This window comes from Ideonella sp., assembly GCF_036277275.1.
GTDB lineage: Bacteria > Pseudomonadota > Gammaproteobacteria > Burkholderiales > Burkholderiaceae_C > Ideonella.
In genome coordinates this window covers 1-55,845 of the sequence record NZ_DASUNH010000129.1, presented here as the reverse complement: position 1 = coordinate 55,845, position 55,845 = coordinate 1, and the positions used below count along the sequence as shown (strand labels likewise).

Sequence of the window (55,845 nt, the reverse complement as noted above, 5' to 3'; positions counted from 1 at the left end):
CGTACCGGCGAACAGCACGACGGTATACAGGAACACATGCAGCCGCGTGAACGCCGCGCCATGGGTCACCGGCAGCATCGGCAGGCCGGCGCGGGCGTAGTCCTCGGCGCGGTACAGGGCCAGCGCCCAAAAATGCGGCGGTGTCCAGAGGAAGATGATCAGACACAGCAGCCAGGCCTCGGGTCCGGCCTCGCCACGCATGGCGGCCCAGCCAAGCACCGGCGGCATGGCACCGGAAGCACCGCCGATCACGATGTTCTGCGGCGTCAATGGCTTCAGGATGACGGTGTAGATGACCGCGTAGCCGACGAAGGTGGCGAGCGTCAGCCCCATCGTCAGTGGGTTGACCCAGAACCACAAGATCGCGCAGCCGACCGCGCACAGCAGCCCCGAGAACGCCAATGTGTGGCGGTCGGCCAGCTCGCCCTTGGCGGTGGGCCGCCATGCGGTGCGCTTCATGCGGCGGTCGATCTCGCCCTCGACCAGGCAGTTGAACGCCGCGGCGGCCCCGGCGACCAGCCAGATGCCAACGGTGGCGGCGATCAGCACGCCCCAGTCCGGCCAGCCGGGAACGGCCAGCAGCATGCCGATCACGGCACAGAAGACGATCAGCTGCACGACGCGCGGCTTGGTCAGCGCGTAGTACTGCGCCCAGGGAGACGGGGGAGGCAAGGTGGTCGAAGACACGGTCGTGTTCATTGTGGCGCGGGGTGGCGCGTGGCCGTGGTGGCTCGGGCGGGGGACGAATCTGAGACGGCGCGCACCTGCAGCGACACCAGCAGCAGGACCAACGCCGCGGCGCCGCCGGTGTGCATCAGGGCGGCGACGAGCGGCCACTCCAACACGACGTTGGCGGCGCCGGTGCCGACTTGGAGCATCGTCAGCAGCAGCAGGCCTTGCGCCGCGCGACGAGCCGCACCGCCAGGCTGGCGCCACAGCAACGTGGCCAGCGCGAGCAGAGCTGCCACCAGCACCAAAGCGAACACGCGGTGCGCCCAGTGGATCGCCACCAGCGCTTCTGCGGGCAGGAAGCCCCCCTCCCCGGCTTGACCCAGGTGGCGCAGGATCGTGAAGCCCTGTCGCGCATCCATCGCGCCGGGCCACCACTGGCCGTTGCACTGCGGAAAGCCTTGGCACGCGAGCACCGCATAGTTGGTGCTGACCCAGGCCCCCAGCAGCACCTGCACGACCAACAGCAACAAGACGCCCGGCAGCAGCGTGCGTGCGGCGCCACTCAGGGTCAGCACCCGCCCCTGGTAGCGCTGCGCCTGGACCATCAACATCGCCAGCAGCACCAGGCCGCCGAACAGGTGCAGCGTGACGATCGCCGGGTACAGCTTCAAGGTCACCGTGTACTTGCCGAACAGGCCCTGCACGATGACCCAGGCCAGGGTCGCCCAGGGCCAGGCGATCGAGAACGGCAACTCGCGCCGCGCCCGCACGCTGATGGCCAGCAAGACGACGATCAACGCGCCGACAGTCATCGCCAGGTAGCGGTGGACCATTTCGATCCAGGCCTTGTGCTGCGTGACCGGACCCGTGGGCTGCTGGGCTTCGGCGTGCGCGATCTGTGCACCGGCAGCGATCGGACTGGCTTCGCCGTAGCAGCCTGGCCAGTCCGGGCAGCCCAGACCCGAGTCGGTCAGCCGCGTAAAGGCACCGAAGACGACGAGGTCGAAGGTCAGGAACAGCGTCAGCATCGTCAGCGCCGCACGGCGCGCCGATGCGCCGGCCGCCCGCTGGCGCCAGGCCCACCAGGCCAGCGGCAGCAGCGCCAACCCCGCGGCCAGCATCAACAAACGCAAGGCGGGCGAAAAATCCACCGCCGTGACGGCGCCATTCATCTCAATGCTCCCGCCCCGGGCGGTCCCAGAACGCCGAGGCGCGCAGCAGCCGGTCCAGGTCCTTGTGGAACCGCTTGGGCTCCAGTTCGGCCGGCGCGCGCATCATCCATTCGCCCATCGGGTCGACCAGGTACAGGTGGTCGTCGAGTGCCTGCCCCGCGGCCGGCGCGAGCCAGCGCGCCAGGGTTTGGCGGGACACCCGCAAGACGGTCGCTGGCGCGTCGCCTTCGTTCAGTGCACGTGCAATCGGCTCACGCAGCGGCGCCTCGTCGGTGACCAGCCAGACACGGTCGATCCGGCCGCGCTCGCGCCCGGCCATCTCACGCAGCTGGCGCTGCTGGTACAGGTGGCTCTCGCAGCGCGAATCGCACGCGCCATCGCCGACGACGACTAAAAGCCACTGGCCGGCCAGGTCAGCGTTCTTGACCGGGCGGCCCTGCAGGTCGCGCAGACCGAGGTCGACGGGCATCGCCCGCGTCGGCTGGATCAGTTCGGCGTAGTTGTTGCGGGCGCTCGGCCGCCAGACGTAGTAGGTGAAGTAGGACAGCAGCACCGGTGCCGCGCAGGCCAGCAGCACCAGCAGTGCGGTGAAACGCCCTCGCGGTCGTGCCGGCGGCATCTCGTCAGGCAGCCGCGGCGCCGGGCCGCTGTGCACGGTCAATGCCATCAGGTCAATCGGGGCCACCGGCGCGCTGGCGGCGCCGGGGTCGGATGAGTTGGAACCAGACATACAGTCCTGCGGTGAGGGCACAGAGGGCAAACCACTGCGCCGCGTAGCCGTAATGCTTGTGCACGTCGACGGCGGGCATCGGCCAATCGCGCAGCAAGCCGTCCTTGGCATGGCCCGGTTGGTCCAGCTCGGCGATGGCGAACGGCCGCAAGGCTCGCTGCACCCGGGCCGCCTCGTCGGCGAAGTCGAGATTTTGCCGGATCGCGCCCGAGGCCTCGGCGCCCAGGGCTGTCAGGTGTGACGGCCAGGGCACGATGCGGCCCTGAATCTGCACCTCGCCTTCCGCCGTGCGGTAGGGCGCGATGCGGGTGCGGTCGACCAGGTCGCGCGGCAACCAGCCTCGCTGCACCAGCACCGCATCACCGGTCGGCAGCTTCAGCGGCGTCAGCACGAAGAAGCCGGGACGCCCGCGCATCTGCCGGTTCTCAAGGTAGACCGTGTGCTCCGCCATCCACTGGCCCTGCAGCGTGATGCGACGGTAGCGCTGGCGCGTGGCCTCCGGCTCGTCCGCCGGCAACGCACTGGCCGGCAGGGCCGATGCGTCGGCCTGCGCCTCGATCGCCGTCTGCAGCGCCTTCTTCTGCGCGGCCCGGTCGAGCTGCCACCAGCCCAGGCGCGCCGTCAACGCCATCAAGGCCAGTGCGGCCAGCAGGATGAGCCAGCGCGGACGGGCGCGCGCGGGTGGGGGCTCGACAGGGACGACGGGGGGCGGGCTCATCGGTGGGTGAAATAATCAGGCCATGAAAGTGTTCATCGTGCTGGCGCTGCTGGCGATTCTTGCGGCGCTGGCCGGCGCGGGCCTGTTCATGCTGCGACGCCGCCAGGCACCAGGGGGTTCCGGCGACGCCCCCAGGGGGCCGGACAAGCGCATGGCCTGGGCGCTGGCACTGCGCGTGGGCCTGTCGGTCGCGCTGTTCCTGACCATCCTGCTGGCCTATCAGCTGGGCTGGATTCGCCCCAGCGGCCTGCCGCTGCAGCCGTAGAAGCCGTAGAAGCCGTAGAAGCCGATCGAGCGCTCTGCGCCTGCCTCCAATGACAAAGCGCCGCGGCAAGCGGCGCTTTTTTGTGTGGGCAACACCGGTGCAATCACCGGCCCTCACACGTTCAGAGCCAGTACACGACGATGTACAGGCCCAGCCAGACCACGTCCACGAAGTGCCAGTACCAGGCCGCGCCTTCGAAGCCAAAGTGCCTGTTCGGCGTGAAGTGGCCCTTCATCAGGCGCAGCGTGATGAACAGCAGCATCAGCATGCCGACGAACACGTGGAAGCCGTGGAAGCCGGTCAGCATGAAGAAGGTCGAGCCGTAGATGCCGGAGCTGAGCTTGAGGTTCAGCTCGCTGTAGGCGTGCATGTACTCGTAGACCTGGAAGCCCAGGAAGGTCACGCCCAGCAGCACCGTGATCCACATCCACAGGATCGCCTTCGAGCGCTGCGCAGCGATCACCGCATGGTGGGCGATCGTCAGCGTGACGCCGGAGGTCAGCAGGATGCCGGTGTTGATGGTCGGGATCGGCCACGGGCCCATCGTCGTGAACGGCGCCACGGTACCGGCAGGTGACGCGAAGTTGCCCGGTGCGGCGCTCGGCCAGATGGCCTTGAAGTCAGGCCACAACAGCGAGTTCTCCAGGCTGCCCAGCGACGGCACCGAGTAGATGCGGGCCCAGTACAGCGCGCCAAAGAAGGCGGCAAAGAACATCACTTCCGAGAAGATGAACCAGCTCATGCTCCAGCGAAACGACACGTCGATGCGGTCGGAGTATTGGCCGCCTTCACTCTCGCTGATCGCGTCACCGAACCAGAAGTACAGCGTACCGAGCCAGATCGCGAGGCCGGCGATCAGAGAGTAAGCGCCCCAGGTGTGGCCATTGACCCATTGGCCGGCGCCCAGGATCACGAAGAACAGGCCGAGGGCGGCCATCGCCGGGTGACGCGACGGACCCGGAACGAAGTAGTAGGGCGTCGCCCCGTGGTTGCTCGCTGCGGACATGTGTTGCTCCTCGAACCGAAAGAACCGTGTTGTTTGTTGCTTGGATAGGGCGTCGACGCTCAGCTCGCGACGCCGCTGCCGATGATCCACTTGACCAGCACGACCAAGGTCAGCACGAACAGCACCGCGCCGATCACGCCGGCGATGACGACGTGTACCGGGTTGAGCTGACTGACATCTTCTTCGTAGCCCTTGCCTTTGCGAATGCCGAAGAACGACCAAGCGACCGCGCGCATGGTGCCCAGGAACGAGCCCTTGCGGCCGATTGCGGCGCGCAAGCCATCTTCGTCGGACTTGCCCGAACTCATGACTTCAGCTCCACCGGCGCCACGGTGACGGCAGGCACGGCAGCCGCTGCCTTGGGTGCCGCGGGAACCTTGCCGCCGACCTCGAAGAAGGTGTACGACAACGTGATGGTCGTGACGTCCTTCGGCAGCTTCGGGTCGACATAGAACACGACCGGCCACTGCTTGGCTTCGCCCGGCTGCAGCGTGTACTCGTTGAAGCAGAAGCACTCGATCTTGTTGAAATGCGGCCCCGCCTGGTGCGGCGCGTAGCTCGGAATCGCCTGCGCGGCCATCGCCCGCGTCTGCTTGTTGCGGAACTCGTACATCACCGTGGCCATCTCGCCCGGGTGCACCTGCACCGACGCGACCGCCGGCTTGAAATCCCACGGCCCGTGGGCGTTGGCGTCGAACTCGACCGTGATGCTGCGCGAGCTGTCGACCTGGGTGTTGGCGGGGCGCTCGCGCTTGCCGCCGTTTTCGCCCAGGCTCAACACGTTGATGCCCAGCGCTTCGCAGATGTGCTTGTACAGCGGCACCAGCGCATAGCCGAAGCCGAACATCGCCGCGGTGACGACGAGCAGCTTGGCCACCATCTGGCGATGGTCACGTCGCATGCCGGAGACCGCGGAAATCCAGGACCACTTCATGACCGAGAGAACCTGTGCGCAATCGGTTCAAGGGCCGAGATACTTGATCTTGGCGAAAAAGCCGAGCGCGAACACCACGGCGACCGACACCAGGATCCAACCCAGGCGTCGATTCGCGCGTTGTTGTTCGGGAGTGAGTGCCATGGTCAAGCGATGCCGGCGACGAACGATCCGATCAGCCGATCACCTTGGTGGCCGTGGCGTCGAGCTTGGGCGGGTTCTCGAAGGTGTGGAACGGCGCCGGTGACGGCACTTCCCACTCCAGGCCTTCGGCACCTTCCCACGGCTTCTGCGGCGCCGGCGCACCCTTGCCGCGCATCATCGGCACGACGACGAACAGGAAGAAGTACACCTGCATCAGGCCGAAACCGAAGGCGCCGATCGTCGCCAGCATGTTGAAGTCGGCGAACTGCATCGGGTAGTCGGCATAACGACGCGGCATGCCGGCCAGGCCCAGGAAGTGCATCGGGAAGAAGGTCACGTTGAAGAAGATCAACGAACCCCAGAAGTGGATCTTGCCGCGCGTTTCCGAGTACATCACACCCGTCCACTTCGGACCCCAGTAGTAGACGCCGGCGAACAGCGCATACAGCGAACCGGCCACCAGCACGTAGTGGAAGTGGGCGACGACGTAGTAGGTGTCCTGCAACTGCTGGTCGACCGGTGCCATCGACAGGATCAGGCCGGTGAAGCCGCCCATCGAGAACACGAACAGGAAGCCGACCGCGAACAGCATCGGGGTCTCGAAGGTCATCGAGCCGCGCCACATCGTGGCCACCCAGTTGAAGATCTTCACGCCCGTGGGCACCGCGATCAACATCGTCGCGTACATGAAGAACAGCTGGCCCGTCACCGGCATGCCGGTGGTGTACATGTGGTGCGCCCAGACGATGAACGACAGGATCGCGATCGACGCGGTCGCGTAGACCATCGAGGTGTAGCCGAACAGCTTCTTGCGGGCGAAGGCCGGGATGATCGCGCTCACGATGCCGAACGCCGGCAAGATCATGATGTAGACCTCGGGGTGGCCGAAGAACCAGAAGATGTGCTGGTACATCACCGGGTCACCGCCGCCGGCGGGGTTGAAGAAGCTGGTGCCGAAGTGACGATCGGTCAGCGTCATCGTGATCGCACCGGCCAGCACCGGCATCACCGCGATCAGCAGGTAGGCGGTGATCAGCCAGGTCCAGGCGAACAGCGGCATCTTCATCAGCGTCATGCCGGGTGCGCGCATGTTCAGGATCGTGACGATGATGTTGATCGAGCCCATGATCGACGACGCGCCCATGATGTGCATCGCGAAGATGCCGGCGTCCATCGAAGGGCCCATCTGCAGCGTCAGCGGGGCATACAGCGTCCAGCCCGCGGCGGGTGCACCACCGGGCATGAAGAACGAACCGGCCAGCATGACGGCTGCCGGGATCAGCAGCCAGAAGCTCAGGTTGTTCATCCGCGCGAAGGCCATGTCCGACGCGCCGATCTGCAGCGGGATCATCCAGTTCGCGAAGCCGACGAAGGCCGGCATGATCGCGCCGAACACCATGATCAGCCCGTGCATCGTCGTGAACGAGTTGAACAGCTCGGGGTTGAAGTACTGCAGGCCCGGCTTGAACAGCTCGAGGCGGATGCACAGCGCCAGGACGCCGCCGATCATCAGCATCGTGAACGAGAACAACAGGTACATCGTGCCGATGTCCTTGTGGTTCGTCGCAAACAGCCAGCGGCGCCAGCCCGTCGGAGCATGGTGATCGTGGTGGTCGTCGTGCGCGTGGCCGCCGTGATGGTCAAGAACTGCGCTCATGGGAATTCCTTGTTGTCTCTACGCTCGCGCGGTTGGCTCACTGCTGACGGGCGGCCAGCACTTCCGAGGGCTGCACGACCTGACCGGTCTTGTTGCCCCAGCTGTTCTTCGAATAGGTGACGACAGCCGCGATCTCCGTGTCCGACAGCTGCTTCCAGGGCGGCATCGCGCCGTTGGCCTGGCCATTCAGCACCACCTTGATCTGCGCCAGCTTGTCGGCGTTCAGCACGATGGGCGATCCATCCAGCGGCTTGATCGGGCCGGCACCCTTGCCGTCCGGGCGATGGCAGACCGCGCAGTTGGCGGCATAGACCTTCTCGCCGCGGGCCATCAGGTCCGGCTGTGCCCAGACCTTGTTCGGATCATCGGCCTTGGCAGCGATCTTCTTCTTTTCGCCGTCCACCCACTTGGCGTAGTCCTCTTGCGACAGCACGCGCACGTGGATCGGCATGTAGGCGTGCTCCTTGCCACACAGCTCGGCGCACTGACCGTAGAAATCACCGGTCTTCTCTGCCTTGAACCACGTGTCGCGCACGAAGCCCGGGATCGCGTCCTGCTTGACCGCGAAGGCCGGCACCATCCAGGCATGGATCACGTCGGCGGCGGTGGTGATGACGCGAATCTTCTGGTCCACCGGCACGACCAGCGGGTTGTCGACCCGCAGCAGGTAGTCGTCGCCCTGCGGTGTACCGGCATCGGACAGCTCGCGCTGCGACACGTCCAGCGTCGACAGGAAGGAGATGCCGGCACCTTCGCCCTTGAGGTAGTCGTAGCCCCACTTCCACTGGTAGCCGGTGGCCTTGATGGTCAGGTCGGCATTGGTGGTGTCCTTCTGCGCGACGACCGTCTTGGTGGCCGCGAAGCCCATCGCGGTGACGATGACGAACGGCACGATGGTCCAGGCGATTTCGACCGCGACGCTCTCGTGGAAGTTCGCAGACTTGGCGCCCTGCGACTTGCGGTGCTTCAGGATCGAATAGAACATCACGCCGAAGACGGCGATGAAGATCACCACGCAGACCATCATGATCCAGTAGTGCAGCACGTGCACATCACTGGCGATGCGGGTGACGGGCGGGTGCAGGTCGAGCTGGTTGACCGCGGGGCCGCCAGGCAGGTCATTGACCGCCAAGGCCGCCGTCGACGCCAGGCTGGCCACGAGCGCGAACGCGCCCTGTGCGATGCCCTTGCAAAGCTTTGTTGTCATCTTCATCGTCGTCGTCAATTCAGTTCCAAACCCAAACCACCATCGATCCGAGCCGGCGCTCGCTGCATGAGCCAGGCCGGCGGCACGGTACCGAGGGGCAGAGCGCCCGTCAGACTTCAGGGTTGCCGCGAGGGCCTCCCGCCGCGTTCATGCTTTGAGCTGCGTCAAAGACGAACGCTTGCGCTGACGGATCCACGTCAACCTGAGGATTCTAGCCGACGCTATTTGCGCGGCCGGGGGTGGCGCAGCATCAATTTCATGTCGTCCAGGCCGATCTGCGTCTGCGCTTCGACCCGCGGCCCCGCATCGGGTGCGCGAAACGCGTGCCCATAGACCACCTCGAACAGCAAGGACAGTCGCCCGTTCGCGTCAACATGCTGCGCCAGCCGTTCATGGAGCGCATCGCGCCAGCGCGGCGTGCGCAACCCTCTGAAACGTTGCGGCGCCATGTTCGAGCCCAGCCCACGCAGCTCGGCCAGCAAGGCTTCGCCCGAGGCATAACTCAGCGTCAGGGTCTCCTGGTCCATCACCGGCTCGGCGAACCCGGTTTCGATCAGCATGTCGCCCAGATCGTGCATGTCGACAAACGGTGCGTGGGCCGGGCCCCAACCGGCCGCTTCATACAGCGCGCGCAGCAGCCCGAGGCTGCCTGGGCCGAGGGTCGAAAACATCAGAAAGCCCTCTGGCGCGATGGCGCGACGCCATTCGCGCAACAGCGGCAAGGGGTCGGGCGCAAAGTACAGGCGCATGTTGGACCAGACGAGCTCCGCGACCGCCGCAGGCACGGCGTCAGGGGCCACCGGCTGCGGTGCGGATTCGCTGCGTGCCCAGCGTCGCCACCAGGGTGTCGCCTTCGACTCGACGTTGGCGCCGGCCTCGGCCACCTGCAGCAGCCGCGCGCGCGGGTAGGTGGCGGCCAGCAATTCTTGACTGCCGCCCGCAGCACCAGACCAATCGAGCACCTGCGCCGGCTGACGCTTGATCCAAGCGAGCCGCTCGCCCATGCGCCGCGCAACCTCCTGGTGCAACCACGGGGTCTCGGCACGCGCCAGGCGCGCCAGCGTGCGCTGCGCCGCCAACGCATCAACGCGAATGGACGAGGGGGACGGGTCGTTGAGCGCCATGCGGCGGGCAGTATATTGAGCCGCATGCCGCCCTCGCCTCGCTTGGCCCATGAACACTGGCGGCTGCCCGCGCCTTGCGGCGTTTGTGGCGCATGGTCGCGCCCCGCCGGCATCTGCGCCGATTGCCTGCTTCGTTTCTCCGCCCCGACGACACGGTGTGTTCGCTGTGCGCTTCGCGTTCCTGCCGAGGTGACGATGTGCGGCAGCTGCATCCACGAGCCGCCATTGTTCGAGCGCACGGTCACGGCGTTCGACTACGCCTTTCCCTGGGACCACGCGATCACGGCCTTCAAGTTCCGCGGCGAGCTGCATTGGTCGGCGCCGTTGGCGCGAGCGCTGACACTCGCCGTGCGGTTGCACGACGATGACGTCGACCTGGTCACCGCCGTACCGCTGGCCGACAGCCGCCTGCGCGAACGCGGCTACAACCAGGCCTGGGAGATCGCGCGCCGCACGGCGAAATCGCTCGGCCTGCCGGCACGGCACGACCTGCTGCACCGCCTGCGCGACACGCCGCAGCAGATGCAGCTGAACCGCCGCCAGCGCGATGCCAATTTGCGTGGCGCGTTCATGCCTGGCGATGCGCCCGCAAGACGCGCGGTGCAAGGCAGCTGCGTCGCCTTGGTCGACGATGTGATGACGACCGGCACCACCGCGAACGAAGCGGCCCGCGCGCTGCTCGAAGCGGGTGCGCGGGCCGTGCACCTGTGGGTACTGGCGCGCACGGAGCGCGACACGGCGCCCACCAACGCGACAATCGCTTGATGTTTCGCATCGTCCTGGTCCAGCCCGAGATCCCGCCCAACACCGGCAACGTGATCCGGCTTGCCGCCAACACCGGCTGTGAGCTGCACTTGATCGAACCCCTGGGCTTCTCGATGGACGACAAGCTGCTGCGCCGCGCGGGCCTGGACTACCACGAGTACGCGCCCGTGCAGCGGCATGCCGACTGGGCTGCGTTCCTGCATGCGACCGGTGCGGGCGGCGGCGCCTTGCCCGCGCGCTTCTTCGCCTTCACGACGCATGCCACGCTGGCGCCGACCGATGTCGCCTGGCAGGCTGGCGACACCCTGGTGTTCGGGTGCGAGACGGCCGGCCTGGCGCCGGCGATGCGCGAGCAGTTTCCTCAGGCGCAACGCGTGCGCCTGCCGATGCGAACCGGCCAGCGCAGCCTGAACCTGAGCAATGCCGTGGCGGTGGCGGTGTTCGAAGCCTGGCGCCAGTGCGGCTTCGAAGGCGCCGTTTGAACCCTCAGGCTTCGGCGCGAGGGTCGCGCTGCAGCAGCTGCTCGACAGCCACGCGTGCGGTCGCCGCACCACTGACCACGGCATACACGGCTTCGGCCACCGGCATGTCGACCTTCAGCGTGCGCGAGCGCTCGATCACCGTACCCAGGCTGTAGGCACCCTCGGCCACATGGCCCAGATGCGACAGGCCCTGCTCAGGCGACTCACCTTGCGCCAGCAGCAGGCCCAACTTGCGGTTGCGCGACAGGTCGCCGGTGGCAGTGAGCACGAGGTCGCCGAGCCCCGTCAGGCCCATGAAGGTCTCGGCCTGTGCGCCCATGCGGATGCCCAGGCGTGTCATTTCGGCCAGGCCGCGCGTGACCAGCGCGGCCCGGGCGTTCAACCCGAGGCCGAGGCCATCGGAGATGCCGGTCGCGATCGCCAGCACGTTCTTGACCGCGCCGCCGATCTCGACGCCGACCGGATCGGCCGAGGTGTAGATGCGCAGCGCGCCATGATGGAAAGCTTCGACCACCTGCTGCGTCAGCGACGGCTCGAAGCTCGCTGCGACCAGTGCCGTCGGGAGGCCGGCCGCCACCTCTTGCGCGAAGCTGGGGCCTGAAAGCACACCGGCCGCCGCCTGCGGCAGCACCGCCGCGGCGATCTCGTGGCCGAGCAGACCGGTGCCGGCCTCGAAGCCCTTGCACAGCCAGATCACACGCGACCGGGCCGGCAGGCGGGCCAGTGTGCCGCGCAGGCCCGCCATTGGCGTGGCCACGATCGTCAGGCCCTGTGCGCCATGGGCCACGGCGGCGTCGAAATCCGCCGTCACGGCCAGGTCGTCGGGCCAAGGCTGACCCGGCAGGTAGCGCGTGTTGCAACGCTCGGCGGCCATTTGCGCCGCCTGGTCGGCGTCACGCGCCCACAACAACACCTCGTGCCGGCGCGCTGCAGCCATTGCCAGGGCGGTGCCCCAGGCGCCTGCGCCGAGAAACGCCAGCCTCATGCGGTTGTCGACGCGGAACTCACGCTCAGTTGATCGAGGCTTCGCCGGCGCCGTTGGCTTGCGCCTGCTGCTGGGCCTCGAACATGGCCTGGAAGTTCACCTCGGCCAGCAGGATCGGCGGGAAGCCGGCGCGGGTGCAGACGTCCGACACGATTGCGCGCAGGTACGGGTAGATCATCTGCGGGCAGACGACGCCCAACACACCTTGCACTTGCTCGGCCGGCAGGTTGCGGATCTCGAAAATGCCGGCCTGCTTGGCCTCGACCAGGAACAGCGTGCGGTCGGCAACCTTGGTGGTAACGGTCGCGGTGACCGAGACCTCGAACATGCCATCAGCGATCGACTCGGCTTGCATGCCGAGTTGGATGTCGACCTGCGGCTGCTGCTGCTCGAGCAGGATCTGCGGCGAGTTGGGCTGCTCCAGCGACAGGTCCTTCAGGTACATGCGCTGCAGCTGGAACACGGGGGTTTGATCTTGCTCGGCCATGATGGGCTTTCGAAAAACGGGTCGGTGTAGAAACGACAAAGCCCGCAACCGAAGATGGTGCGGGCTGCAAATCGGATTATGGCGCAGCGCAAGCTGCTGCCCGATGAGGGTTCAGGCGGGGTTGAGCAGTGGCATCAGCCCGCCGCGCTGGTCCAGCGCGAAGAGATCATCGCAGCCACCGACATGCGTCTCGCCGATGAAGATCTGCGGCACCGTGCGCCGGCCCGTCAGCTCGACCATGCGGCTGCGCGCCGACGGGTCCACGTCGACCCGGATCTCGTCGATGGCCGACACGCCACGTTGCTTCAGCAAGGCCTTGGCCCGCACGCAATACGGGCAGACCTGCGTCGTGTACATCACCACCTTGCTCATCGGGACCACATGCTCAGCTTCAATGGCGCGAATTGTCGCAAGCCGCGGCCGGGACGATCGGCATGGCACGGCAAGACCCCGCCAGTGGCGGGCCGAAGATCACGCCGCGTGATGACACTGCGCCACTTCAGGCAGGCTTGCCCGCGTCCTTGCTGGCCTCGACAGGCAGGTTGGCTTCGCGCCAGGCCTTGAGCCCGCCAGCCAACGCCTGCGCGTTCGCATGGCCGGCCTTGCGCAACTGGGCCACCGCGCGCGTGGCGCGCGCGCCGGTGGCGCACACGACCACCAGCGGCAAAGCCTTGTTGCTGGGCAGGTTGTTCGCGCCGTCGAGTTTCGACAGCGGCACGTTGCGCGAACCCGCCACATGCCCGGCCGCATACTCGGCCGGCTCGCAGACATCGATCACCACCGCCTTCTCGCGGTTGATCAGACGCACGGCCTCGTTGGCGGAAATCGCCCCACCCTGGTGGCCGCGTTGCAGCACCGGCCACAGCAGCAACGCACCTGACACCAGGGCCATCACAGCCGGAATCCAGTTCTCGATCAGAAAGCTCAGCACGGCGGCACGACCAGGTCAGGTTGCAAAGGGGCGGAATTATAGAATTTGCCGCGTTGCAGCAACCCTTGGCGGCTCAGGCCGTTCCCCCATGTACAAGCTCGTGCTGATCCGCCACGGCGAATCGACCTGGAATCTGGAGAACCGTTTCACCGGCTGGACCGATGTCGACCTGACCGACACCGGCGTGGCGCAGGCCCGTGCGGCCGGTGCATTGCTGAAGGCCGAAGGCTACGAGTTCGATGTCGCCTACACCTCGGTGCTCAAGCGTGCGATCTGGACGCTGTGGCACTGCCTGGACACGATGGACCGCACCTGGCTGCCGGTCGTCAATGACTGGCGCCTGAACGAGCGCCACTATGGTGGCCTGCAGGGCCTGAACAAGGGCGACATGGCCAAGCAGTACGGAGACGAGCAGGTGCTGATCTGGCGCCGCAGCTACGACACGCCTCCGCCGCCGCTCGGGGCTGACGACCCGCGCGGCCAGCGCCAGGACGTGCGCTATGCCAAGCTCAAGCCAGAGCAGGTGCCGCTGACCGAGTGCCTGAAAGACACCGTGGCGCGCGTGCTGCCCTGCTGGGACGAAGTGCTCGCACCAGCGATCCGCTCGGGCCAGCGTCTGGTGATCGCTGCGCACGGCAACTCGATCCGCGCACTGGTCAAGTACCTCGACGACATCAGCGACGCCGATATCGTCGGGTTGAATATCCCGAACGGCATCCCGCTGGTCTACGAACTCGACGCCAACCTGAAGCCGGTCAAGAGCTACTACCTCGGAGATGCCGAAGCTGCGGCCAAGGCCGCCGCGGCCGTCGCGAGCCAAGGCAAAGCGTGACGCTCGCGGGCGCCGTCTCGCGCCGCGTCTGCATGGGCGCCCTGGCGCTCACGCCGTGGACGCTGCGCGCGGCGCAAGCCGACGACTGGACCGCGCTGATTGATGCCGAGCTGCGCCGGCAACAGGTACCCGGCGCCGCCGTGGCGGTGGTGCGGCGCGACCAACCACCATGGCTTCATGCGGCCGGCTTCGCCCACCTCGACCACGAGGTGCCGGTGCGGCCGCAGACCATCTTCCAGTCCGGCTCGCTCGGCAAGCAGTTCACCGCCGTGGCAGTGCTGTTGCTGACGCAGGACGGCAAGCTGGGGTTGGATGACCCGCTGTCGCGCTGGTGGCCCGTGCCTGCGTCGTGGCGCCGCATCACGGTGCGGCACCTGCTGACGCACACCAGCGGCCTGGCCGAGGACTACCCGCCCGAACGGCTGAACTTTCAACGCGACTACAGCGACGCCGAGTTGCTGCGCATCGCCCTGCGTTTGCCACTGACCAGTGCGCCTGGAACCCGTTGGCAGTACAGCAATGTCGGGTATGTGCTGCTCGGCCTGTTGCTGAACCGGGTCGGCGGGCGCTTCTATGGCGAGCTGCTGCAAGAGCGCGTGTTCGCCCCCTTGGGCATGCGCAGCGCCCGCATCATCGACGACGGCGCGATCGTGCCGCACCGCGCCGCCGGCTATCAACGGCATCCGAAAGCCGGGCTGCGCCAGCACGACTGGGTCTCGCCGAGCCTGAACCGGACGGCCGACGGATCGATCTACCTGAGCATTGAAGACCTGGTGGCCTGGGATGCCGGTGTGCGTCGCGGCGCATTGCTGCAGCCGGCGCTGTGGCAGCAGGCGCACCAACGCGCGCGCCTGAACAATGGCCGCCAGCCGGACTACGGCCTCGGCTGGTTCCTCGACACCGACGGCACGCGGCGCCGCATCCACCACGATGGTCAGTGGCAGGGCTTCACGTCGTGGCTGGGCTGGTACCCTGACGAGGGGCTGTCGGTCGCCGTGCTGATGAACCTCGCAGAAGGTAACCCGCAGAAGCTCGGCGAGATGCTCGCCGCTGCTGCATCGGCGCGTCAGGCCGCGGGTTGATCCAGTGCCTGCTGGATCTCGTCGCGCAAATGCGCGGCGAGTGCGCGCCGATCGGCGTGGGTGCTGCCTTCGCTGAGCAGGAAGCGCACGTGGACGGCCAGGCCCTGCGCGCACACGACGCGCCAGATGCTGTGCACCAAGGTCATCTGGTTGATGTAGCAGGCCGAGGTGCTGAAGCGCTCGCCGGGCTCGTGATAGCGCAGCGCCACCGCCTGCACCGGCACATGGCCGCCGATCGCTGCCTGCAACAGATTGGCGTGAAACGGCAGCACCGTCTTGCCGGCGCCCGTCGTGCCCTCGGGGAACACCGCCACCGTGTCACCACGACCGAGCGCCGCGGCGACCTCGTGCACCACCCGCAACGCGTCGCGCTTGCGCTCGCGCTCGATGAACAACGTGCCGACCGAACGGATCAACCAGCCCAGCAACGGCCAACGCAGCACGTCAGCCTTGGAAACGAAACGGGCGTGCGGGCAGGCCGCGTGGATCACCGCAATGTCGAGCCACGACACATGGTTGGACACCAACAGCGCCGCGCCGGGCCGAGGCTTGCCCTCGATCTGCAACGTGATGCCGAACAGGCACAGGGCCTTCGCGCTCCACCACTGCACCTTGCGGGCGCGTGATTCGGCATCGAGTGACGAGAAGCGCAGCGCGACGATGACCATGCCGTGCAGCAGGTGCACGATGCCTCGCACGAGGCGCCAAAGGCCGACGCCGGTGCGAATCACCGCTCGAATCACTGTGCGGCGCCGCCCTGGTAAGCCACCGTGCCCGCCACCAGCGTGGCGCGCACACGGCCCGGCAGGGCCATGCCCGTCGAGGCGAAATCGAACGGCGTGTGCTTGCCCTGGCTTTGCAGTTCGGCCGGCTTGACCGCCCAGGTGGCCGCCGGGTCGAACACGCAGACATCGGCAACACCGCCTTCGACCAGGCGACCGGCGCTGCTGGCCAGCGAGCCGAGCGCATCGCCCAGCACCGCGACCGGCCGGCTCGTCACCCGCGACAGCGACGCCGACAGGTCGAGCTTGGCATCGGCACCCCACTTCAGCGCCAGGCTCAGCAGCAGCTCCAGGCCCGTCGCGCCGGGCTCGGCTTCACCGAAAGGCAAGGTCTTCGCATCGGCGTCGACCGGGGTATGGTCGGACACCAGCGCATCGATCGTGCCATCGGCCAGCGCAGCACGCAGTGCGTCGCGATCGGCCGTCTGGCGCAACGGCGGCGACAGGCGCATCGACGAATTGAAGAAGCCGATGTCGACATCGGTCAGGTGCAGCGAGTTGATGCTGACATCGGCCGTGACCTTCAGTCCCTCGGCCTTCGCCGCGCGCAGCAGCGCCACACCCGCGGCGCTCGACAGGCGACACAGGTGCACCCGCGCGCCAGTGGCACGCATCAGCTCGAAGATCGTGTGCAGCGCGATCGTCTCCGCCGCCACCGGTACGCCCGACAGGCCCAGCCGCGTCGCGACAGCGCCGCTGGCCGCCACGCCCTTGCCGAGAAAGCCGTCCTGCGGCCGCAGCCAGACGGTGTAGCCGTAGGTCGACGCGTACTGCAATGCCCGCCACAGCACCAGCGTATCCCGGATCGGCACCTCGGCCTGCGAGAAGCCGACGCAACCGCTCTCGGTCAGTTCGGCCATCTCGGTCAGCACTTCGCCGTTCAGGCCACGCGTCAGCGCACCCAACGGGAACAGACGGCACAGGCTGAGCTTGCGGGCGCGGAACTTCAGCATGTCGACCAGGCCCGGCTCGTCGAGCGCCGGGTCGGTGTCCGGCGGGCAGACCAGGCTGGTCACACCACCGGCGGCCGCGGCGTTCAGCTCACTCTCGAGCATGCCCTCGTGCTCATGCCCGGGCTCGCGCAGGCGCGCAGCGAGATCGACCAGGCCCGGCGCGACGATGCAGCCGGTGGCGTCGATCGTGCGCGCCGATTCGAACTCGGCCGGCACCTTGCCGATCGCCACGATGCGCCCCGCGGCCACTGCCACGTCGGCCACTTCGTCGCGACCCGACGCCGGATCGATCACTCGGCCATTCGAAACAAGAATCTTCATAGGCGTTTGCTCAGGTAAACCGAGGCGCGCAACGCGCCGCCTCCTTCAAGTGGCGTGCGCGGATCCGGCTCCGCCGGTCCGCTGCGCGAGCCCCCTTGGGGGGCAGGCTCCTGAAGGGGCCGTGGGGGCTCATGCTTCGTTGCCGGCGATGATGGACATGACCGCCATGCGCACCGCGATGCCGAAAGTGACCTGCGGCAGGATCACGCTGTGGGTGCCGTCGGCCACCGATGAATCGATCTCGACGCCGCGATTGATCGGGCCCGGGTGCATCACGATCGCGTCGGGCTTGGCCAGCGCCAGCTTGTCGTCGGTCAGGCCGTAGTTCTTGAAGAACTCGCCGGCGCTGGGCAGCATCGCGCCGCTCATGCGCTCGTTTTGCAGCCGCAGCATGATGATCACGTCGGCGCCGCGGATGCCCTCGGCCATATCGTGGCAGACCCGCACGCCCATCTGCGCCAGGTCGCCCGGCACCAGCGTCTTCGGGCCCACCGCGCGGATCTCGGGCACGCCCAGCGTCGTCAGCGCGTGGATGTCCGAGCGCGCGACACGCGAGTGCACGATGTCGCCGACGATCGCCACCGTCAGGTTGGAGAAATCCTTCTTGAAATGCCGGATCGTGTACATGTCCAGCAGGCCTTGGGTCGGGTGCGCGTGGCGACCGTCACCGGCGTTCACGACATGCACATGAGGCGCGCAATGCTGGGCGATCAGGTACGGCGCACCCGACTCACTGTGCCGCACGACGAACATGTCGGCGTGCATCGCGCTCAGGTTGGCGATGGTGTCGAGCAGGCTCTCGCCCTTGGACGCGCTGGACTTGGCGATGTCGAGATTGATCACGTCGGCGCTCAGGCGCTTGGCCGCGATCTCGAACGTCGTGCGTGTGCGCGTCGAATTCTCGAAGAACAGGTTGAACACGCTCTTGCCACGCAGCAGCGGCACCTTCTTCACCTCGCGGTCATTGACCGAGAGAAAGGTGCCGGCGGTGTCGAGGATGTGGGTCAGCACGGCCCGCGGCAGGCCCTCGATCGACAGCAGGTGGATCAGCTCGCCGTGGCTGTTCAGCTGGGGGTTGCGGCGCGACAGCATGTCAGTACCGCCCGGCCGTTCCGAAGGTACTGACGCCCCCCTCGGGGGGCAGCGAACAAAGTGCGCGCGGGGGTTGCATATCAGCGATCGTCCTTGACGGAAAAGGTGAAACGACCGTCGTCCTGCCGGGCCAGCGACAAGCGCTGCGTGAGCGGCAACGCGACGCGGGCGGCGGCGTAGGCCGCGGCGATGGGGAGCTGGCGGCCACCACGATCCACCAGCACGGCGAGCTGCACGCTGGCGGGCCGGCCGAAGTCGAACAGTTCGTTGATCACCGCGCGGATCGTGCGGCCGGTGTAGAGCACGTCGTCGATCAGTAGGATGTGGCGGCCGTCGATCTCGAACGGCAGGTGCGTCGCATCGGTGCCCGAGGCCAGGCCGCGCTCACCGAAGTCGTCTCGGTGCAAGGTGCTCGAGATCACGCCGTGCGCGCCGGGCAAGCCCAGGTCGGCCTGCAGGCGCTCGGCCAGCCAGGCGCCGCCGGACCAGATCCCGACCAGCGAGGTCTCGGGTTTCAGCAGGCTGCGCACACCCTCGCGCAACTCGGCATACAGCGCCTCGGCGTCCAGCAGCAAGGTCGTCATGGTGAAGGGATCCCGCGAAAGAACTGTTCAAGAATCAGCGCCGCCGACGCCGCGTCGAGGTCGACGGCACCGGCTGCGCGCGCTTCGGTGGTCGTGTAGCGCTCGTCGACCTCGTGCACTGGCAGCCGGAAGCGGCCGTGCAGTTGGCGAGCGAAGCGCCGCGCACGGTGGGTATTGTCGTGTTCGGCGCCATCGGGATGGAAGGGCACGCCGACCACCAGGGCATCGGGTTGCCATTCGGCAATCAACGCGGCGATGGCAGCAAAACGAGCGTCGCCTTCGACAGCGATGCTCTTCAAGGGCTGCGCCTGCCGCAGCACCACCGAACCGGTGGCCACTCCCACCCGCCTGACACCAAAATCAAACGCGAGAAAGGATTGTTCGGCCCCGCGAGCCACGCTCATGCTTGCAGCACGCGCGGACCGAGACGGGCCGCCCGTTCGCAAGCGTTCGTCCGCGCGCCGGCGCGGTCAGGCGTCCGGCTCACGCGTGCCCCGCCTCTTGCGACAGCATGCGCGGGTCGATCCCCAGCAGCGCCAACGCACGGTCGTAGCGTTCGGCCACCGGGGTGTCGAAGATGATTTCGGGCCGTGCATCGACGGTCAGCCAGCCGTTGCGGCCGATCTCGTCTTCGAGCTGGCCGGCCGACCAGCCGCTGTAGCCCAGCGTCACCAGCACCCGCTTGGGGCCTTGGCCGTGCGACATGGCTTCGAGCACGTCCTTGCTGGTGGTCATTTCGAGCCCGCCGGGCACCTGCAGCGTCGAGCTGAAGCCTTGGGCGTCGTGGCCCTGGGGTTCGTGCAGCACGAAGCCGCGCTCGGTTTGCACCGGGCCACCAAAGTAGACGGGCTGCTCGGCCAGATCGTTGCCTTCCAGGCTCAGGTCAACCTTTTCGAACAGGTTGGCCAGCGTGATGTCGATCGGCTTGTTGATCACCAGGCCAAGAGCACCCTTCTCGCTGTGCTCGCACAGGTAGACCACGGCGCCGGAGAACGTGTCGTCGGCCATGCCGGGCATGGCGATCAGGAACTGGTTGGTGAGATTGATGCCGTCCGACGCCATGGCGGCATTCTATTTCAGCCCCTCTGGCGCCCGCTCCTGCCGCCATTCACCCCGGGCGGCAACAGGGTGGCGCCCCATGCAGCGACACTGGCAGCGATGACGCCAACATCCCCTGTGCTGGACCGTGCCCTGGTCTGGTTCCGCCGCGACCTGCGCGCCAACGACCATGCGGCCCTTTACGCCGCCTGTCGGGGGGCACGCGAGGTGTTTGCCGCGTTCGTCTTCGACAGCGACATCCTGGCGCCATTGCCGCGCGCCGATCGGCGCGTCGAGTTCATCCGTGACAGCCTGGTCGATCTGGATTCGCAGCTGCGTGCGCTGGGTCAGTCGCACGGCGTGGCCGACGTGGGCCTGATCGTGCGCCATGGCCGCGCGGTCGACGAAATAGCGCGATTGGCCGACACGCTGCGTGTGCAGGCTGTCTACACCGCTCACGACGACGAGCCGGCAGCGCTGGCACGCGATGCCGCCGTGCGCGGCCGGCTGGCGGAAGTCGGGCGCTCGCTCTACACGGTGAAGGACCACGTCATCTTCGAGCGCAGCGAGGTGATGACCGCCACGGGAACGCCGTACAGCGTGTTCACGCCCTACAAGACCGCTTGGCTGAAAAAGGTCGACGATTTCTACCTCCGCGCCTACCCGGTGGCCCGGCACGCCGCCCGCCTGGCGCCCTGGCCCGATGTGGCCGGCACGCCTGGCGTGCCGAGCCTGGCCAGCATCGGCTTCGAAACCACCGATCTGCACACGCTGCGCCTGCCCAGCGGCAGCACCGGCGCCGACGAGCTGCTGGACGACTTCATGGCGCGCATCGACGACTACGGCCGCACGCGCGACTTTCCGGCGGTCAAGGGCCCCAGCTACCTGGGCGTGCACCTGCGCTTCGGCACGGTCTCGATCCGGCAGCTGGCGCGCGAGGCCTGGCAGCGCATGCAGGTGGGCTCGCAGGGCGCCGAGGTGTGGCTGTCCGAGCTGATCTGGCGCGACTTCTACCATCAGGTGCTGCACCATCACCCACGTGTCGTCGGGCATGCCTTCAAGTTGGAATATGACGCCGTTCGGTGGGAACACGGCAAGCACGCCGACGCGCTGTTCACCGCGTGGAGCGAGGGTCGCACCGGGTACCCGCTGGTCGACGCGGCGATGCTGCAACTGCGCCAGACGGGTTACATGCACAACCGCTTACGCATGGTCAGTGCCAGCTTCCTGGTCAAAGATCTGGGGCTGGATTGGCGCCGCGGCGAGGCCTGGTTTGCGCAGTGGCTGAACGACTTCGACCTCGCCGCCAACAACGGCGGCTGGCAGTGGGCCGCGTCGACCGGCTGCGATGCACAGCCCTACTTCCGTATCTTCAACCCGTTGTCGCAGAGCGAGAAGTTCGACCCCGAGGGTCGCTTCATCAAGCGCTACCTGCCGATGCTGGCCGGGCTGGATGCACCGGCCATCCACGCCCCGTGGAAAGCCAGGCCCTTGGAGCTGCAGGCCGCAGGGCTGGTGATCGGGCGTGACTACCCCGAACCCATCGTCGACCATGACATTGCGCGGCAGTTGACGCTGCAACGATTTGCCGTCGCGCGCCGGGCTTGACGCCCCCGCTCAGGACTTGTCGCTGACCCAGCCGAGCTTCTTCAGGCCGTTGACGATGCCGGTGACGGTGGCGTCAAAGTCTGCGCCACCGCGCTTGGCATTGAAGAAACCATGGATGCGGCCGGGAAAGGCCTGCAGCGTGACCTCGCCAGCGCCGAGCGAACGCGCACGGTCGCGGAACTCGGCGGCCTGTGAAAACGGCACCACCTTGTCCGCCGTGCCATGGAAGATCCAGGTCGGCGGCAGCGTGGCGTCCATCAGCAGCGTCGGCGACAGCTGGCGCCGCTGCTCGACAGGCACCGGCCGGTCGTACCGCTCCAGGTTCAGCGGCGGGTTCATCAGGAACAGCGCCTGCGGTCGCGGGCTGATGCTCAGATCGTCGGACGGGTCGTCGAGCATGCCCGCGGTGGCCGGTTTGCCGGGCACGGCTGGCGCGTTGGCCACCGCCGCCATCGCGGCCAGGTGCCCGCCGCTGGAGCCGCCGCCGGCACCGATGCGCTGCGCATCGCATCCGAGTTGTGCCGCCTTGGCGCGCAGATAGCGCATCACCGAGCGGGCGTCTTGCACCGCGCGCAGGGGAAGGTCGTCACCCTCGCGCATGAGGCGGTACTGCGCACTGATGCCGATCACGCCGACTTCGGCCAGCTTCTGGGCATAAGCCATGAATTGCTTGGGGTCGCCACTGCGCCAGGCCCCGCCGTGGAAAAACACCACGCAGGGCCGCAAGCCCGGAAACCGCTCGGGCTCAGGCCGCGCAAAGTGCAGCTTGAGCTTGGCTTCCGACGTGGTCTTGTAGATCACCACCGGCGCGCGGCTGGACGCCGACCCACCGGCCGGGGCGACCGCAGGCACGGCCATCGAAGCGCTGGCGGTCGCGGCCGGGGCCTGCGGCGCCGCGACAGTCGACGGCGCGCGTGTGACAGGCGCCGGGGCCGGAGCCACCGGCGTTCCGGACGCTGCAGCCTGGGCGGCGCCGGCGCCTCCCAGCAGAGCAGCCAGCCAGCTTTTCCAGCCGCGTCGGCGCGGCGGCGGATCGGAGAGTAAACGCTTCATGGTGGAGCGCCAGGCGACGCCAGGCTCAGAACAGGTCAATGTCGCCGGCCTTCTTGTCGTCTTCCAGCTGGCCCTCGCGCACCAGGGCCGCGTGGCAGCGCACCTGGTCACGGCCATGGTTCTTTGCGAAGTAGACGGCACGGTCAGCGCGCTCAACAGCCGCATTGGGCGAGTCGCCGTTGCGCACGTCGGTGAACCCGACGCTCACGGTGATCTGCTTGACCTGAGGAAACACATAACCACGCACGGCTTCGCGGAAGCGCTCAAGCGCGGCCAGCGCGTCTTCTTCGCTGGTGCAACGCAGCAGCACGACGAACTCTTCACCGCCAAACCGGTAGAGCTGATCGTAGAAACGGAAGCAACTGCGCATCACGCGCGACAGCAGCAGCAGGACTTCGTCCCCGATCAGGTGGCCGAAGCCGTCGTTGACCTGCTTGAAATGGTCAATATCGACCACCCCCAGCCAGTAGCTGCCGGCCGCGGCGTGGCGCCGATCGCCGGGTTGATCGGTCGACGCGTTTGAAGGCACGGCCGAAACCTTGTAGAAGGTTTCGTCGAAGCTCTTGCGGTTCAGCAGGCCGGTCAAGGTGTCTCGCTCGCTGTAGTCGAGCAGGCCCTGCACGTTGCGGTAGATACGCAGCACACCAATCAGCAGGCGCTTGAAATCGTCGCTCAGCGGCTTTTCGGTGACCAGTTCGACCACCCCGATCACCCCGGCGTCGGACGCCAGCGGCAGTAGCAAGGTGGTCTCCTGTTCGGCGCTCAACTCGATTTCGGCGGCGGCCTGCAGGCATTGCAGACGGTCCGGTCGGTCGGCCAGCAACGGCAATGCGCGAGGGTCGGCCCAGGACGAATCGGCCCGGGCCGCCACGTCGTCGGCCCCCAGGTGGGCACGTGTCAACCACCGCTCGTCGCCCGAATCGCCGACCACGCGGTGCACCGCGACGCTGCACGGATGCAGCAGGTCGCGGATCGCCGTCACCAGACTGACGTCCAGTGTGTCGCGGTCGCGCAGGCCGGTCAGTTCGGCCAGTTGGTCAACGATTTGGGCCATGCATCCTGATCAATGGGGCCGCCGCGGCCCCTTCAAGCCGGCACCGCGGGCTGCGCGTAGGAGCGTACCAGTGCCAGCAAAGCCTCTTCATCGTACGGCTTGCCCAGGTAATGGTCGACCCCCAGTTCCTGCGCGTGTTCCCGATGCTTCTGCGCGATGCGCGACGTAATCATGATCACCGGCAAGTCCTGCAGGCGAGCATCGTTGCGCACGTTGCGCACCAGGTCGAAGCCATCCATCCGCGGCATCTCGATGTCGCTGAGCATCACGGCCGGACGTTCGTCGGCCAGTTGCTCCAGTGCATCGAGGCCGTCGCGCGCCAGCACGACCCGGTAGCCTTCGCGCAGCAGCAGGCGCTGCGTCACGCGGCGCACGGTCAGCGAATCGTCGACCACCATCACCAACGGGGCACGGTTTTCGATGCGGGGGATGGCTCCCTCGACCACCGGCGACACCACAGCCAGCGTCTCCTCGAGCGAAGGCTCGACCAACTGGTCCATCGCTGGCACCGCCGGCTCGGACCGCAGCCAATTCACCAGGCGCTGGCGAGCATCGTCGCCGTAGATCGTGGCCAAAGCCACCGGGTTATAGATCAGCACCGTTTCACCGTTGGCCAGCAGCGACATGCCGGCCAGGCCAGGCAGGCGGCCCAGCTGCGGGCCCAGGTTCTTGACCACCACTTCCTGGTTGCCCAGCACCTGGCTGACGTGCAGCGCCACGCGCTGCTGCGCGCTGCGCGCGATCACCACGTGGGTGGTCTTGCCTTCGGCCGCGCCACGCAGGCCGTGCTGCAGCAAGCTGCCGAGCCAGAAGAACGGCACTTCCTGGTCGCCATGGCGCAGCACACCGCTTTGGTAGGCGGCTTCGACTTCGGCCACCGGTACCCGGCGTACCGTTTCCACCAGAGTGGCCGGCACCGCCATGTGCAGCTCGCCGCAGGCCAGCGCCACCACCTGGGTGACAGCGGTGGTCAGCGGCAGCACCAGCTGGAACGCGGTGCCTCGGCCCGTGGCGCTGGCAGTCTCGATCCGGCCACCCAGCGAGGTGACCTCGGCCCGCACCACGTCCATGCCGACGCCGCGGCCAGCCAGTTCGGTGATCTGGTCGGCGGTCGAGAAGCCGGGCGTGAAGATCAGGCCCGCCAATTCACCTTCGGTGGGCTTGGCATCTTCCTTCAGCAGGCCCAGGCGGCGTGCACGTTCGGCGATGCGGGCCAGGTTCAGGCCGGCGCCGTCGTCACGCACTTCGATGCGCACTTCGTTGCCGGCCTGGTGCAGGCTGACTTCGATGTTGCCGTGTGGGTCCTTGCCCGTGGCTTCGCGGACAGCCGGCGATTCGATGCCGTGCGCCACCGCGTTGCGCAGCAGGTGTTCAAAGGCGGGCGCCATGCGGTCCAGCACACTGCGATCGAGTTCGATCGCACCGCCGACCAGGTTCAGGCGCACCTGCTTGCCCGATTCCTTGGACGCCTGGCGCACCACGCGGTACAGGCGATCCGACAAGGTGTCGAATTCAACCATGCGGGCCCGCAGCAGGTCGTCCTGCAGGTCGCGCGTCAACCGGGCCTGGAAGGCCAACTGGTCTTCCGTGCTCTGCAGCGTCAGCTGGATGCCGCGTTGCACCGTGCCCACGTCACCGACCGACTCGGCCAGCATCCGCGTCAGCTCCTGCACGCGGGTGAAGCGGTCCATTTCCAGCGGGTCGAACGCCTGCTGCGAATGGCGCGCCGCTTCCAGCCGCGAGGCCATCTGGGTTTCGGCCTGGAGTTCCAGGTCGCGCAGTTGGCGGCGCAGACGGTCCAAGTTGTCCGTCAGCTCCTTCAGTGCCCCCTGCAGCTGGCCCATGTCGGACTCGATGCGGGCTCGCGCGATGCCGACCTCACCGGCATGGCTGACCAACCGCTCGAGCAGCGGCGCACGCACGCGCACCACGCCGCCGCCCAATTCGGCACCGGCATGGGCGGCGCCCGCCGCAGTCATGTCGTGCACTGCAAAGCGACTCCAGTCGATCGACGTGGCGGGTGCATGCACCCCGCCCGCCGTGACCGGCTCGGGCTTGGTCGGTGCCGCCTGCGGCGTTTCGACTGTCGGCAAGGACAAGGGCGGCACACCCACCTCGACCGTCGGCAGCGGCGCGGCTTGCGGCGCAGATACCGGAGGCATGGCCACGGCGGGGGCCGGCCTGGCCTTTTCCACCGGTGCGCCACCACCCAGCAGGCGCTGGAATTCTTCGGCCAAGGCGTCGACGCCGCTGTGCAGGTGCGACAGCACCGACGCGTCCGGCGTGCCTTGCGAGGTCACCTGGCCGATGGCGGTTTCCAGGCGGTGGGCGATTTCGCCCAGGCGCATTGCGCCGGCCAGGCGCGAACTGCCCTTGAGCGTGTGCAGCACGCGCATTGCGGCGGTGGCCGAGTCGCTGGCTTGCGGATCCGCTTCCCATTGGCGGACGGCTTGTGCCAGCGCGGGCAGCAGTTCGCGACCTTCGTCGATGAAGATCGGGATCAGTTCCTCGTCGATCGCGTCTTCGGTGTCCAGGTCTTCGCTGAAATCACCCCACAGCCCCTCGCGGGCAACCGAGACCGGCACCGGCTCGTCGACATCGCTCGGTGCCTGTTCGTCGCTCAGCGACGTGAAGCGCACCGCACCGAGCGGCGCCTGCATCGTCACTGGCCCGGCTTCCTCGTCTTCCTCCTCTTCGGCCACGGCTGGCGTCGGGGCGGGCGTCGGTGCAGGCGCCGCGGGGACGGCGGGCGCTTCCGACACGGCCTGCACAGCGGCCGGAGCGGGCATTTCCGGCACGGCCGGCGGCACAGGCTCGACCACTGGCGCCGGCACCGCGACAGGCGCCGCCAGCGGCATCGGCTCCGATGGCACCGGGCCGAAGTTCATCACCGCCGATACCGGCCCATCCAGCGGTGCCAGGCTCGAGCGCCCCGCTGCCAGCGCTTCTTGCGCTTCGCGGGCTTCATGCGCATCCAGACGGGCCAGCAACTCGGTCGCGACCGGCTTCAGGAAGCCGGCTGCGAACTGGTGCAGCAGGCGGCGAATCTCTTCGCCGACATCCGCAAACAACTGCGCTTCTTCCGGTTGGCCCGAGCCACGCGACACCGAGCGCTCCAGGCCGTGCTCCAGTCGGCGGGCCAGGTTCGACAGGTCGCTGTAGCCCACTGCGGCCGAGTTGCCGGCGAGCGAATGGGCCAGCGCCACGGCGGCCTCGCTGACCGGGCGGTCCAGCTCATGCTGCCATTCGGCGATTTCTACGCCCAGGCGGCGCGACTGCTCATCGGCCTCGTTGAGGAAGATATTGAACAGCGCGATCTGGATGCGCAGCGGCCCGACGACCTTGTAGCGATCGGCATCGTCCTCGGACGCCACCTCGGCGGTGGCCGCTTCACCGGTGACGTCGAGCACCGTCTCGGGCAGCGGCTCCACGTCGGCGGGCTCTTCACTGGCCAAGGCTTCGACGGCGACGGGTTCGGCGGCCGGCTCGACCGTTACGGCGGCGACCGGTTCGTCGATCGGCAACTCGAAGTCGAGCTCCAGATCGACCGACTCGAGCGCGTCGGCGGGGGCCTCGCTGGGCATGCCCCGCAGCGACTCACCCAGCAGATCACCGAGCGACATTTCGGCGGTCGAGGCCCATTCGGCACCCGGTTCCCGCACCGGGGCGCGCCGCGCGGCGGGCGCCGGTTCCGGCTCGGCCGGCAGGCGCAGCGTGGCCGGCTCGACTTCGGCGGGCAACGTGGCCTGCGGTGCCGGCTCGCTGATCTCCGGCAACGCCAGGTCGGCATCCGACAACGACTGAACTTCCGGCAATTCGGGCAGATCGAGCGACGGCAGCTCCGGCAGCGTGTCCGCCGTGATGAACGGCGACGCCATCATCGGCTCGGTCATCGGTTCCGCACTCGGCACCAGATCCAGCGACGACAAATCGATCAGGGGTGGCTCGGCTTCGACCGCGGGCGCGGGGACCGGCGCCGCGGCCGGCGCGGGGGCGGCTGCCGGCGCAACGAAGCTCTGGCGCAGGCGTAGCGCCTCGGCCTCTTTGGCCAGCGCGCGGCCATCAGGGATGGTGCCGCGGCCCGACAGCGCATCGACCCACTGCGACAGCAGTGTCAGCGCCCGAGAGCTGAAGTCGCGCAGCGCCGGGTCGGCTTCGACCACGGCTTCGGCCAGACGCGCATTGAACAGCTGCTCGCAGGCCCAGGCGGCTTCGCCATAGTCCTTCAGGCCGACCATGCGCGAGCTGCCCTTCAGGGTGTGGAAAGCGCGGCGCAAGACGGTCAGCGCTTCCAGGTCCTGCGGCTGCTCGGCCAGCTGGGCCAGTGCGGCCTCGCCACCCTCGACGACCTCGCGCGCCTCTTCGAAGAAGATCTCGCGCATGTCGTCGGGCTCTTCGTCCAACGGCATCGGCCGGCTGCGCGGCGACTCGGGCGGCGGCGGCTCTTGCTTGGCAACGAAATCACCCATCGACTGGGCAATGTCGGCACGCGCGGCATCGCGTTCGGCCTCGCTGGCGGCACTGGCGAGCGCGTCGCGCGCCTGGGCGGCGCGCACGGCCAGCTGCGGCGCATCCGCCGCAACGGCCTGGTTCGACAGGTTGTCCAGCGTGCGCGACAGGTCGTCGTCCGACACGCTCTCGGCCGTGGCCGATTCGGCCAGCGACTGGGCCTGTTCGATCAGGCCGGCTTCGGCCACCGGACCGGCTTGCTGATCCACCCGGGTGTGGCCCATGACTGCGGCAAAGCGACCGGTCTCGGGGTTGAACCGGAACAGGGTCTTGGCCAGCTGCGGCTGCACGCCCAGCATGTCGATCATGAACGACAGGCCACCGACGTTGTCGGCCAGGCGGCCGGCCATGTCGTCAGCGCCGTCGTTGGACAGCATCACGGCATCGACATCGTCGCGCATGCGCTGCACGGCATGCGAGGCCTGGTCCAGGCCGAGCACCGACAACACGCCGCGCATCGCAGCCAGTTCACCCGGCACGCTCTTGAGCAGTTCCCTGTCGTCGGGCTGGCGGCTGAAGCGGTCCAGCTGCTGCTCGATTTCGGCCAGCGAAGCGCGCAACTCGGCCACCACGCTGCCCATGGTCTGGCGGTCCGACACCTCGCGGTACAGCGCCTCCATCCACGGTTCCACCGGCGGCTGCTCGCCCCCCGCGGTCACGGTGGCCAGGCGCTGCGCCAGGCGTTGCACGCGCTCCTGCATTTCGGGTCGGTCGAGGTCGATGTCGTCCAGCGACGCATCGACGCACAGCAGCGCGGTCGCGACCTCCATCGCCAGGGCCGGCGACGGGGTGTGGCCCCGTTGCGTGGCGTTCAACAAGGCGTTGGAAAGCTCCTCGCCTTGCGGGTAGATCTGGCGCACCGACTCGGCGACCAGCGCCGCCTGCTCGGGCACCGCAGCGCCCAACGCCGTGTCGCCCGACACCAGGGCTGACCAGGTTTCCTTCAGCGCCGAGACGCGCTTGCGCGCCAGCGGGATGATCGCCGGGTCGAAGCGACCCAGCGGGCTGGCGTCGTAGTTGACCGGCTCGGCATGGCCCAGCGCCATCGCGCGACGTACCTGGGCGAGCCGAGGCGCAACGTTGTCGTTCATCGGCCGCGCCTGGGCGCAGAAAAAGCGCAGGTCGCGCAACAGCCGACCCGGGCCGTCGGTGGCGCCGCGTTCAACGGCGCGCAATTGCGCCAGCAGGCGAGACACCAGCCTCTTCGTGTACAGGTCGGGCTTCAGGGCGCCGACGGCCTGCGCCTCGTAGAACGCCGAGGCCAATTGCCACAGCGTGGCGGTGCGGCCCTGGGCGTTGGACGACAGCCCGCCGAACAGGTCGCTCATGCGATGCAGCGACGCGTTGTCGCCGCTGCGCAGCGCCTTCAGCATCGCCGCCTCGATGGCGGCATGCACTTCCTGGTCGGGTTCCAGCGGCGCGAAGCCGGAGTCCCAGCTGGGCACCGGTTCGCTGCGATCTTCGGCTTCCCACAGGTCCGCCGGGTGGATGCGGTCCACCTTGGCCATCGCCAGCACAGCCTTGTACTGGGGAAACAGAGTCAGCGGCGACAGCGGCTGACCCGCCAGTTCACGGCGCAGAAAGTCCAGCAGCGCGAACGAGGCATGCTCGATCACCTCGATCGCCGCATTGTCCAGTGGCACGGTGCGGTCGACCAAGCGGCTGACCGCCTGCTCACTGGCGTTCAGGCAGCGCGCCGCGGCCGGCAGGCCGATCATCTCAAGGGCGCCGACGCCCTGGTGTATCAGGGTACGGGCCTGCAGCAGCGCCGTCGGCGGGGCATCGGCTTCGGGCTCGGCGCCGGCGCGCTGCTCGAGCTCGCGCAGGTGACGCCGCAACGACTTGTGGGCCTGGTCCAACGTCCGGCGCAGTTCTTCCTGCACCCACGCCAGGGCGCTCAGGTCGCCAGGCAAGGTTTGATCGCGGTCAGAGGGCATGGCGTTCGCGGAATGGGTCGATCGGCAAGCGGCTTCAAATGCCGCAAGGCCGCCCTGGGGCGGCCAAGTGCTCCCTCACGAGGTGAGAGCACAGCGAGGTGGGTGTCGACAACACGTCAAGCGATCTTGAACCGATCCACCGATTGGCGCAGTTCGTCGGCAGTCCGCGACAGTTCATGCACCATGTGCGCGGTCGAGCGGGTACCGTCACCGGCTTGCTCCGTCACCGCAAAGATGTGCTGGATGTTGGCGGCCACCACGTTGGCGGAATCGGCTTCGCGCTTGGCTTCGTCCGAGATCGCTTCAATCAGGGAAGACAGTTCGCGCGTCACGCGGTCGATGTCGACCAGCGCGGTACCGGCCGCATCGGACAGTCGCGCGCCCTGCACCACGCCCTGCGTCGACTGCTCCATGGCGGCCACGGCATCCTGGGTGTCGGTCTGAATGGTCTTCACCAGCGCGGCAATCTGACGCGTCGCGTCAGCCGAGCGTTCGGCCAGGCGCTGCACTTCTTCTGCCACCACCGAGAAACCTCGGCCCGCTTCGCCAGCGGAGGCCGCCTGGATGGCGGCGTTCAGCGCCAGCACGTTGGTCTGTTCGGTAATGTCCGAGATCAGTTCGGTGATTTCGCCGATCTCCTGCGACGATTCGCCCAGCCGCTTGATCCGCTTGGAGGTTTCCTGGATCTGCTCGCGGATCGCGTTCATACCGCCGATCGAATCCTGCACCGCCTGGCGACCGTTCGAGGTCACCGTCAGCGATTGCTTGGCCACCTCGGCCGATTGCTGGGCCTGTGCGGACACCTGGTTGATCCGGGTCGCCATCTGCAGCACCGACTCGCCGGTTTCGCGGATCTCGCGCAGCTGCTCGGTCGACGCGGCCAGCAGCTCGGTCGAGGTCGACTCAACCTGCTGCGTGGTGTGCGTCACCCGCGCCGCCGTACCCTGCACCTGGGCCACCAGGTTGCGCAGCTCTTCCACGGTGTAGTTCACCGAGTCGGCGATCGCGCCGGTGATGTCCTCGGTCACGGTGGCTTGCTGCGTCAAATCGCCTTCAGCCACCGTCTGCAGCTCGTTCATCAACCGCAAAATGGCCGCCTGGTTGGCGTCGTTGACGCGCTTGGCTTCGCGTTCGTGTTCTTCCGCCTGCTGGGCACGCAAGGCCTGGTTGCGCACATACAAGCGCAGCAAGCCGAGGCCGCCCAACGCAATCGCGACGCCCGACAGCAGCAGCACGAGAATGTGAACGCCGCTCAGGCCGCTCTGGCTTTCCAGGCCGGCCTGCACGGCTTCCAGGCCCTTGCGCAGCGGCTCGGAGTCGCCCACGATCGCGGCCTGCGCCTCGCGCGCAGAGACCAGGCCCTGCAGGTTGCCCAGAATGGCGCTGGCCTGCGTGCGGGTCTGTTCGTACTGCTGGATCAACTGCTCCAACCGCTCCTTGGCCTGTGGGTCCTTGGTGCCCGGCAGACGCAGTTCGGCGTTGCCTTTCAACAGGCCATCGGCGATTTCACGGAAGGAGTTCAAGTCCTTGCCGAGCAGGAACACGGCCTCGGGGCTCACGCCTTCGAGCGTCAGGAATTCGTTCGCGCTCTTACCGATACGCTGCGTCAGCATCACCAACTGGCCCACCGCCGACAACTCGGACGCCGAGGCGCCGCTTTGCAGTTTCAGCGAGTTCACCGTCTCGGCGATTTCGAGCAGGTCCGACGACTGGCGGTTGATCAGGCGCAGCGCCTGCCCGACCTGGGTCAGCGTCTTCTGCTGCGCCAGCACCACGCTGCCGTTCTTTTCCGCGCGGTCCAGCAGCGGCATCAGCGGTGCCAGGCTTTCCTGCACCGACTCGGGCGCGGCGGCCACCTGCTCGTTGCCGGTGTTCAGCCCGCGCAGACTGCGGGCGAGCACTTCGCCGCTTTCCTTCATTTCAGGGAAAGCTGCCGGGCTGCCGATCAGCGCCTGCGAGACCGACTTGGCCAAGCGTTGCGACTGCATCAGCGCCTGACCGGTGGCGGCCAGCTGGCTGGCCTGCTTGGCCGCGGCATTCAGCGCCAAACCACCCGTCACGACAAAGGCGAAGGCGCCGCCGACAATGAGGCCGAGCAGCACGCGTTGCTGTTGCGCCAGCGGCTGCTTGCCGATCAGCGGCAAGGCTGCCGGCTCGTCACCCGACGACATCTGCGCTTCGGCCGCGGCCGCCGCAGCGGCACCTGCCGGCGCCACGGCGGCGAGCGCTTCGCCGAGCGCTGTCTGGTGCGCGCCATCGGCGGCATCGCCGATGTCGGTGTCCGGACCAGCATCGGCGTGGGCATGGGTGGAAGGGCCGGCGTCACTGCCGCGTGCCGCGCCACCCGACGGCCCACCCTTGGCCAAGCGCTGATCGATCTCGCTGAGCAGCAAATCAACTTCGTGGTCGCCCGACGGGGCGGCGCCATGCGAATCGGCGGGCTTGCCGGCGGAGCTCTTCAGGGTGTCGTGCTGACTCATTGTTTCCTCTCACAGACCGCGAACGACACGCGGCGTCGACTGTCGGGCAAACCGTGGCGCGTCACGCGGCCACGTCCAGAAACTGGGGGTCCTGCGCCAAGGCCGCCAAGTCCAGCTCCTGCCAGACACGACCTTGCGGATCACGCCAGGACGGGCCTGCGAACCCGGGCCGGGCCTCACTGGCCGGTGCCAGGCGCTCGAGCTGTTCGGAATCGCGCAGGCCCGCCAGGCGATCCACCATGATGGCGGCGTTGACCCGCAACGATGGGTTCAGCATGACCAGCTGCGCGCCCGTGCGCGGAGCGGTCGGCGTCGCCGAGTTGCGCAGATGCAAGAACTGACCCAGGTCGACCACCGCGTTGAGCTGGCCGCGCAGGTTGGCCACGCCGACCATCCAGGGCTTGGCATGCGGCACCGGCGCCACCTGGCGCGCGGCATGGATCTCACCGGCCTGCGCCAGCGGCAGCAGCAGGCCGAGCTGAGCGCACTCGACAGCCAACCAGCCGGATTCGCGGGGGCGTTCGCGGGCGGCCTGGAGCCGGTTGGCCAGCCGCAATTGAAGTTCCCGAAGGGCGTCCTTGCTGGGCATCGTAAAAGTGCTGCGGGTGGGTGTGGGCGGGCGTCAGCCCAGGGCTTGGATCTTGGCCAGCAGGTCGTTCGCGTCGACTGGCTTGACGACGTAGTCGCTCGCGCCTTGGCGCAGGCCCCAGACGCGGTCGGTTTCCTGGTTCTTGCTGGTGCACATGATCACCGGCACGCCGGCGAAACGCGGGTCACGGGTGATGGCACGGGTCAGCTGGAAGCCATTGGTGCCGGGCATCACCACGTCCATCAGGATCAGGTCGGGCTTGGCCTCGGCCAGGCGGCGCATGGCCTCTTCGCCGTTTTCGGCGGTGCGCACCGTATAGCCCTTTTGCGTCAGGATGTCCGACAGCAGGTGCAACTCGGTCTTGGAGTCGTCAACGAGGAGGATGTTCTGGATCGGCATGGTAGGTAACTCCGACAAGCCCCGGGCTCACGGGACCCGGGTGGTGCAGTGCCCGATGCGCGGCTCAAGCGGCGATCGAGCGGAAATGCGCGACCACGCGCAGCAGTTGTTCCTTGGTGAAAGGCTTGGTGAGGTAATCGTCCGAACCGACCATGCGTCCGCGCGCCTTGTCGAACACACCGTCCTTCGACGACAGCATGACCACCGGCACGTTGGCGAAACGGGGGTTGCGCTTGATGATGGCGCAAGTCTGGTAGCCGTCCAAGCGCGGCATCAGGATGTCGCAGAAGATCAGCGTCGGCTCATGGTCGTTGACCTTGGCCAGCGCATCGAAGCCGTCTTCGGCCAGCACGACCTCGTAGCCACCCTGGCGCAGAAAGATCTCCGCGCTGCGGCGGATCGTGTTGCTGTCGTCTATGACCAGAACCCTGGTCGCCGACGCGGGGTGTTCCGTAGTTTTATCGGTCACCATTCGCCCCCAAACGATGATTGTTGTGCACGCCTGATTGGCGGCGGGAAATTCAAGGCTGCGATGACGGCGAGTGTCAGATCTGAACCATTTCGAAATCTTCCTTGCGTGCACCGCATTCCGGGCAGGTCCAATTCATTGAGACATCTTCCCAACGCGTACCCGGCGCAATGCCATGCTCGGCGTCCCCGGCGGCCTCGTCGTAAATCCATCCGCAGATGAGGCACATCCAGGTTCTGTATTCACTCACTTTGTCGTTGCCAGATCACTACAATCGCTTTTGATTGTAGCCACCGACCCCTGGCAAAAGCCAAGGGTTTATCGGCACATACGCCACAAAGCTCACCCTTTTCTGAACTTCTCGCCACAAGTGCGCACAACACGTGTCGCAATACTCGGCGAGCAGGCTCCTGACCGATGACCACCACACCCCAAAGCGACCTGGACACCGGCCCTGCCGAGCCCGAACAAGAAGCCCCCGCACCCGCTTGCGTGATGAGCTTCAACGCGAGCGACCCCAGCGGCGCCGGCGGCCTGGGCGGCGACGTGGCCACCATCGCCGCGATGGGCGCCCACGCCCTGCCGGTGGTGACCAGCATCCTGATGCGCGACACCGCCGAAATCTTCGACCAGCACGTGATCGACGGCGATGCGATCGTCGAACAAGCCCGTTACGTATTGGAAGACGTGACCCTTGCCGGCTTCAAGGTCGGATTTCTCGGCTCGGCCGAAAACGTGTCGGCAGTGGCGGAGATCCTGTCCGACTACGCCGAGGCGCCGCTGGTGTCGTACCTGCCGGCGCTGGCCTGGCTGTCGGACGACGAGTCGCAAAGCTATCTCGATGCGTTCCGCGAGCTGATCCTGCCGGCCACCGAAGTGCTGGTCGGCAACCACAAGACCCTGACGGACTTTCTGCTTCCCGAATGGGACTCCGACCGCCCGGCCTCGCCGCGCGAGTTGGCCGTGGCCGCCGCCGAGCACGGCACCCGTTACGTACTGGTGACCGGCGTGATGCTTCCGGCCAAGGGCGCCGCGAGCCAGTTCATCGACAACGTGCTGGCCTCGGCCCAGGGCGCACTGACCGGCGAGAAATTCGAGCTGTTCGAGGTCAGCTTCGTTGGCGCCGGCGACACCTTGTCCGCCGCGCTGGCTTCGCTGCTGGCCGTCGGCGGTGAATTGCAGGCAGCCGTGGGCGAATCGCTGCAATTCCTCGACCAGAGCCTGGACGCAGGCTTCCGCCCTGGGATGGGCAACATCATCCCGGACCGCTTCTTCTGGGCCATGCCGCCTGAAGACGCCGAAAACCCCGAAGCGGCCGAAGAAGGCACCGGCGTCGAAGACGACCTGTCCCCCAGCGAGCCCACCACGCCGCCCGGAGGTTCGCGCCGTGTCCATTGATTCCCCGGTGTCCCGCAACGCCGTCCTCTTCGAACGCGCCCAGGCCAGCATTCCCGGCGGCGTCAACTCACCGGTGCGCGCCTTCCGTGCGGTCGGCGGCACGCCACGCTTCATCGCCCGGGCCGAAGGCGCCTACATGTGGGACGCCGAAGGCCAGAAATACATCGACTACATAGGCTCTTGGGGCCCGATGATCCTCGGCCACGGCCACCCAGCCGTGCTGGACACGGTGCTGAAGGCCGCGCGCGACGGCTTCAGCTTCGGCGCGCCGACCGAGCGCGAAATCGAGCTGGCCGAAGAGATCATTCGCCACGTGCCGAGCATCGAGCAGGTGCGCCTGGTCAGTTCGGGCACCGAGGCCGCGATGAGCGCGATCCGGCTGGCGCGCGGCGCGACCGGGCGCTCCAAGCTGATCAAGTTCGAAGGCTGCTACCACGGCCACGCCGACGCACTGCTGGTCAAGGCCGGCTCGGGCCTGGCCACTTTCGGCCACCCGACCAGCGCCGGCGTGCCGCCCGAGGTGGTGCAGCACACCCTCGTGCTGCGCTACAACGACATCGAGCAGCTCGAAGCCGCGTTCGCCACCCATGGCGCCGAGCTGGCCTGCGTGATGATCGAGCCGATCGCCGGCAACATGAACTTCGTGCGCGCCAGCGTGCCGTTCGTCAAGCGCATGCGCGAGCTGTGTGACCAGCACGGCGCATTGTTGGTGTTCGACGAGGTGATGACCGGCTTCCGCGTCGCGCTCGGCAGCGCACAAAGCCTCTACGCACGCGCCCTGCCCGGCTTCAAGCCCGACATCAGCGTATTCGGCAAGGTCATCGGCGGCGGCATGCCGCTGGCGGCCTTCGGCAGCACGCGCAAGATCATGCAGCAGTTGGCGCCGCTGGGGCCGGTCTACCAGGCCGGCACGCTGTCGGGCAACCCGGTCGCCACCGCCTGCGGCCTGGCCACGCTGCGCGAGATCGCCAAGCCCGGTTTCTACGAAGCGCTGGCCGCGTCGACCCGCACGCTGGTGCAAGGCCTGCAAACCGCCGCCGACGACGCCGGCGTGCCGTTCGCGTCCGATTGTGAAGGCGGCATGTTCGGCTTCTTCTTTGGCGCCGCACTGCCGCAGAACTACGACGCGGTGATGGCCACCGACAAGGAGCGCTTCAACCGCTTCTTCCATGCGATGCTGGACCGCGGCGTCTACCTCGCGCCGGCCCTGTACGAGGCCGGCTTCGTCAGCGCCGCCCACTCGGCTGAGGACATCGCCGCCACCGTGCAAGCGGCGCGTGACGCACTGCGCGCCGCCTGAACCCTCTTGACCGCCCGACGGCCGCGTTGGCCGTCGGGCGCAGCCTAGCGCCTTGTCTTCCATGCACATTCACATTCTGGGCATCTGCGGCACCTTCATGGGAGGCTTGGCCGCGCTCGCACGCGAGGCGGGCCACCGCGTGACCGGGTGCGACGCCAACGTCTACCCGCCGATGAGCGACCAGCTGCGCGCGCTGGGCATCGAGCTGATCGACGGCTACGGCGCCGACCAGTTGGCGCTCAAGCCCGACGTGTTCGTGATCGGCAACGTCGTCACCCGCGGCAACCCGCTGATGGAAGCCGTGCTCGACGCCGGCGCGGCCTACACCAGCGGCCCGCAGTGGCTGGCGGAAAACGTCCTGCGGGGCCGCCACGTGCTGGCGGTGGCCGGCACGCACGGCAAGACGACGACGACGGCGATGTTGGCGTGGATCCTCGACCAGGCCGGGCTGGAGCCGGGCTTTCTGGTCGGCGGCGTGCCGCAGAACTTCGGCGTCTCGGCGCGGCTGGGCGATGCGACGCCCGGCGCCGACACGCCCTTCGTGATCGAGGCCGACGAGTACGACACTGCGTTCTTCGACAAGCGCAGCAAGTTCGTGCACTACCGGCCGCGCACCGCGATCCTGAACAACCTCGAGTACGACCACGCCGACATCTTTGCGGACCTGGCCGCGATCGAGACCCAGTTCCATCACCTGGTGCGCACCGTGCCGGCCAGCGGCCGCCTGGTCGTCAATGCCCGCGACGAAGCGCTGCAGCGCGTGCTGGAGCGCGGCTGCTGGAGCGAGGTGCAGCGCTTCGGCGCACGCAAGGAAGAGCCCGGCGCCTGGCGCGCGCGCGGCGAGCCGCAGGCCTTCGACCTGCTGCGTGGTTCGATGAAGTTGGCCCGCGTCGAATGGCCGCTGCTGGGCGAACACAACCAACTCAACGCGCTGGCCGCGGTGGCGGCGGCCGATCACGTGGGCGTCGCGCCAGAACATGCCGCTGCGTCGCTGGCACGGTTCGAGAACGTCAAGCGCCGGCTCGAGCTGCGTGGCGAGGCCGGCGGCGTGAAGGTCTACGACGACTTCGCCCATCACCCGACCGCGATGCGCACGACCGTCAACGGGCTGCGCCGCAAGGTGGGTGTCGACCGCATCCTGGCCGTCTTCGAGCCCCGCTCGAACACGATGAAGCTCGGCACGATGAAGGCCCAATTGCCGTGGGCGTTGGAAGAATCCGACCTGAGCTTTTGCCACCAGGGCAACCTGGGCTGGGACGCACGTGAAGCATTGGCACCGATGGGCAAGCAGGCCCAGGTCTGCGACTCGATTGACACCTTGGTCAAGGCTGTCGTCAAGGCGGCAAGGCCGGGCGACCATGTGCTGTGCATGAGCAACGGCGGCTTCGGCGGCGTGCACGACAAGCTGCTGGCAGCACTGGCGGCCAAAGGCTGAGCCGCGTGATGGGGGCCATACCGACCCATATCCCGACCCACATCCTGTACCTGCACGGGTTTCGCTCGTCGCCGCTGTCGACCAAGGCGCAGATGGTCGGCCGCTGGTTGGCCGAGCACCGGCCCGAGATCCACTTCTGGTGCCCGCAGTTGCCGCCGTCGCCGCGCGAGGCGATGCAGAGGGTGTTTGAAGGCATTGCCGGCTGGCCGCACGGCACGATGGCGGTAATGGGCAGCTCGCTCGGCGGCTTCTACGCCGGCGTGGTGGCCGAACGCATTGGTTGCCCGGCTGTGGTGCTGAACCCAGCCGTCGACCCGGCGCGCGATCTGGCGCACCACATCGGCGCACAGACCACCTGGCAGAAGCCGGAAGAGCACTTTTACTTTCGTGCCGAGTACGTCGACGAACTGCGCGCGATGACACCGCCCGCGCTGACCCGGCCCGAGCGCTACGCCGCTGTCATCGCCAAGGGCGACGAACTGCTGGACTGGCGCGAGATGACGACCCGCCACGCCGGTGCGCACACGCTGCTGCTCGAAGACAGCGATCATGCCTTGAGCGATTTCGATCAACAGCTGCCGTTCGTGCTGCGCTTTCTTCACCTGATCCCATGAGACTGACCGACAAGATCTGCATCGTCACCGGCGCTGCCCAAGGCATTGGGCTGGCCACCGCGCTGAAGTTCGCCCGCGAAGGCGCGGTCGTCGTGGTCTGCGACCTGAAGCAAGAGGCACTCGACGCCGCCGTGGCGCAGTGCCAGGCCGCCGGCGGCCGCGCCGAAGGCCACCTGGTCGACGTGACCAAGCGCGAGCAGGTCGATGCGATGGTGGCCGCGGTAAAGGCCCGCCACGGCCGCATCGACGTGCTGGTCAACAACGCCGGCATCACCCGCGACGCGCGCTTGCAAAAGATGAGCGAAGCGCAGTTCGACGCGGTGATCGACGTCAACCTGCGCGGTGTCTTCCACTGCGCGCAGGCGGTGGCCGACACGATGGTCGAGCAGGGCCAGGGCGTGATCCTCAACGCCTCGTCGGTCGTCGGCATCTACGGCAACTTCGGCCAGACCAACTACGCCGCCGCCAAGTTCGGCGTGATCGGCTTCACCAAGACCTGGAGCCGCGAGCTGGGCCCCAAGGGCGTGCGCGTCAACGCGGTCGCACCGGGCTTCATCGAGACACCGATCCTGGCCACCATCCCCGAAAAGGTGCTGGGCCACATGCGCGAGCAGGTGCCGCTCAAGCGCCTGGGCCGGCCCGAAGAGATCGCCAACGTCTACGCCTTCCTGGCCAGCGACGAGGCCAGCTATGTCAATGGCGCGGTGCTCGAGGTGTCGGGCGGCATGACCGTCTAGGAATGCAGCCCCCACGCTCCCTTCCGGTCGCTGCCCCCTCGGGACCCCAAGGCGGCTCCTGCAGCGGACCGGCGAAGCCGGATCCGCGCAAGGCCCTTGGTTGGGTCGGCGCCATGCAAGGCGAGCGGCGATAGCCAGCCCGACTGCAACTGATTGACACGGGAAGGCCCCCGCGCTCGGCGACAATCGCCGTCGTGATGTATGCCCTGTTCGATGACGCCGGCAAATTCCTCGCCGGCCGTGTGATGTCCGAAGCCGACAGTTCGATGCAGGTCGAGCTGGATTCGGGCAAACGCGTGAAGGTCAAATCTGCCAACGTGCTGCTGCGCTTCGACAAGCCGCAGCCGGCCGAATTGCTGGCGGCCGCGCATGCGCGCGCGCCAGAGATCGACCTCGACCTGGCCTGGGAATTCGCCCCCGAAGGCGAATTCGGATTTGCCGAACTGGCGCGCGACTATTTCGATGCGAAAGCCGGCCCTGAGCTTCAGGCCGCTGCATTGTTCCGCCTGTTCGAGGCGCCGCACTATTTCCGCCGTGCCGGCAAGGGCTTGTTCAAGAAGGCGCCGGAAGAAATCGTCAAGGCCGCCCTGCTCGCCATCGAGCGCAAGAAGCAGCAGGCCGCGCAGATAGAAGCCTGGGCCGAGGAACTGACCGCCGGTCAATGCCCGGCCCCGGTGCGCGAGCAGCTTTACAAGATACTGTTCAAGCCCGACAAGAACGCGCCGGAGTACAAGGCCGTCGTCGAGGCCGCCAAGCGCAGCCAGCGTGCCCCGTTGGATCTGTTGACCGCCTCCGGCGCGATCAGCAGCCCCTACCAGTTCCACTGGCGCCGCTTCCTGTTCGAGACCTTCCCGAAGGGTTACGGCTTCCCGGCGCTCGAGGCGCCCGCGATCCGCGACGAGCTGCCGCTCGCGCCGGTGCAGGCCTTCTCGATCGACGACTCACAGACCACCGAGATCGACGATGCGCTGTCGGTGCAGGGCCTGGGCAGCGGCACCGTCACTTTCGGCATCCACATCGCCGCGCCGGCGCTGGCGTTTGCGCCCGACTCGGCTTTGGACAAGGTCGCGCGCGACCGCCTGTCCACCGTTTACATGCCGGGCTTCAAGATCACGATGCTGCCGGACTCGGTAGTGCAGGCCTACACGCTGATCGAAGGGCGCGACTGCCCGGCCGTCAGCCTGTACGTCACGATCGACGAGGCCACGCTCGAAGTGAAGAGCAGCGAGACCAGGCTGGAGCGGGTGCCGATTGCCGCCAACCTGCGCCACGACCAGCTGGACGAACACATCACCGAAGCCACGCTGACCGGCGAGGCGCCGGCCGATTACCCGTTTGCGACCGAGCTGGCGTTCTGCTTCCGCCTCGCGCAGTCGCTGAAAGCCATGCGCGAGGTCGTGCGCGGCAAGCCGGAGAACTTCAACCGGCCGGACTACAACTTCCGCCTCGAAGGCAACGACGGCACCGAGCCCGATGGCAGCGAAACTGTGCGCATCACCGAGCGCCGCCGCGGCGCGCCGCTGGACCTGATCGTCTCGGAAGCGATGATCCTGGCCAACAGCCGCTGGGGCGGTTGGCTGGGCGAGCTGGGCGTGCCCGGCATCTACCGCAGCCAGGCCAGCCTGGCGCCTGGCGTGAAGGTGCGTATGGGCGTGAAGCCGGCCCCGCACGCCGGCATGGGCGTGGCGCAGTACACCTGGGCCACCTCGCCGCTGCGGCGTTATGTCGACCTGGTCAACCAGTGGCAGATCATCGCCTGCGCCCGACACGGCCGCACCGCCGCGCTGGCCGCGCCGTTCAAGCCGAAGGACGCGACGCTGTTCTCGATCATCTCCGGCTTCGACGGTGCCTACTCGGCCTACAACGGTTTCCAGAACGGCATCGAGCGCTACTGGGCGCTGCGCTACGTCGAGCAACAAGGGCTGACGGAGCTGGACGCGTCGGTGATGAAAGACGGACTGGTCCGCTGCGACCACCTGCCGCTGGTCTTCCGGGCGCTCGGCACCGACAGCCTGCCGCGCGGCACCCATGTGCGGGTGCGCGTGACCGGCATCGACCTGCTGACGCTGGACCTGCACGCCAGCCTGGTCGCCCGCCTGGATGACGGCGCGGCCGAAGAAGCCGTGGCCGACGAAGAAGGTGAAGGCGAAGAGACCGAGCAGGCCGCCGCTGGCGCGCTGACGCTGGCGATCGACCTCGCCGATGGCAACGACGAAGCGCCCGGCGCCGCGCCGGCCGCCACCTGACCGATGCGCTGGCTCGATTCGCTCAAGGCCCTGCCGCTGACGGCGTTGCACTGGGCGCTGATCGCCTCGGCAGCCGTGCACGGCGTGTTGCTGACCGTGCGCTTCGTCGATCCCGAGGCCTTCAACCGTGTGTTCGAAGACACGCCGCTCGAGGTCGTGCTCGTCAATGCACGCTCGGACGAGGCGCCGCTGAAGGCCCAAGCCATCGCGCAGGCCAGTCTGGCCGGTGGCGGCGAGGCCGAGAAGGGCCGCGCGACCTCGCCGTTGCCGCCGTCGGCGATCACGATCACCGGCGACGCCGAAACCGACGCGACCAAGCAGGTCGAGCAGATGCAGGACGTGCAGCAACAGCTGCTGGCCCAGATCCGGCGCGAGATGGCGTTGCTGCCACCGCCCGACCCAGCGCGGCCGATCCAGAGTCGCGATGAAGCCGAGCGCGAGGAGCGCCGGCGCCAGCTGCTGCGCATGCTGGCCGAGATCGAAAAGCGCATCAACGAAGAGAACGCGCGACCGAAGAAGCGCTACATCAGCCCGTCGACGCGCGAAGAGGTCTATGCGCTGTACTACGACGGCTTGCGCCGCAGGATCGAAGAGCGCGGCACACGCAACTTCCCCGAGTACAAGGGCCAGAAGCTGTACGGCGAGCTGACGATGAACCTGACGATCGACTCGCGCGGCCGCGTCGTCGAGGCCGAGGTCGTCAAACCCGACAAGTCGGCCGAATTGAACCGACGCGCGGTCGCCATCGTCCATGCGGCGGGCCCGTTTGGCCCGTTCACCGACGCGATGCGCCGCCAAGCCGACCAGATCGTCGTGACCTCGCGCTTTCGCTTCACGCGCACCGAGGGACTCGAAACCACGCTCAGCAACGCCACGCCGCGCTGACGCGACCTGCGCGGCTCCTCGTACCGACCATGGCCTCGTCGTCGACCGCTCTTGACCGCTACGCCGTGCTCGGCAACCCGGTGGCGCACAGCCGCTCGCCGGCGATCCACGCAGCCTTTGCCGCCGCCACCGGGCAGCGGCTGAGCTACGAGCGGGTGCTGGTGCCGATGGATGGTTTCGAGCAAACGCTGCGCGCCTTCGCCGCCGAAGGGGGCAAGGGCTGCAACGTCACGGTGCCGTTCAAGTTCGATGCGTTCCGGCTGTGCCCTCGGCACACCGAACGCGCCGTGCTGGCCGAGGCCGCCAACGTGGTCCGCTTCGACGCCGGGGGCTGGTGGGCTGACAACACCGATGGCGTTGGCCTGCTCACCGACATCGAACGCAACGCGGGGCAGCCCATCGCGGGCCAGCGCGTGCTGCTGATCGGTGCCGGTGGCGCATCGGCCGGCGTGCTCGGGCCACTGCTGCAGGCGGCCCCCGCCGAGGTGGTGGTCGCCAACCGCACCGTCGAACGCGCGCAGGCCTTGTGCAGCGGGCACCAGCCGCTCGCGACCAGGCACCAGGTGGCGCTGCGGGCCAGCGGCCTGGCCGATGCGGGCGCGGGCTTCGACATCGTGCTCAACGCCAGCGCCAGCAGCCTGGCCGGCGACTCGGCCCCGGTGCCGGCCAGCGTGTTGCGCCCCGGCACGCTGGTGGTGGACTTGATGTACGGCCCCGCCGCCGCCGGCTTTCTGCGCTGGGCTGAAGCGCATGGGGCGCGCACACGTGATGGCCTGGGAATGCTGGTCGAGCAGGCGGCCGAAGCCTTTGCGCTGTGGCGCGGCGTGCGGCCGGCCACCGCACCGGTGCTGGCAATGCTGCGTGAGCAACTCGCGCGCGAGGCCACGCAGCCATGAGCGCAGCGCTGCGGGCCCTGGGCCGGCTGTTCACGCTGATGGTGCTGTGCGGCATGGCACTGCAGCTTTACTTCGTCGCCCGCATCGCGTTGATGACGGTCATGGCCCCCGAGTCGACCAGCTTCCAGCGCAGCGAAGCCTGGCGCCTGCTGACCGAGAAGCACAAGCTGCTGTGGTCTCAGCAATGGGTCGACGACGGCCGCATTTCGCCGCACCTGAAGCGCGCGGTGATCGCCAGTGAAGACGCCGGCTTCAATGACCACAGCGGCGTCGAATGGGACGCGATCGAGGCCGCGTACGAAAAGAACCAGAAGGCCGAGGCCCGCGCCGAGCGCATCAACGAACAGCTGGAAAAGCGCGAAGCCAAGCGCGCCCAGGCCGGCAAGCCGGTGGCCAAGCCGGCCCCGCGAGCCACCGCCAAGGTCATTGGCGGTTCGACGATCACCCAGCAGCTGGCGAAGAACCTGTTCTTGTCCGGCGAGCGCACTGCCGCCCGCAAGGGCCAGGAGATCGTCCTCGCGTACATGCTCGAGGCGGTGCTCGACAAGCGCCGCATCTTGGAGATCTATCTGAACAGCGTCGAATGGGGCGAAGGCGTCTTTGGCGCCCAGGCGGCGGCGCGCCACTACTTTCGCGTCGATGCGGCGCAACTCGGCGCCTACCCCGCCGCGCGCCTCGCGGTGATGTTGCCAGCGCCCAAACGCTTCGAGAAAAACCCCGGCTCAGCGTATGTCAGCGGCCGGGCAGGCACCATCGTGGCCCGCATGGGCGACGTCGATCTGCCCTGAGCCAATCCACAGCATGCCCTCCAACGACGACCTCACCGCCGAACTCTGCGCTCGCGCCGCCCGCCTGGTGGTCGAAGAAGGCCTCGACTATGCCGCCGCCAAGCGCCGGGCGCTGCGCGACATCGGACCGCAGGCCGGCCGCGGCGCCACGTTGCCGCCGAATGAACAATTGGAAGATGCCGTGCGCGAGCACATCGCCCTCTTCCATGCCGACAGCCAACCCGTCGAACTGGCGGCGCTGCGCCAACTGGCCCTGCGCTGGATGGACAGTTTGACCGAGTTCCGCCCCCATCTGGGCGGCGCCGTCTGGCGCGGCACCGCCACCCGGTTGTCGCCGGTGTTGATCGATCTGTATTGCGACGACGCGAAAGCCGCCGAGATCGAATTCCTGAACCGCGGCATCACCTTCGACAGCCACAGCGAGCCGGGCGATGAAGAGACCGTGCTCTCCGTCGAGGCCCGTTGCCCCGAGCTGGGAGAAACGGTGAGCGTTCACTTTATTGTTCACGACCACGACGAACTGCGTGGCGCTTTGAAGCCCGATGCGCGCGGACAGACCTGGCGGGGCGACGCCGCTGCGCTGCGGCAACGGTTGCAAGAGGGTGCGCAAGGAGATGCCCGATGACACCGGTCGCCCGCCGCAGCCTCTTCGCATTGGCTGGCGCCGGGGCGCTCGCGGCCGGCCTGGGCTGGCGCGCCTGGCATTCTTCGAACGGCCCTGCGGACAGCGACGCGCTGGAGGACTTCTGGGCCCTGGAACTGCCCACGCCCAGTGGCGCCAGCATGGCGTTGCGCTCACTGCGGGGACGGCCGTTGGTGGTCAACTTCTGGGCGACCTGGTGTCCGCCCTGCGTGAAGGAAATGCCTGAGTTGGACCGGTTCGTGCATCGGTTCGGCGGCCAAGGCTGGCAGGTGCTGGGCGTGGCGATCGATCAGGCCGCTCCGGTCCAGGCTTTCCTGAAGCAGACGCCGGTGCGCTTTCCGATCGTGCTCGCCGGCACCGAGGGCCTGAGCTGGGTCCGCCGCCTTGGAAATCCAGCCGGTGGTCTGCCGTTCACTGTTCAATTGGGGGCGGACGGTCTGGCCCTCCGCCGCAAATTGGGGTCAACCACCTTTGACGAGCTGGCCGGCTGGGCCCGGGCAAGCTGAACACTGAGCGAGCGACGCGCGAACGCGGTAACAAAGGGTTGCCACCCGCCCCGAGGCCTGTCAATAGGTTGACGCCACTTTATTTTGAGCCTAGCTGCTTCTAAGTGAGGTCAAAAGGCGTAAAGTTCGCGTCTTCGAAAAACGGCAGGCGGCCCCTTGGGCTGCACAGCAAGCCAGGAATGCCTGTTCTTGACCTTCGCGCGCCGAATCAACCTGCGTTGGGCGCCCTGACCTGCTGGGGCGAAATCTGTGGTGATTCGCCGACGATCAGCGCTGAACGGCGCGGGATCGCCGCATGCCACACTGGGCCGGGGCCAGACCCCCGATTCAGCCCGCCTCCACCCCGCGCCCGCGACGAAACCTCTGCTGGAGACTGACCCCATGGACCTTCGCAAGCTCAAGACCCTGATCGACCTGGTCTCGGACTCGAACATCGCCGAACTCGAAATCACCGAGGCCGACGGCAAGGTTCGCATCGTCAAGTCGGGCGGGGCCGTCATGGCCGGACAGGCGCCGATGATGATGGCGCCGCAAGCCGCCGCGCCAGTGATGGCTCCGGTGGCGGCCACGACCGTGGCGGCACCGGTGGTCGAAGCCGCGCCGGCGACGCCAGCCGGCTACATCGTCAAGTCGCCGATGGTCGGCACCTTCTACGTGTCGTCGACGCCTGGCGGCAAGCCGCTGGCCGAAGTGGGCACCGTCGTCAAGGAAGGCGATGCCGTCTGCATCATCGAAGCGATGAAGATCATGAACGAGATCGAAACCGACAAGGCCGGCACGATCACCCAGGTGTTGGCCCAGAACGGCCAGGCGGTCGAGTTCGGCCAGCCGCTGTTCGTGATCGAGTAAGCGGTCACGGCCCATGTTCAAGAAAATTCTCATCGCCAACCGAGGCGTTCGCGCGCAGCGCGGGGGAGCCCTCATGTGCGCCCGCGCACGTGAGGAATCACCAAATTGCCCGGCGGGCGCAGCCCGCCAGGGCGGTTGAGCCGAGGCACCATGTTCAAGAAAATTCTCATCGCCAACCGAGGCGAAATCGCCCTTCGGATTCAGCGCGCCTGTCGTGAGATGGGCATCAAGGCGGTCGTCGTCTATTCGGAAGCCGACCGGGATGCCAAGTACGTTCGGCTGGCCGAAGAAGCGGTGTGCATCGGCCCGGCACCGTCCGGCCAGAGCTACCTCAACATGCCGGCGATCATCTCGACCGCCGAGGTGACCGACGCCGAGGCCATCCACCCGGGCTATGGCTTCCTGTCCGAGAACGCCGACTTTGCCGAGCGGGTCGAACAAAGCGGCTTCACCTTCATCGGCCCGACGCCCGACTCGATCCGCACCATGGGCGACAAGGTGGCGGCCAAGCAGGCGATGATCAAGTCCGGCGTGCCGTGCGTGCCGGGATCGGAAGGCGCGTTGCCGGAAGATCCGAAGGAGATCACGAAGATCGCCCGCGCGGTCGGCTACCCGGTGATCATCAAGGCCGCCGGCGGCGGTGGTGGCCGTGGCATGCGCGTCGTGCACACCGAGGCCGCATTGATCCACGCGGTGCAGACGACCCGCGCCGAAGCGGGCGCCGCGTTCAACAACTCGGCCGTCTACATGGAGAAGTTCCTCGAGAACCCGCGCCATGTGGAGATCCAGGTGCTGGCCGACGAACACAAGAACGCAGTCTGGCTGGGCGAGCGCGACTGCTCGATGCAGCGCCGTCACCAGAAGATCATCGAGGAAGCACCCGCGCCGGGCATCCCGCGCCGCGTGATCGAAAAGGTGGGCGAGCGTTGCGCCGCCGCCTGCAAGAAGATCGGCTACCGCGGCGCCGGCACCTTCGAGTTCCTGTACGAGAACGGCGAGTTCTATTTCATCGAGATGAACACCCGCGTGCAGGTAGAGCACCCGGTGACCGAGCTCGTGACCGGCATCGACATCGTGCAGATGCAGATCCGCGTCGCGGCCGGCGAGAAGCTGCCGTTCACCCAGCGCCAGATCGAAATGCGCGGCCACGCGATCGAGTGCCGCATCAACGCCGAAGACCCGTACAAGTTCTTCCCGTCGCCAGGCCGCATCACGATGTGGCACGCGCCGGGTGGCCCGGGCGTGCGTGTCGATTCGCATGCGTACACCAACTACTTCGTGCCGCCGAACTACGACTCGATGATCGGCAAGATCATCTGCCACGGCGACACCCGCGAGCAGGCGCTGGCGCGCATGCGCACCGCGCTGCTGGAAACGGTGGTCGAAGGCATCCAGACCAACATCCCGCTGCACCGCGAGCTGATGGTCGATGCCAACTTCATCGCCGGCGGCACCAGCATCCACTACCTGGAAGGCTGGCTGGCCGAGCACCGGCGCTGAAGAAGGCGGTTGACGTGCCCATGTATGAGTTGAGCCTGAGCGCGCCGCAGGCGCTGGTGGAGCCGGTGTCCGACGCACTGATGGACGAGCTGTCGGCGCTGTCGGTGTCGGTTGAAGACGCCGATGCCGACACCGACGCCGAGCGCGCGTTGTTCGGCGAACCCGGCATGCCGGCACCGCAGCCGGGCTGGGAACGCTCGACGCTGAAGGCGCTGTTCGACAGCGAGGCCGCGGCCACCGATGCGATGACGCTGCTGCTGGCTCAGGACTGGGCCCAAGGCCTGGCCGTGCAAAGCCTGCAGCAGGTGCAGGAGCAGGACTGGGTTCGGCTGACCCAATCGCAATTCGCACCGGTCGAGATCACCCCCAGCTTCTGGATCGTGCCGAGCTGGCATGAGCCGCCGGCTGCGGCCGAGCACGTGATCCGCCTCGACCCGGGCCTGGCCTTTGGCACCGGCACGCACCCGACCACCCGCATGTGTCTGCGCTGGATCGCACGGCACAGCGCCGAGACGGCCGGCACCCGCGTGCTGGACTATGGCTGCGGCTCGGGCATCCTGGCCATCGGTGCCGCGCTGCACGGTGCCGCCGCGGTGGACGCCCTCGACATCGACCCTGCCGCCGTCGAGGCGACAAGCTACAACGCCAGTGCGAACGGCGTGGTGCTGCAGGCCGGCTTGGCAGACCTCGCGCAAGGTCGGTACGACATCGTGCTGGCCAACATCCTGGCCACCCCGCTGAAGCTGCTGGCGCCATTGTTGTGTGGCCATCTGAAGCCCGGTGGCCACTTGGTGCTTGCCGGCATTCTGGAGCGGCAGGCGGACGAGCTGACCCAAGCCTACGCGCCCTGGTGCGACATCCAGGTGCTGGACCAAGAAGACGGCTGGATCCTGATGGGCGGGCCCGGCCGCTCGTCCTGACGTGGGTCGCCGTCGATCGCGCGAACCCCACGTTCGCGGGCTGAAGCGTGTCCAGCCCATGGCATCATTCCTCGCATGAGCCTGGCCACACGTTGCCCCGCTTGCAGCACGGTGTTCCGTGTGCTGCAGGACCAGCTGCGCGTGTCCGAAGGCTGGGTCCGCTGCGGCCAGTGCCAAGAAGTCTTCAATGCGCTGGAGACACTGTTCGATCTGGGCACGCCGGTGGAAGCAGGCAGCGCGGCAAGCCCACCGCAGGCGACCTTTGCACCGCCGCCGCCCGAGCCACCGAATTACGCCCGCTACGCACCGCCCCCCGCGCCACCGGCCGTCTCGCCACCACCGCCTGTGGCGGTAGCTGCGACGGCGAGCGTCGTCGACGAGCAGCCGGACTTCGCGCCAACGGCACCGGCCACCGTTCCACCGGACGACCCATTCAGCGACATCGACACCTTCACGGTGCTCGACGACGGGGACAGCCTGGGCGGCATCGTCGCGGACCAACCATTGCCCGAGGACGACTGGCATTCGCTGTCGCCGCCACTGCCACCGGAAGACGAAGAACCGGCCGACCTTCGAATCCCGCCGGCAACGACGGGCACGGCATCGGCCCCGTCCGCCTCGGAGAGGGTCGATTCTTTCGCCGCACCTGCCACGCCTTCGCCGGCCCGCCCCGCGCCCCCTGCAGCGAGAGTCAGCCAGGACTTTTTCAACGACGAAGTCGACACCGTCTCCGCGGCCGCGTTCGATGTCGCGCCCGAAGAAGACGAGCCTGAAGCGCCCACGCCTTCACGCTTCATCGGCCCGATGCCCGATTGGGCCCGCACGCCCACGCGCGAGCGACGGAGCAAAAAGAGCAAGTCCAAGCGGTCGTATGGCGCCGATGCCGAAGGGCTGCATGCCCAGCCTCACCAGAGCGGCCATGCCCACCGCAAAAGACGCAAACCCCAGTTTGTTCGCCAGGCCGAACGTGCCGCTTTGTGGCGCCGCCCCGTCGTGCGGGTGGTGCTGGGTACCGGCGCGCTGGCCTTGACCGCACTGCTCGTTGCCCAGTTTGGCTACCACTACCGTGAACCGTTGGCCGCCCAGGTGCCGGCGCTGGCCCCGGCCCTGCACGCCGGCTGCGACTGGCTGCAGTGCAAGATAGGTGCACCGCGCGCGATCGAACGCATCCGGCTCGATGCCAGCGACCTGACCCGCACCGACCAGGAGCGGGTGCTGCGCTTCACCGCCGACCTGCACAACACCGCCGAATACCCCGTGCGTGCGCCAGCCCTGGATGTGAGCTTCACCGACGCGCTGGGCCGCATCGTCTCACGCAAGGTGTTGCTGCCGGCCGAGCTGGGTGCGCGCAGCGAGTCGATCGCGGCCGACGCCCAGTGGCGCATCGACGCCCGGCTGGCCGTCGGCGAACTGCAAGTCGCCGGCTACACGGTCGAAGTCTTCTACCCCTGAGTTCTCACTGACCGGGTCCGCCGCGCCGGCCTCGTCGCCCTTTTTTCATTTCACCGGTACAACACCATGGCCTGTCTCGTCAGCGGCTCGCTTGCCTTCGACACCATCACCAATTTCCCGGGGCGCTTTGCCGAGCAGATCATGCCCGAGCAGGTCCACATCCTGAATGTGTCGTTCCTGGTGCCGACGCTGCGGCGAGAGTTCGGCGGCTGCGCCGGCAACATTGCCTACACGCTGGCCGCGCTGGGTGGCGAAGCGGTGGTCGTGGCCGCGGTCGGCAATGACGGCGAGGCCTACCTCGATCGCCTGCAGCGCCTGGGCATCGACACGAAACAGGTGCTGCAGGTGCAAGACACCTACACCGCGCAGGCGATGATCATCACCGACGCCGACAACAACCAGATTACCGCCTTCCACCCCGGCGCGATGCAACAGGCCCACCTGATCGGCCTGCCCGAGCGCGACGACATCCGCATCGCGATCATCGGCCCGGACGGCCGCGACGCGATGCTGCGTCGGGCCCGCGACCTCGCCGCGGCCAAGATCCCGTTCGTGTTCGATCCGGGCCAGGGCCTGCCGATGTTCGATGGCGATGCGCTGAAGGACTTCATCGCACAAGCGACCTGGGTGGCGGTCAACGACTACGAAGGCCGGATGCTGTGCGAACGCACCGGCGAATCGCTCGAGAGCCTGTCGCGCTCGCACCTGAAGGGCGTGATCGTCACGCTCGGGCCGGACGGCTGCGACGTCTGGGTGCAGGGCCGATGCGAACGCGTGCCGGGTATCGTGGCGACGGAGGTGCTGGATCCGACCGGTTGCGGCGATGCTTTCCGCGGCGCGCTGCTGTTCGGCCTGGAGCGCGGCTGGCCGCTGGCCGATTGCGTCAGGCTCGGCAACCACCTCGGCGCATTGAAGATTGCTCAGCGCGGTGGGCAGAACCACCAAGTCGACCGCAGCGCGCTCGGCGTCGCCTGACGCCGCAACGGCGGCGCGCTATCCGGTCGCGCCGTCGAGCCGCATTTCCAACCAAGCCCGCACGACCACCAGCGGAGCATCGATCTCGACCTGCTTGTGGCGCGCCGCTGCGCCGCGGCGCAAGCGTACCGCGCGTTTGGGCAAGCCCAGCTCTTTGGCCAACCAGGCGGTCAAGGCCACATTCGCTTGCCCGTCGATCGGCGGCGCAGCGAGTTTGAGACGCAAGGCCCCCTCGAGCAAACCGACAACTTCGGTCTTCCTCGCGTTCGGCTGAACAGCCAGCGTCAGCACGCACAAGCCGACCGAGACCTCGCGCAGGCAGGGCGGGCCATCCGTGCCAGCCGCTGCAGTAGCCGCAGGGTGATCGTGTCGAGTGGGTGGCTTGGGCACGCGTCAGACGAAACAGAACGAGCGATCGGCCGGATCGGGTGGGTGCGCCCTGCCGGGCGCACCAAGAAAAAGCCCGGCCGAAGCCGGGCTTGTTCAAAGCCGGGGCGCCACCAGGGCGCCCCACATCGCTCAGGGCTTGTTGCCCGTCGGGAACGGCCAAGCGGCCGCGGGGCTCAGCGCCGTTTTTGCTGCAGGGGCCGCAGGGGCAGCAGGGGCAGTGGGGGCAGCGGGCTTCTTGGCCGCCGCCTTCTTTGCCGCCGGCTTCTTGGCAGCCGGCTTCTTCGCAGCAGCGGCCTTCTTCGCCGGTGCAGCCTTCTTCGCAGCAGCCTTCTTCGCGACCGGCTTCGGTGCAGCCTTCTTCGCGACCGGCTTCTTCGCCGCGGCCTTCTTCACTGCGGCCTTCTTCGCCGGTGCCGCCTTCTTCGCCGGTGCCGCCTTCTTGGCGACCGGCTTCTTCGCTGCGGCCTTCTTGGCCGGCGCCGCCTTCTTGGCGACCGGCTTCTTCGCGGCGGCCTTTTTGGCCGGAGCGGCCTTCTTCGCCGGAGCCTTCTTGGCCGGTGCAGCCTTCTTCGCCGGGGCTTTCTTCGCCGCAGCCTTCTTCGCAGTTGCCATTTCAATCTCCTTGATCAAGTTGCAAAAAACACCGGGCTGCTCGAGATACAGCTCGGCGATTCATCGCTGTGGGCCGCTCCTGTCACGGTCTAAAGGCCGTTTCAGGCTGCCCCCATCCGATGAATGGGGTGTCGGCTCGCCGCTTCGCTTCGTGGTGGCAAAGCTGGCGAACCGAGGATCTTGATCTCTCACACTGCTGAAACGAAAGCTCCGGCGCTTCGATGGCGCCGTAGGCTGTCAGTCCCAGCTCAATGCGCCACCGGATTGGTACTCGATGACGCGGGTCTCAAAAAAGTTGCGTTCCTTCTTCAGGTCGATCATTTCGCTCATCCACGGGAACGGGTTTTCCTCGTTCGGGAAGAGCGCCTCGAGGCCGATCTGCGTCGCACGCCGGTTGGCGATGTAGCGCAGGTAGCCCTTGAACATCGATGCATTCAGACCCAGCACGCCACGCGGCATGGTGTCTTCGGCGTAGCGGTACTCGAGCTCGACGGCCTTCGTGAACAAGCCCTTGATCTCGGCCTTGAACTCGGCCGTCCACAGGTGCGGGTTCTCGAGTTTGATCTGGTTGATCAGGTCGATGCCGAAGTTGCAGTGCATCGACTCGTCGCGCAGGATGTACTGGTACTGCTCGGCCGCACCGGTCATCTTGTTCTGGCGACCCAGCGCGAGGATCTGCGTGAAGCCAACGTAGAAGAACAGCCCTTCCATCAGGCAGGCAAAAACAATCAGGCTCTTCAGCAGCGTCTGGTCGGCCTCGGGCGTGCCGGTGACGAAGTGCGGGTCCATGATCGCGTCGATGAACGGAATCAGGAACTCGTCCTTGTCGCGGATCGACTGGACCTCGTGGTACGCGTTGAAGATCTCCGACTCATCGAGCCCCAGCGACTCGACGATGTACTGGTACGCGTGCGTGTGGATCGCCTCTTCAAAGGCCTGGCGCAGCAGGAATTGGCGAGCTTCGGGCGCCGTGATGTGGCGGTAGGTGCCCAGCACGATGTTGTTCGCGGCCAGCGAATCGGCGGTGACGAAGAAGCCGAGGTTGCGCTTGATGATGCGGCGCTCGTCTTCGGTCAAACCATTCGGATCTTTCCAGGTCGCGATGTCGCGCGACATGTTGACCTCTTGCGGCATCCAGTGGTTCGCGCAAGTGGCGAGGTACTTTTCCCAAGCCCACTTGTACTTGAACGGCACCAGCTGATTCACGTCGGTCTGGCCGTTGATGATGCGCTTGTCGGCAACGTTGACGCGGCGGTCATGGCGCGCGGCATCGGATGCAATGGCCTTCACCGCACCTGCCGCCGACGACATCGACGTCGTCGCGGTCACGGGAGCAACTTGAAGAGGTGACGGGGTCACGGGCTGCAGGCCGCGAGGCTCGAAAGCGGGCTCGGGCGTGAAGCGATTTGCAGGTGTCTGCGGGGCGCGGAGGTCGTCTTCCCAGACCAGCATGTGCATGTTTCCTATGGGTCGCGATTATCGGAGTGTTGTGTTCAAACACCAAGCACTTCTTGACATTGAAGCCGTGTCGTTGTTGCAGCTGTGCATCGCATGCAGCACATCAACAAGCGCGTTCGCATCACACACGCGCGCCATCACGATGGTGATGGTGCGCATGTGTTCGATGTGATGCGAAGCCTTCACGTCGAGGCTTCAGCGGGAGCTCACTGGCAGGCTTCGCAGGTCGGGTCATCGACGCCGCAGAACTTGATGTCGGTGGCCGGTTGCGCAGCGAGCATTGCCTGCGCTTGTGCAGCGACTGCATCGAGCGCCGACATGCCTGCGCTCGATGCGCCGCTCATGCCGCCACTGCTCGGCACCGAGTTCATCTGACCTGCGGCGACGGTCGATTTCTCGGCATGCGTGGCACCCACCGTGCGCAGGTAGTAGGTGGTCTTCAGGCCACGCAGCCACGCCAGCTTGTAGGTGTCGTCGAGCTTCTTGCCCGACGCGCCGGCGATGTAGATGTTGAGCGACTGGGCCTGGTCGATCCACTTCTGGCGGCGCGCTGCCGCTTCGACCAACCACTGGGTCTCGACCTCGAAGGCGGTCGCGTACAGCGCCTTCAGTTCCTCCGGCACGCGGTCGATGCGGCGCAGCGAACCGTCGTAGTGCTTGAGGTCCATCACCATCACGCTGTCCCACAGGCCGAGCTTCTTCAGGTCGCGCACCAGGTACTCATTGACGACCGTGAACTCGCCCGACAGATTGGACTTGACCGACAGGTTGCCGAAGCAAGGCTCGATCGACGCGTCGACGCCGATGATGTTGGAGATCGTCGCGGTCGGCGCGATCGCCACACAGTTACTGTTGCGCATGCCGTGCGTGGCGATGCGCTGGCGCAGCGCGTCCCAGTCCATGCTGGTGCTGCGGTCGACCTCGACATAACCGCCGCGTTGCTCGGCCAACAGGTCCAGCGAATCGATCGGCAGGATGCCACGGTCCCACAGCGAGCCGCGGTAGGTCGAGTAGCGGCCGCGCTCGGCGGCCAGCTCGGTCGAGGCCCAGTAGGCGTAGTAGCAGACCGCTTCCATCGAGCGGTCGGCAAACTCGACGGCGGCCTCGCTCGCATATGGCGTGCGCAGTTGATAGAGGGCGTCCTGGAAGCCCATCACACCCAGGCCCACCGGGCGATGGCGCAGGTTCGAGTCGCGCGCCTTCTTGACCGCGTAGTAGTTGATGTCGATGACGTTGTCGAGCATGCGCATCGCCGTGGCCACCGTGGCTTTCAGCTTGGCGTGGTCGACCGCGCCGTCCTTCAGGTGCTGGGCCAGGTTGACGGAGCCGAGGTTGCACACCGCGATCTCGTCCGGGCCGGTGTTCAGCGTGATCTCGGTGCACAGGTTGCTCGAGTGCACCACGCCCACATGCTGCTGCGGCGAGCGCACGTTGCAGGCGTCCTTGAAGGTGATCCAGGGGTGGCCGGTCTCGAACAGCATCGAGAGCATCTTGCGCCACAGGTCCTTCGCCGGCATGCGCTTGAACAGCTTGATTTCGCCGCGGTCGACCTTGGCTTCATAAGCCGTGTAGGCCTTTTCGAACTCGGTGCCGATCTTGTCGTGCAGGTCCGGACAGGTCGACGGCGAGAACAGCGTCCAGTCGGCACCTTCCATCACGCGGCGCATGAACAGATCCGGAATCCAGTTCGCGGTGTTCATGTCGTGCGTGCGGCGGCGATCGTCGCCGGTGTTCTTGCGCAGCTCGAGGAACTCTTCGATGTCCAGGTGCCAGGTTTCCAGGTAGGCGCAGACGGCGCCCTTGCGCTTGCCGCCCTGGTTGACCGCAACCGCCGTGTCGTTGACCACTTTCAGGAATGGCACCACACCTTGGCTCTTGCCGTTGGTGCCCTTGATGTACGAGCCCAGCGCGCGGACGTTGGTCCAGTCGTTGCCCAGGCCGCCGGCGAACTTGGACAGCAGCGCGTTTTCCTTCAGCGCCTCGTAGATGCCGTCCAGATCGTCGGCGACCGTCGTCAGGTAGCAGCTCGACAGCTGCGAGCGGCGCGTGCCGGCGTTGAACAGCGTCGGCGTCGACGACATGAAGTCGAAGGTCGACAGCACGTTGTAGAACTCGATCGCGCGCGTTTCGCGGTCGATCTCGTTCAGCGCCAGGCCCATCGCGACGCGCATGAAGAAGGC

55 protein-coding genes (1 of these 55 only partly in view) are annotated in these 55,845 nt (G+C 67.3%); 22 read left to right on the top strand and 33 right to left on the bottom strand.

The window, feature by feature from the left end:
- The 4 genes in view from cyoE to VFY73_RS21990 are tightly spaced (at most 4 nt apart) and all read right to left on the bottom strand, a layout consistent with a single transcriptional unit that may run on beyond the window.
- On the bottom strand, positions 1–699 hold the 5' portion of the coding sequence (gene cyoE, locus VFY73_RS22005; RefSeq protein ID WP_329722784.1) for a heme o synthase. Its footprint begins 222 nt before the window's first position; 699 of the gene's 921 nt are visible here — the first part of the coding sequence; its start codon is at positions 697–699; its stop codon lies off the left edge, out of view.
- Positions 696–1,844, bottom strand: a complete 1,149-nt coding sequence (locus tag VFY73_RS22000; protein ID WP_329722782.1) for a COX15/CtaA family protein — start codon at positions 1,842–1,844, stop codon at positions 696–698. Before VFY73_RS22000 ends, cyoE begins: the two co-directional genes overlap by 4 nt.
- 1 nt (position 1,845) lies before the next feature.
- Positions 1,846–2,511, bottom strand: a complete 666-nt coding sequence (locus tag VFY73_RS21995) for a hypothetical protein (protein ID WP_329722780.1) — start codon at positions 2,509–2,511, stop codon at positions 1,846–1,848.
- Between the two features lie 4 nt (positions 2,512–2,515).
- Entirely contained in the window at positions 2,516–3,292 is a 777-nt protein-coding gene (locus VFY73_RS21990) for an SURF1 family protein (RefSeq protein ID WP_329722778.1), read from the bottom strand.
- 22 nt (positions 3,293–3,314) lie between these two features.
- Here VFY73_RS21990 and VFY73_RS21985 point away from each other — a divergent pair, with 22 nt between their 5' ends.
- Positions 3,315–3,557, top strand: a complete 243-nt coding sequence (locus VFY73_RS21985; RefSeq protein ID WP_329722776.1) for a DUF2909 domain-containing protein — start codon at positions 3,315–3,317, stop codon at positions 3,555–3,557.
- 121 nt (positions 3,558–3,678) lie between these two features.
- Here VFY73_RS21985 and VFY73_RS21980 read toward each other — a convergent pair whose 3' ends face one another.
- The 7 genes from VFY73_RS21980 to VFY73_RS21950 form a co-directional block, all read right to left on the bottom strand.
- Positions 3,679–4,563 carry a cytochrome c oxidase subunit 3 gene (locus tag VFY73_RS21980; protein WP_329722774.1) on the bottom strand — a complete coding sequence of 295 codons (885 nt, stop codon included), beginning with the start codon at positions 4,561–4,563 and terminating at the stop codon, positions 3,679–3,681.
- A gap of 59 nt (positions 4,564–4,622) precedes the next feature.
- Positions 4,623–4,871: a DUF2970 domain-containing protein gene (locus VFY73_RS21975; RefSeq protein WP_329722772.1), complete on the bottom strand. Its 249-nt coding sequence runs from the start codon at positions 4,869–4,871 to the stop codon at positions 4,623–4,625.
- Entirely contained in the window at positions 4,868–5,497 is a 630-nt protein-coding gene (locus VFY73_RS21970) for a cytochrome c oxidase assembly protein (protein ID WP_329722770.1), read from the bottom strand. Before VFY73_RS21970 ends, VFY73_RS21975 begins: the two co-directional genes overlap by 4 nt.
- A 27-nt stretch (positions 5,498–5,524) precedes the next feature.
- Entirely contained in the window at positions 5,525–5,641 is a 117-nt protein-coding gene (locus tag VFY73_RS21965; RefSeq protein ID WP_329722768.1) for a cytochrome oxidase small assembly protein, read from the bottom strand.
- Between the two features lie 31 nt (positions 5,642–5,672).
- A complete protein-coding gene (gene ctaD / locus VFY73_RS21960; RefSeq protein ID WP_329722766.1) occupies positions 5,673–7,298 on the bottom strand; it encodes a cytochrome c oxidase subunit I in 1,626 nt (541 codons plus the stop codon).
- A 37-nt stretch (positions 7,299–7,335) separates the two neighbouring features.
- A complete protein-coding gene (gene coxB, locus VFY73_RS21955; RefSeq protein ID WP_329722971.1) occupies positions 7,336–8,505 on the bottom strand; it encodes a cytochrome c oxidase subunit II in 1,170 nt (389 codons plus the stop codon).
- A gap of 221 nt (positions 8,506–8,726) precedes the next feature.
- Positions 8,727–9,629 (bottom strand): biotin synthase, encoded by a 903-nt coding sequence (locus tag VFY73_RS21950; RefSeq protein ID WP_329722764.1) that lies wholly within the window; start codon positions 9,627–9,629, stop codon positions 8,727–8,729.
- A 195-nt stretch (positions 9,630–9,824) separates the two neighbouring features.
- Here VFY73_RS21950 and VFY73_RS21945 point away from each other — a divergent pair, with 195 nt between their 5' ends.
- Positions 9,825–10,394, top strand: coding sequence for a ComF family protein (locus VFY73_RS21945; RefSeq protein ID WP_329722762.1), 570 nt, complete (start codon positions 9,825–9,827; stop codon positions 10,392–10,394).
- Positions 10,394–10,876: a tRNA (cytidine(34)-2'-O)-methyltransferase gene (locus VFY73_RS21940; protein ID WP_329722760.1), complete on the top strand. Its 483-nt coding sequence runs from the start codon at positions 10,394–10,396 to the stop codon at positions 10,874–10,876. Before VFY73_RS21945 ends, VFY73_RS21940 begins: the two co-directional genes overlap by 1 nt.
- 4 nt (positions 10,877–10,880) lie before the next feature.
- Here VFY73_RS21940 and VFY73_RS21935 read toward each other — a convergent pair whose 3' ends face one another.
- The 4 genes from VFY73_RS21935 to VFY73_RS21920 all read right to left on the bottom strand — a co-directional run bounded on the left by VFY73_RS21935 (position 10,881) and on the right by VFY73_RS21920 (position 13,276).
- On the bottom strand, positions 10,881–11,861 hold the full coding sequence (locus VFY73_RS21935) for an NAD(P)H-dependent glycerol-3-phosphate dehydrogenase (RefSeq protein WP_329722758.1): 981 nt from the start codon (positions 11,859–11,861) through the stop codon (positions 10,881–10,883).
- Between the two features lie 25 nt (positions 11,862–11,886).
- Positions 11,887–12,348 carry a protein-export chaperone SecB gene (gene secB / locus VFY73_RS21930; protein ID WP_329722756.1) on the bottom strand — a complete coding sequence of 154 codons (462 nt, stop codon included), beginning with the start codon at positions 12,346–12,348 and terminating at the stop codon, positions 11,887–11,889.
- Positions 12,349–12,459: 111 nt separating this feature from the next.
- Positions 12,460–12,720 (bottom strand): glutaredoxin 3, encoded by a 261-nt coding sequence (gene grxC, locus VFY73_RS21925; protein ID WP_329722754.1) that lies wholly within the window; start codon positions 12,718–12,720, stop codon positions 12,460–12,462.
- A gap of 127 nt (positions 12,721–12,847) precedes the next feature.
- On the bottom strand, positions 12,848–13,276 hold the full coding sequence (locus tag VFY73_RS21920; RefSeq protein WP_329722969.1) for a rhodanese-like domain-containing protein: 429 nt from the start codon (positions 13,274–13,276) through the stop codon (positions 12,848–12,850).
- 91 nt (positions 13,277–13,367) lie between these two features.
- Here VFY73_RS21920 and gpmA point away from each other — a divergent pair, with 91 nt between their 5' ends.
- Together gpmA and VFY73_RS21910 are read left to right on the top strand one after the other, a co-directional pair.
- Entirely contained in the window at positions 13,368–14,111 is a 744-nt protein-coding gene (gpmA, locus tag VFY73_RS21915; protein ID WP_329722752.1) for a 2,3-diphosphoglycerate-dependent phosphoglycerate mutase, read from the top strand.
- Positions 14,108–15,193 carry a serine hydrolase domain-containing protein gene (locus tag VFY73_RS21910; RefSeq protein ID WP_329722750.1) on the top strand — a complete coding sequence of 362 codons (1,086 nt, stop codon included), beginning with the start codon at positions 14,108–14,110 and terminating at the stop codon, positions 15,191–15,193. The genes gpmA and VFY73_RS21910 overlap by 4 nt, the downstream gene beginning before the upstream one ends.
- On the opposite strand, the gene VFY73_RS21905 is transcribed toward VFY73_RS21910, so the two are convergent.
- From VFY73_RS21905 to VFY73_RS21880, 6 genes are all read right to left on the bottom strand, one after another.
- Positions 15,178–15,924, bottom strand: a complete 747-nt coding sequence (locus VFY73_RS21905) for a lysophospholipid acyltransferase family protein (protein WP_329722748.1) — start codon at positions 15,922–15,924, stop codon at positions 15,178–15,180. The genes VFY73_RS21910 and VFY73_RS21905 overlap by 16 nt on opposite strands.
- 8 nt (positions 15,925–15,932) lie before the next feature.
- Positions 15,933–17,249 (bottom strand): dihydroorotase, encoded by a 1,317-nt coding sequence (locus VFY73_RS21900; RefSeq protein ID WP_329722746.1) that lies wholly within the window; start codon positions 17,247–17,249, stop codon positions 15,933–15,935.
- Between the two features lie 129 nt (positions 17,250–17,378).
- The gene (locus tag VFY73_RS21895) at positions 17,379–18,341 is read right to left on the bottom strand and encodes an aspartate carbamoyltransferase catalytic subunit (RefSeq protein ID WP_329722744.1); all 963 of its coding nucleotides are present in this window, start codon (positions 18,339–18,341) and stop codon (positions 17,379–17,381) included.
- 80 nt (positions 18,342–18,421) lie between these two features.
- Positions 18,422–18,925: a bifunctional pyr operon transcriptional regulator/uracil phosphoribosyltransferase PyrR gene (gene pyrR, locus VFY73_RS21890; protein WP_329722742.1), complete on the bottom strand. Its 504-nt coding sequence runs from the start codon at positions 18,923–18,925 to the stop codon at positions 18,422–18,424.
- The gene (gene ruvX / locus VFY73_RS21885) at positions 18,922–19,329 is read right to left on the bottom strand and encodes a Holliday junction resolvase RuvX (protein WP_329722967.1); all 408 of its coding nucleotides are present in this window, start codon (positions 19,327–19,329) and stop codon (positions 18,922–18,924) included. Before ruvX ends, pyrR begins: the two co-directional genes overlap by 4 nt.
- A gap of 79 nt (positions 19,330–19,408) precedes the next feature.
- The gene (locus tag VFY73_RS21880; protein ID WP_329722740.1) at positions 19,409–19,987 is read right to left on the bottom strand and encodes a YqgE/AlgH family protein; all 579 of its coding nucleotides are present in this window, start codon (positions 19,985–19,987) and stop codon (positions 19,409–19,411) included.
- Positions 19,988–20,083: 96 nt separating this feature from the next.
- On the opposite strand from VFY73_RS21880, the gene VFY73_RS21875 reads away from it, so the two are divergent.
- Positions 20,084–21,571, top strand: coding sequence for a deoxyribodipyrimidine photo-lyase (locus VFY73_RS21875; RefSeq protein ID WP_329722738.1), 1,488 nt, complete (start codon positions 20,084–20,086; stop codon positions 21,569–21,571).
- A 9-nt stretch (positions 21,572–21,580) separates the two neighbouring features.
- Here the strand turns inward: VFY73_RS21875 and VFY73_RS21870 are convergent, their stop codons facing one another.
- The 8 genes from VFY73_RS21870 to VFY73_RS21835 form a co-directional block, all read right to left on the bottom strand.
- A complete protein-coding gene (locus tag VFY73_RS21870) occupies positions 21,581–22,624 on the bottom strand; it encodes an alpha/beta hydrolase (RefSeq protein ID WP_329722736.1) in 1,044 nt (347 codons plus the stop codon).
- Between the two features lie 25 nt (positions 22,625–22,649).
- Positions 22,650–23,678, bottom strand: a complete 1,029-nt coding sequence (locus tag VFY73_RS21865; RefSeq protein WP_329722734.1) for a GGDEF domain-containing protein — start codon at positions 23,676–23,678, stop codon at positions 22,650–22,652.
- 32 nt (positions 23,679–23,710) lie between these two features.
- A complete protein-coding gene (locus VFY73_RS21860; RefSeq protein WP_329722732.1) occupies positions 23,711–30,124 on the bottom strand; it encodes an Hpt domain-containing protein in 6,414 nt (2,137 codons plus the stop codon).
- A gap of 116 nt (positions 30,125–30,240) precedes the next feature.
- A complete protein-coding gene (locus VFY73_RS21855) occupies positions 30,241–32,604 on the bottom strand; it encodes a methyl-accepting chemotaxis protein (protein ID WP_414654509.1) in 2,364 nt (787 codons plus the stop codon).
- Positions 32,605–32,665: 61 nt separating this feature from the next.
- Complete coding sequence (locus VFY73_RS21850; RefSeq protein ID WP_329722730.1) at positions 32,666–33,193, bottom strand: chemotaxis protein CheW; 528 nt, start codon at positions 33,191–33,193, stop codon at positions 32,666–32,668.
- 33 nt (positions 33,194–33,226) lie between these two features.
- Positions 33,227–33,592: a response regulator gene (locus tag VFY73_RS21845; RefSeq protein WP_329722728.1), complete on the bottom strand. Its 366-nt coding sequence runs from the start codon at positions 33,590–33,592 to the stop codon at positions 33,227–33,229.
- A 64-nt stretch (positions 33,593–33,656) separates the two neighbouring features.
- Positions 33,657–34,064, bottom strand: a complete 408-nt coding sequence (locus VFY73_RS21840) for a response regulator (protein WP_329722963.1) — start codon at positions 34,062–34,064, stop codon at positions 33,657–33,659.
- A 73-nt stretch (positions 34,065–34,137) separates the two neighbouring features.
- Entirely contained in the window at positions 34,138–34,290 is a 153-nt protein-coding gene (locus VFY73_RS21835; RefSeq protein ID WP_329722726.1) for a rubredoxin, read from the bottom strand.
- 188 nt (positions 34,291–34,478) lie between these two features.
- Between VFY73_RS21835 and thiD the strand changes: the two genes are divergently transcribed.
- From thiD to VFY73_RS21755, 16 genes are all read left to right on the top strand, one after another.
- Positions 34,479–35,459, top strand: coding sequence for a bifunctional hydroxymethylpyrimidine kinase/phosphomethylpyrimidine kinase (thiD, locus tag VFY73_RS21830; RefSeq protein WP_329722724.1), 981 nt, complete (start codon positions 34,479–34,481; stop codon positions 35,457–35,459).
- A complete protein-coding gene (hemL, locus tag VFY73_RS21825) occupies positions 35,455–36,759 on the top strand; it encodes a glutamate-1-semialdehyde 2,1-aminomutase (RefSeq protein ID WP_329722961.1) in 1,305 nt (434 codons plus the stop codon). Before thiD ends, hemL begins: the two co-directional genes overlap by 5 nt.
- Positions 36,760–36,820: 61 nt before the next feature.
- Entirely contained in the window at positions 36,821–38,194 is a 1,374-nt protein-coding gene (gene mpl, locus VFY73_RS21820; RefSeq protein ID WP_329722722.1) for a UDP-N-acetylmuramate:L-alanyl-gamma-D-glutamyl-meso-diaminopimelate ligase, read from the top strand.
- An 8-nt stretch (positions 38,195–38,202) separates the two neighbouring features.
- Entirely contained in the window at positions 38,203–38,808 is a 606-nt protein-coding gene (locus tag VFY73_RS21815; protein WP_329722720.1) for a YqiA/YcfP family alpha/beta fold hydrolase, read from the top strand.
- On the top strand, positions 38,805–39,545 hold the full coding sequence (gene fabG / locus VFY73_RS21810) for a 3-oxoacyl-ACP reductase FabG (protein WP_329722718.1): 741 nt from the start codon (positions 38,805–38,807) through the stop codon (positions 39,543–39,545). Before VFY73_RS21815 ends, fabG begins: the two co-directional genes overlap by 4 nt.
- 197 nt (positions 39,546–39,742) lie before the next feature.
- Positions 39,743–41,791, top strand: a complete 2,049-nt coding sequence (locus tag VFY73_RS21805) for a ribonuclease catalytic domain-containing protein (RefSeq protein WP_329722959.1) — start codon at positions 39,743–39,745, stop codon at positions 41,789–41,791.
- 3 nt (positions 41,792–41,794) lie between these two features.
- The gene (locus VFY73_RS21800; RefSeq protein WP_329722716.1) at positions 41,795–42,676 is read left to right on the top strand and encodes a TonB family protein; all 882 of its coding nucleotides are present in this window, start codon (positions 41,795–41,797) and stop codon (positions 42,674–42,676) included.
- Between the two features lie 29 nt (positions 42,677–42,705).
- On the top strand, positions 42,706–43,572 hold the full coding sequence (gene aroE / locus VFY73_RS21795; RefSeq protein ID WP_329722714.1) for a shikimate dehydrogenase: 867 nt from the start codon (positions 42,706–42,708) through the stop codon (positions 43,570–43,572).
- A complete protein-coding gene (locus VFY73_RS21790) occupies positions 43,569–44,360 on the top strand; it encodes a transglycosylase domain-containing protein (protein ID WP_329722712.1) in 792 nt (263 codons plus the stop codon). The genes aroE and VFY73_RS21790 overlap by 4 nt, the downstream gene beginning before the upstream one ends.
- Positions 44,361–44,373: 13 nt before the next feature.
- Positions 44,374–44,985: a hypothetical protein gene (locus VFY73_RS21785; RefSeq protein WP_329722710.1), complete on the top strand. Its 612-nt coding sequence runs from the start codon at positions 44,374–44,376 to the stop codon at positions 44,983–44,985.
- A complete protein-coding gene (locus VFY73_RS21780; RefSeq protein WP_329722708.1) occupies positions 44,982–45,509 on the top strand; it encodes a TlpA disulfide reductase family protein in 528 nt (175 codons plus the stop codon). The genes VFY73_RS21785 and VFY73_RS21780 overlap by 4 nt, the downstream gene beginning before the upstream one ends.
- A gap of 381 nt (positions 45,510–45,890) precedes the next feature.
- Positions 45,891–46,358: an acetyl-CoA carboxylase biotin carboxyl carrier protein gene (gene accB / locus VFY73_RS21775; RefSeq protein ID WP_329722706.1), complete on the top strand. Its 468-nt coding sequence runs from the start codon at positions 45,891–45,893 to the stop codon at positions 46,356–46,358.
- A gap of 150 nt (positions 46,359–46,508) precedes the next feature.
- A complete protein-coding gene (accC, locus tag VFY73_RS21770) occupies positions 46,509–47,858 on the top strand; it encodes an acetyl-CoA carboxylase biotin carboxylase subunit (RefSeq protein ID WP_329722704.1) in 1,350 nt (449 codons plus the stop codon).
- A 20-nt stretch (positions 47,859–47,878) separates the two neighbouring features.
- Positions 47,879–48,778 carry a 50S ribosomal protein L11 methyltransferase gene (gene prmA, locus VFY73_RS21765; RefSeq protein WP_329722957.1) on the top strand — a complete coding sequence of 300 codons (900 nt, stop codon included), beginning with the start codon at positions 47,879–47,881 and terminating at the stop codon, positions 48,776–48,778.
- Between the two features lie 75 nt (positions 48,779–48,853).
- Positions 48,854–50,230 (top strand): zinc-ribbon and DUF3426 domain-containing protein, encoded by a 1,377-nt coding sequence (locus tag VFY73_RS21760; protein ID WP_329722702.1) that lies wholly within the window; start codon positions 48,854–48,856, stop codon positions 50,228–50,230.
- Between the two features lie 66 nt (positions 50,231–50,296).
- Positions 50,297–51,205, top strand: coding sequence for a carbohydrate kinase family protein (locus tag VFY73_RS21755; RefSeq protein WP_329722700.1), 909 nt, complete (start codon positions 50,297–50,299; stop codon positions 51,203–51,205).
- A gap of 18 nt (positions 51,206–51,223) precedes the next feature.
- Here the strand turns inward: VFY73_RS21755 and VFY73_RS21750 are convergent, their stop codons facing one another.
- From VFY73_RS21750 to VFY73_RS21735, 4 genes are all read right to left on the bottom strand, one after another.
- Positions 51,224–51,496, bottom strand: coding sequence for a DUF167 domain-containing protein (locus VFY73_RS21750; RefSeq protein WP_329722698.1), 273 nt, complete (start codon positions 51,494–51,496; stop codon positions 51,224–51,226).
- Between the two features lie 228 nt (positions 51,497–51,724).
- On the bottom strand, positions 51,725–52,207 hold the full coding sequence (locus VFY73_RS21745) for a histone H1-like DNA-binding protein (protein WP_329722696.1): 483 nt from the start codon (positions 52,205–52,207) through the stop codon (positions 51,725–51,727).
- A 237-nt stretch (positions 52,208–52,444) separates the two neighbouring features.
- Complete coding sequence (locus VFY73_RS21740; protein WP_329722955.1) at positions 52,445–53,659, bottom strand: ribonucleotide-diphosphate reductase subunit beta; 1,215 nt, start codon at positions 53,657–53,659, stop codon at positions 52,445–52,447.
- 212 nt (positions 53,660–53,871) lie between these two features.
- Positions 53,872–55,845 (bottom strand): ribonucleoside-diphosphate reductase subunit alpha (locus VFY73_RS21735; protein ID WP_329722694.1); only part of this gene is annotated, 1,974 nt, incomplete at its 5' end.

Coding starts and splice junctions, on each gene's coding strand:
- VFY73_RS22000 (WP_329722782.1), bottom strand. CDS start 1,844: ATGAATGGCGCCGTCACGGCGGTGGATTTTTCGCCCGCCTTGCGTTTG.
- VFY73_RS21995 (WP_329722780.1), bottom strand. CDS start 2,511: ATGGCATTGACCGTGCACAGCGGCCCGGCGCCGCGGCTGCCTGACGAG.
- VFY73_RS21990 (WP_329722778.1), bottom strand. CDS start 3,292: ATGAGCCCGCCCCCCGTCGTCCCTGTCGAGCCCCCACCCGCGCGCGCC.
- VFY73_RS21985 (WP_329722776.1), top strand. CDS start 3,315: ATGAAAGTGTTCATCGTGCTGGCGCTGCTGGCGATTCTTGCGGCGCTG.
- VFY73_RS21980 (WP_329722774.1), bottom strand. CDS start 4,563: ATGTCCGCAGCGAGCAACCACGGGGCGACGCCCTACTACTTCGTTCCG.
- VFY73_RS21975 (WP_329722772.1), bottom strand. CDS start 4,871: ATGAGTTCGGGCAAGTCCGACGAAGATGGCTTGCGCGCCGCAATCGGC.
- VFY73_RS21970 (WP_329722770.1), bottom strand. CDS start 5,497: ATGAAGTGGTCCTGGATTTCCGCGGTCTCCGGCATGCGACGTGACCAT.
- VFY73_RS21965 (WP_329722768.1), bottom strand. CDS start 5,641: ATGGCACTCACTCCCGAACAACAACGCGCGAATCGACGCCTGGGTTGG.
- ctaD (WP_329722766.1), bottom strand. CDS start 7,298: ATGAGCGCAGTTCTTGACCATCACGGCGGCCACGCGCACGACGACCAC.
- coxB (WP_329722971.1), bottom strand. CDS start 8,505: ATGACAACAAAGCTTTGCAAGGGCATCGCACAGGGCGCGTTCGCGCTC.
- VFY73_RS21950 (WP_329722764.1), bottom strand. CDS start 9,629: ATGGCGCTCAACGACCCGTCCCCCTCGTCCATTCGCGTTGATGCGTTG.
- VFY73_RS21945 (WP_329722762.1), top strand. CDS start 9,825: ATGTGCGGCAGCTGCATCCACGAGCCGCCATTGTTCGAGCGCACGGTC.
- VFY73_RS21940 (WP_329722760.1), top strand. CDS start 10,394: ATGTTTCGCATCGTCCTGGTCCAGCCCGAGATCCCGCCCAACACCGGC.
- VFY73_RS21935 (WP_329722758.1), bottom strand. CDS start 11,861: ATGAGGCTGGCGTTTCTCGGCGCAGGCGCCTGGGGCACCGCCCTGGCA.
- secB (WP_329722756.1), bottom strand. CDS start 12,348: ATGGCCGAGCAAGATCAAACCCCCGTGTTCCAGCTGCAGCGCATGTAC.
- grxC (WP_329722754.1), bottom strand. CDS start 12,720: ATGAGCAAGGTGGTGATGTACACGACGCAGGTCTGCCCGTATTGCGTG.
- gpmA (WP_329722752.1), top strand. CDS start 13,368: ATGTACAAGCTCGTGCTGATCCGCCACGGCGAATCGACCTGGAATCTG.
- VFY73_RS21900 (WP_329722746.1), bottom strand. CDS start 17,249: ATGAAGATTCTTGTTTCGAATGGCCGAGTGATCGATCCGGCGTCGGGT.
- VFY73_RS21895 (WP_329722744.1), bottom strand. CDS start 18,341: ATGCTGTCGCGCCGCAACCCCCAGCTGAACAGCCACGGCGAGCTGATC.
- pyrR (WP_329722742.1), bottom strand. CDS start 18,925: ATGACGACCTTGCTGCTGGACGCCGAGGCGCTGTATGCCGAGTTGCGC.
- ruvX (WP_329722967.1), bottom strand. CDS start 19,329: ATGAGCGTGGCTCGCGGGGCCGAACAATCCTTTCTCGCGTTTGATTTT.
- VFY73_RS21880 (WP_329722740.1), bottom strand. CDS start 19,987: ATGGCGTCGGACGGCATCAATCTCACCAACCAGTTCCTGATCGCCATG.
- VFY73_RS21875 (WP_329722738.1), top strand. CDS start 20,084: ATGACGCCAACATCCCCTGTGCTGGACCGTGCCCTGGTCTGGTTCCGC.
- VFY73_RS21870 (WP_329722736.1), bottom strand. CDS start 22,624: ATGAAGCGTTTACTCTCCGATCCGCCGCCGCGCCGACGCGGCTGGAAA.
- VFY73_RS21865 (WP_329722734.1), bottom strand. CDS start 23,678: ATGGCCCAAATCGTTGACCAACTGGCCGAACTGACCGGCCTGCGCGAC.
- VFY73_RS21860 (WP_329722732.1), bottom strand. CDS start 30,124: ATGCCCTCTGACCGCGATCAAACCTTGCCTGGCGACCTGAGCGCCCTG.
- VFY73_RS21855 (WP_414654509.1), bottom strand. CDS start 32,604: ATGAGTCAGCACGACACCCTGAAGAGCTCCGCCGGCAAGCCCGCCGAT.
- VFY73_RS21850 (WP_329722730.1), bottom strand. CDS start 33,193: ATGCCCAGCAAGGACGCCCTTCGGGAACTTCAATTGCGGCTGGCCAAC.
- VFY73_RS21845 (WP_329722728.1), bottom strand. CDS start 33,592: ATGCCGATCCAGAACATCCTCCTCGTTGACGACTCCAAGACCGAGTTG.
- VFY73_RS21840 (WP_329722963.1), bottom strand. CDS start 34,064: ATGGTGACCGATAAAACTACGGAACACCCCGCGTCGGCGACCAGGGTT.
- VFY73_RS21835 (WP_329722726.1), bottom strand. CDS start 34,290: ATGTGCCTCATCTGCGGATGGATTTACGACGAGGCCGCCGGGGACGCC.
- thiD (WP_329722724.1), top strand. CDS start 34,479: ATGACCACCACACCCCAAAGCGACCTGGACACCGGCCCTGCCGAGCCC.
- mpl (WP_329722722.1), top strand. CDS start 36,821: ATGCACATTCACATTCTGGGCATCTGCGGCACCTTCATGGGAGGCTTG.
- VFY73_RS21815 (WP_329722720.1), top strand. CDS start 38,203: ATGGGGGCCATACCGACCCATATCCCGACCCACATCCTGTACCTGCAC.
- fabG (WP_329722718.1), top strand. CDS start 38,805: ATGAGACTGACCGACAAGATCTGCATCGTCACCGGCGCTGCCCAAGGC.
- VFY73_RS21805 (WP_329722959.1), top strand. CDS start 39,743: ATGTATGCCCTGTTCGATGACGCCGGCAAATTCCTCGCCGGCCGTGTG.
- VFY73_RS21800 (WP_329722716.1), top strand. CDS start 41,795: ATGCGCTGGCTCGATTCGCTCAAGGCCCTGCCGCTGACGGCGTTGCAC.
- aroE (WP_329722714.1), top strand. CDS start 42,706: ATGGCCTCGTCGTCGACCGCTCTTGACCGCTACGCCGTGCTCGGCAAC.
- VFY73_RS21790 (WP_329722712.1), top strand. CDS start 43,569: ATGAGCGCAGCGCTGCGGGCCCTGGGCCGGCTGTTCACGCTGATGGTG.
- VFY73_RS21785 (WP_329722710.1), top strand. CDS start 44,374: ATGCCCTCCAACGACGACCTCACCGCCGAACTCTGCGCTCGCGCCGCC.
- VFY73_RS21780 (WP_329722708.1), top strand. CDS start 44,982: ATGACACCGGTCGCCCGCCGCAGCCTCTTCGCATTGGCTGGCGCCGGG.
- accB (WP_329722706.1), top strand. CDS start 45,891: ATGGACCTTCGCAAGCTCAAGACCCTGATCGACCTGGTCTCGGACTCG.
- accC (WP_329722704.1), top strand. CDS start 46,509: ATGTTCAAGAAAATTCTCATCGCCAACCGAGGCGAAATCGCCCTTCGG.
- prmA (WP_329722957.1), top strand. CDS start 47,879: ATGTATGAGTTGAGCCTGAGCGCGCCGCAGGCGCTGGTGGAGCCGGTG.
- VFY73_RS21760 (WP_329722702.1), top strand. CDS start 48,854: ATGAGCCTGGCCACACGTTGCCCCGCTTGCAGCACGGTGTTCCGTGTG.
- VFY73_RS21755 (WP_329722700.1), top strand. CDS start 50,297: ATGGCCTGTCTCGTCAGCGGCTCGCTTGCCTTCGACACCATCACCAAT.
- VFY73_RS21745 (WP_329722696.1), bottom strand. CDS start 52,207: ATGGCAACTGCGAAGAAGGCTGCGGCGAAGAAAGCCCCGGCGAAGAAG.
- VFY73_RS21740 (WP_329722955.1), bottom strand. CDS start 53,659: ATGCTGGTCTGGGAAGACGACCTCCGCGCCCCGCAGACACCTGCAAAT.